At 58.7% G+C, this 49,118-nt stretch carries 44 protein-coding genes; 22 read left to right on the forward strand and 22 right to left on the reverse strand.

Annotation, left to right across the window (positions count from 1 at the left end):
* Positions 1–50: 50 nt before the first annotated feature.
* Entirely contained in the window at positions 51–719 is a 669-nt protein-coding gene (locus HMPREF3044_RS02965) for an Rv2732c family membrane protein (protein ID WP_005389751.1), read from the reverse strand.
* A 44-nt stretch (positions 720–763) separates the two neighbouring features.
* Entirely contained in the window at positions 764–2,359 is a 1,596-nt protein-coding gene (miaB, locus tag HMPREF3044_RS02970; protein ID WP_371326110.1) for a tRNA (N6-isopentenyl adenosine(37)-C2)-methylthiotransferase MiaB, read from the reverse strand.
* A 445-nt stretch (positions 2,360–2,804) separates the two neighbouring features.
* Here miaB and HMPREF3044_RS02975 point away from each other — a divergent pair, with 445 nt between their 5' ends.
* Genes HMPREF3044_RS02975 through nuoN form a run of 15 tightly spaced genes read left to right on the forward strand, consistent with a single transcriptional unit; the run spans position 2,805 to position 18,995 of the window.
* Positions 2,805–3,260, forward strand: coding sequence for a hypothetical protein (locus HMPREF3044_RS02975; protein ID WP_005389747.1), 456 nt, complete (start codon positions 2,805–2,807; stop codon positions 3,258–3,260).
* A gap of 12 nt (positions 3,261–3,272) precedes the next feature.
* On the forward strand, positions 3,273–3,632 hold the full coding sequence (gene ndhC / locus HMPREF3044_RS02980) for an NADH-quinone oxidoreductase subunit A (RefSeq protein ID WP_005389746.1): 360 nt from the start codon (positions 3,273–3,275) through the stop codon (positions 3,630–3,632).
* Positions 3,633–3,680: 48 nt separating this feature from the next.
* Positions 3,681–4,250, forward strand: a complete 570-nt coding sequence (locus tag HMPREF3044_RS02985; RefSeq protein WP_005389744.1) for an NADH-quinone oxidoreductase subunit B — start codon at positions 3,681–3,683, stop codon at positions 4,248–4,250.
* Positions 4,251–4,258: 8 nt separating this feature from the next.
* A complete protein-coding gene (locus tag HMPREF3044_RS02990) occupies positions 4,259–4,960 on the forward strand; it encodes an NADH-quinone oxidoreductase subunit C (RefSeq protein ID WP_070739237.1) in 702 nt (233 codons plus the stop codon).
* Entirely contained in the window at positions 4,960–6,324 is a 1,365-nt protein-coding gene (locus HMPREF3044_RS02995) for an NADH-quinone oxidoreductase subunit D (protein ID WP_005389740.1), read from the forward strand. Before HMPREF3044_RS02990 ends, HMPREF3044_RS02995 begins: the two co-directional genes overlap by 1 nt.
* Entirely contained in the window at positions 6,321–7,058 is a 738-nt protein-coding gene (locus HMPREF3044_RS03000) for an NADH-quinone oxidoreductase subunit NuoE (RefSeq protein ID WP_005389739.1), read from the forward strand. The genes HMPREF3044_RS02995 and HMPREF3044_RS03000 overlap by 4 nt, the downstream gene beginning before the upstream one ends.
* Complete coding sequence (gene nuoF, locus HMPREF3044_RS03005; RefSeq protein ID WP_246820866.1) at positions 7,045–8,406, forward strand: NADH-quinone oxidoreductase subunit NuoF; 1,362 nt, start codon at positions 7,045–7,047, stop codon at positions 8,404–8,406. Before HMPREF3044_RS03000 ends, nuoF begins: the two co-directional genes overlap by 14 nt.
* The gene (gene nuoG, locus HMPREF3044_RS03010; RefSeq protein ID WP_070739243.1) at positions 8,403–10,778 is read left to right on the forward strand and encodes an NADH-quinone oxidoreductase subunit NuoG; all 2,376 of its coding nucleotides are present in this window, start codon (positions 8,403–8,405) and stop codon (positions 10,776–10,778) included. Before nuoF ends, nuoG begins: the two co-directional genes overlap by 4 nt.
* 5 nt (positions 10,779–10,783) lie before the next feature.
* Positions 10,784–12,124, forward strand: a complete 1,341-nt coding sequence (gene nuoH / locus HMPREF3044_RS03015) for an NADH-quinone oxidoreductase subunit NuoH (protein ID WP_070739246.1) — start codon at positions 10,784–10,786, stop codon at positions 12,122–12,124.
* Positions 12,121–12,738 carry an NADH-quinone oxidoreductase subunit NuoI gene (gene nuoI / locus HMPREF3044_RS03020; protein ID WP_040428815.1) on the forward strand — a complete coding sequence of 206 codons (618 nt, stop codon included), beginning with the start codon at positions 12,121–12,123 and terminating at the stop codon, positions 12,736–12,738. Before nuoH ends, nuoI begins: the two co-directional genes overlap by 4 nt.
* On the forward strand, positions 12,735–13,586 hold the full coding sequence (locus HMPREF3044_RS03025) for an NADH-quinone oxidoreductase subunit J (protein ID WP_005394190.1): 852 nt from the start codon (positions 12,735–12,737) through the stop codon (positions 13,584–13,586). The genes nuoI and HMPREF3044_RS03025 overlap by 4 nt, the downstream gene beginning before the upstream one ends.
* Positions 13,587–13,886 (forward strand): NADH-quinone oxidoreductase subunit NuoK, encoded by a 300-nt coding sequence (nuoK, locus tag HMPREF3044_RS03030; protein WP_070739249.1) that lies wholly within the window; start codon positions 13,587–13,589, stop codon positions 13,884–13,886.
* A gap of 5 nt (positions 13,887–13,891) precedes the next feature.
* Positions 13,892–15,826 (forward strand): NADH-quinone oxidoreductase subunit L, encoded by a 1,935-nt coding sequence (nuoL, locus tag HMPREF3044_RS03035; protein WP_005389730.1) that lies wholly within the window; start codon positions 13,892–13,894, stop codon positions 15,824–15,826.
* Positions 15,827–15,837: 11 nt separating this feature from the next.
* Entirely contained in the window at positions 15,838–17,403 is a 1,566-nt protein-coding gene (locus HMPREF3044_RS03040) for an NADH-quinone oxidoreductase subunit M (protein ID WP_070739252.1), read from the forward strand.
* Positions 17,403–18,995 (forward strand): NADH-quinone oxidoreductase subunit NuoN, encoded by a 1,593-nt coding sequence (gene nuoN, locus HMPREF3044_RS03045; RefSeq protein WP_005389726.1) that lies wholly within the window; start codon positions 17,403–17,405, stop codon positions 18,993–18,995. The genes HMPREF3044_RS03040 and nuoN overlap by 1 nt, the downstream gene beginning before the upstream one ends.
* Positions 18,996–19,062: 67 nt before the next feature.
* Here nuoN and HMPREF3044_RS03050 read toward each other — a convergent pair whose 3' ends face one another.
* From HMPREF3044_RS03050 to HMPREF3044_RS03060, 3 genes are all read right to left on the reverse strand, one after another.
* Positions 19,063–19,671: a regulatory protein RecX gene (locus tag HMPREF3044_RS03050; protein ID WP_005394199.1), complete on the reverse strand. Its 609-nt coding sequence runs from the start codon at positions 19,669–19,671 to the stop codon at positions 19,063–19,065.
* Positions 19,672–19,735: 64 nt separating this feature from the next.
* Positions 19,736–20,881 (reverse strand): recombinase RecA, encoded by a 1,146-nt coding sequence (recA, locus tag HMPREF3044_RS03055; RefSeq protein ID WP_034989027.1) that lies wholly within the window; start codon positions 20,879–20,881, stop codon positions 19,736–19,738.
* Positions 20,882–21,309: 428 nt separating this feature from the next.
* Positions 21,310–21,522, reverse strand: coding sequence for a DUF3046 domain-containing protein (locus HMPREF3044_RS03060; protein WP_005389719.1), 213 nt, complete (start codon positions 21,520–21,522; stop codon positions 21,310–21,312).
* A gap of 234 nt (positions 21,523–21,756) precedes the next feature.
* On the opposite strand from HMPREF3044_RS03060, the gene HMPREF3044_RS03065 reads away from it, so the two are divergent.
* The 4 genes from HMPREF3044_RS03065 to HMPREF3044_RS03080 all read left to right on the forward strand — a co-directional run bounded on the left by HMPREF3044_RS03065 (position 21,757) and on the right by HMPREF3044_RS03080 (position 24,380).
* Complete coding sequence (locus HMPREF3044_RS03065; RefSeq protein WP_005389718.1) at positions 21,757–22,329, forward strand: biotin transporter BioY; 573 nt, start codon at positions 21,757–21,759, stop codon at positions 22,327–22,329.
* A 108-nt stretch (positions 22,330–22,437) separates the two neighbouring features.
* On the forward strand, positions 22,438–23,127 hold the full coding sequence (locus tag HMPREF3044_RS03070; RefSeq protein ID WP_005389716.1) for an energy-coupling factor ABC transporter ATP-binding protein: 690 nt from the start codon (positions 22,438–22,440) through the stop codon (positions 23,125–23,127).
* On the forward strand, positions 23,117–23,734 hold the full coding sequence (locus tag HMPREF3044_RS03075) for an energy-coupling factor transporter transmembrane component T family protein (protein WP_005389715.1): 618 nt from the start codon (positions 23,117–23,119) through the stop codon (positions 23,732–23,734). Before HMPREF3044_RS03070 ends, HMPREF3044_RS03075 begins: the two co-directional genes overlap by 11 nt.
* A gap of 283 nt (positions 23,735–24,017) precedes the next feature.
* Complete coding sequence (locus HMPREF3044_RS03080) at positions 24,018–24,380, forward strand: hypothetical protein (protein ID WP_070739254.1); 363 nt, start codon at positions 24,018–24,020, stop codon at positions 24,378–24,380.
* A gap of 319 nt (positions 24,381–24,699) precedes the next feature.
* Here the strand turns inward: HMPREF3044_RS03080 and HMPREF3044_RS03085 are convergent, their stop codons facing one another.
* The 4 genes from HMPREF3044_RS03085 to pgsA form a co-directional block, all read right to left on the reverse strand.
* Positions 24,700–25,494, reverse strand: coding sequence for a PspA/IM30 family protein (locus tag HMPREF3044_RS03085; protein ID WP_005389711.1), 795 nt, complete (start codon positions 25,492–25,494; stop codon positions 24,700–24,702).
* 145 nt (positions 25,495–25,639) lie between these two features.
* The gene (locus tag HMPREF3044_RS03090; RefSeq protein ID WP_070739279.1) at positions 25,640–25,966 is read right to left on the reverse strand and encodes a helix-turn-helix domain-containing protein; all 327 of its coding nucleotides are present in this window, start codon (positions 25,964–25,966) and stop codon (positions 25,640–25,642) included.
* 87 nt (positions 25,967–26,053) lie between these two features.
* Positions 26,054–26,623 (reverse strand): CinA family protein, encoded by a 570-nt coding sequence (locus tag HMPREF3044_RS03095; protein WP_070739258.1) that lies wholly within the window; start codon positions 26,621–26,623, stop codon positions 26,054–26,056.
* A 4-nt stretch (positions 26,624–26,627) separates the two neighbouring features.
* Positions 26,628–27,212, reverse strand: a complete 585-nt coding sequence (gene pgsA / locus HMPREF3044_RS03100) for a CDP-diacylglycerol--glycerol-3-phosphate 3-phosphatidyltransferase (protein ID WP_070739261.1) — start codon at positions 27,210–27,212, stop codon at positions 26,628–26,630.
* Between the two features lie 52 nt (positions 27,213–27,264).
* Here pgsA and HMPREF3044_RS03105 point away from each other — a divergent pair, with 52 nt between their 5' ends.
* Positions 27,265–27,555, forward strand: a complete 291-nt coding sequence (locus tag HMPREF3044_RS03105) for a YciI family protein (RefSeq protein ID WP_034989071.1) — start codon at positions 27,265–27,267, stop codon at positions 27,553–27,555.
* 275 nt (positions 27,556–27,830) lie between these two features.
* Here HMPREF3044_RS03105 and HMPREF3044_RS03110 read toward each other — a convergent pair whose 3' ends face one another.
* The 8 genes from HMPREF3044_RS03110 to HMPREF3044_RS03145 all read right to left on the reverse strand — a co-directional run bounded on the left by HMPREF3044_RS03110 (position 27,831) and on the right by HMPREF3044_RS03145 (position 40,810).
* A complete protein-coding gene (locus HMPREF3044_RS03110) occupies positions 27,831–28,913 on the reverse strand; it encodes a TerC family protein (RefSeq protein WP_005394207.1) in 1,083 nt (360 codons plus the stop codon).
* A gap of 561 nt (positions 28,914–29,474) precedes the next feature.
* Positions 29,475–32,591 (reverse strand): FtsK/SpoIIIE family DNA translocase, encoded by a 3,117-nt coding sequence (locus HMPREF3044_RS03115; protein WP_070739264.1) that lies wholly within the window; start codon positions 32,589–32,591, stop codon positions 29,475–29,477.
* A gap of 317 nt (positions 32,592–32,908) precedes the next feature.
* A complete protein-coding gene (locus tag HMPREF3044_RS03120; protein WP_005389701.1) occupies positions 32,909–33,496 on the reverse strand; it encodes a TIGR03085 family metal-binding protein in 588 nt (195 codons plus the stop codon).
* A 415-nt stretch (positions 33,497–33,911) separates the two neighbouring features.
* Positions 33,912–35,666 carry a ribonuclease J gene (locus HMPREF3044_RS03125; RefSeq protein ID WP_005389700.1) on the reverse strand — a complete coding sequence of 585 codons (1,755 nt, stop codon included), beginning with the start codon at positions 35,664–35,666 and terminating at the stop codon, positions 33,912–33,914.
* 296 nt (positions 35,667–35,962) lie between these two features.
* Entirely contained in the window at positions 35,963–36,841 is an 879-nt protein-coding gene (dapA, locus tag HMPREF3044_RS03130) for a 4-hydroxy-tetrahydrodipicolinate synthase (RefSeq protein WP_070739267.1), read from the reverse strand.
* 21 nt (positions 36,842–36,862) lie between these two features.
* Complete coding sequence (gene thyX, locus HMPREF3044_RS03135; protein WP_005389695.1) at positions 36,863–37,618, reverse strand: FAD-dependent thymidylate synthase; 756 nt, start codon at positions 37,616–37,618, stop codon at positions 36,863–36,865.
* 3 nt (positions 37,619–37,621) lie between these two features.
* On the reverse strand, positions 37,622–38,362 hold the full coding sequence (dapB, locus tag HMPREF3044_RS03140) for a 4-hydroxy-tetrahydrodipicolinate reductase (RefSeq protein WP_034989073.1): 741 nt from the start codon (positions 38,360–38,362) through the stop codon (positions 37,622–37,624).
* Positions 38,363–38,572: 210 nt separating this feature from the next.
* The gene (locus tag HMPREF3044_RS03145; protein WP_005389688.1) at positions 38,573–40,810 is read right to left on the reverse strand and encodes a polyribonucleotide nucleotidyltransferase; all 2,238 of its coding nucleotides are present in this window, start codon (positions 40,808–40,810) and stop codon (positions 38,573–38,575) included.
* Between the two features lie 134 nt (positions 40,811–40,944).
* On the opposite strand from HMPREF3044_RS03145, the gene HMPREF3044_RS03150 reads away from it, so the two are divergent.
* Positions 40,945–41,130: a hypothetical protein gene (locus tag HMPREF3044_RS03150; protein WP_005394212.1), complete on the forward strand. Its 186-nt coding sequence runs from the start codon at positions 40,945–40,947 to the stop codon at positions 41,128–41,130.
* Complete coding sequence (locus HMPREF3044_RS03155; protein WP_040428812.1) at positions 41,127–42,566, forward strand: GuaB1 family IMP dehydrogenase-related protein; 1,440 nt, start codon at positions 41,127–41,129, stop codon at positions 42,564–42,566. Before HMPREF3044_RS03150 ends, HMPREF3044_RS03155 begins: the two co-directional genes overlap by 4 nt.
* Before the next feature lie 399 nt (positions 42,567–42,965).
* Here the strand turns inward: HMPREF3044_RS03155 and HMPREF3044_RS03160 are convergent, their stop codons facing one another.
* From HMPREF3044_RS03160 to HMPREF3044_RS12850, 5 genes are all read right to left on the reverse strand, one after another.
* Positions 42,966–45,116: an ATP-binding cassette domain-containing protein gene (locus HMPREF3044_RS03160; RefSeq protein ID WP_246820864.1), complete on the reverse strand. Its 2,151-nt coding sequence runs from the start codon at positions 45,114–45,116 to the stop codon at positions 42,966–42,968.
* The gene (locus HMPREF3044_RS03165) at positions 45,109–46,959 is read right to left on the reverse strand and encodes an ATP-binding cassette domain-containing protein (protein WP_070739273.1); all 1,851 of its coding nucleotides are present in this window, start codon (positions 46,957–46,959) and stop codon (positions 45,109–45,111) included. The genes HMPREF3044_RS03160 and HMPREF3044_RS03165 overlap by 8 nt, the downstream gene beginning before the upstream one ends.
* Before the next feature lie 330 nt (positions 46,960–47,289).
* Positions 47,290–48,468 carry a radical SAM/SPASM domain-containing protein gene (locus tag HMPREF3044_RS12525; RefSeq protein ID WP_005394227.1) on the reverse strand — a complete coding sequence of 393 codons (1,179 nt, stop codon included), beginning with the start codon at positions 48,466–48,468 and terminating at the stop codon, positions 47,290–47,292.
* Between the two features lie 195 nt (positions 48,469–48,663).
* Positions 48,664–48,846 (reverse strand): hypothetical protein, encoded by a 183-nt coding sequence (locus HMPREF3044_RS03170; RefSeq protein WP_070739276.1) that lies wholly within the window; start codon positions 48,844–48,846, stop codon positions 48,664–48,666.
* Positions 48,847–48,905: 59 nt separating this feature from the next.
* Positions 48,906–49,118 (reverse strand): transposase (locus HMPREF3044_RS12850; RefSeq protein WP_210400516.1); only part of this gene is annotated, 213 nt, incomplete at its 5' end.

Here is a 49,118-nt window from a genome sequence, read left to right on the forward strand (position 1 = left end):
CAAATACAAAAACACCCCGCCTGAGCGGGGTGCGGTGAGCCGGGAACTTCCTATTTGGTTTCTCGACCGTAGGTGGACTCGCTGCGATGATGGGCACGGGCGCGCCGATCGTCGGTAAGAAGGGGATGCTCTGCGTTGCGCGACTGTGTAAGGATGACCGCCTGTTCATTGGAGGCCTCACGCTCAGCTGCCACGCGGCGTCTCTCATCAGCCAGCGCGAGTTGCTCGGGTGTGCGGGTAAAAAGTGTGAGTACAAAACCGAGGATGGCAAGAATGTAGGCAGCTTCTTGGATAACGAAACCGATGCCAACGCCCCATGGAAGATCACCAGGAGGAGTCAGGGACAACCACCATACGAGGAGAGAAGTGAAAAACGCTGCCGTAACGGTCGCCCATCCGGCCCATGAAACAAGGGTGGACCGAGTAATGAGGGTAGCCGGAACCAAAATGATGAGCGCGATGAGCCCAAGCCAAGACGAAATGTAAATGGGCGCGCTCAACATATATGTTTGGGCAGCATCAGTGACCATAAAAACGTCGAGGCCTGTGAGCGAACCAAAGTAGCGGAGAAACTGGGCGACGATGAACAAAACAACGGCGATGGGCAGCAGGAAAGCCGCCCCGCCGATATAGATCTTTCCGCCGGCAGCACGTTCAGCCGAGGCTAAGTCCTGAGAGCTGTGCGCGGTGTTTTCCGTCTTCTCTTGTGATTCGGACATGAGCTACTTTCTTCGAGGTGGATGGCTCTGCATTGAATAATAGGTCAGTGGGACCGAATTCCAGGCATTCCCAGGCCGACCTCACGGGGATTCGGGGCCGTAGTGGGGATAATGCCAGCCTCATAGTGGTCTCCCGCCTTGGTGCGGCGGTGGCTATGAACGCCGGAATCGGCGATGAGGTAATGGGGCTTGGATTCGGTAACGGTGACGATAACAAAGTCGCCGGGACGGATTCCCTCCCCCGTGCTGGGAGCAAAGTGGACGAGGCGCCCGTCGCGAGCGCGCCCAGACAGGCGATGATTCTCCGTCCCCTTCTTTGATTGGTGCTCTTGGACGAGGAGTTCTACCTCTTGACCAACGAAGCAAGCGTTTTCCTCGGCGCAGATGCGTTCCTGCAAGGCTTGAAGCCTCTCGAAGCGCTCCTGGACGACCTCCTTGGGTACTTGGTCTTCGTATGAAGCCGCAGGTGTCCCAGGCCTGGGGCTGTATTGGAAGGTGAATGCGCTGGTGAAGCGCGCACGTTCGACGACATCGAGGGTCTTTTGGAAGTCTTCCTCTGTTTCACCGGGGAAGCCCACGATAATGTCGGTAGTGATGGCTGCGTGGGGGATCTTTTCCCGCACTTCGTCGAGAATCGAAAGGAATTTCTTTGTCCGGTAGCTACGGCGCATCCGCTTAAGCACCTGGTCCGACCCTGACTGCAAAGGCATGTGCAGCTGTGGGCAAATATTCGGGGTATCTACCATGGCATCGATGACATCACTGGTGAATTCTGCAGGGTGGGGTGATGTGAAACGAAGCCTCTCCAGGCCGTCGATTTCGCCACAGGCACGCAGCAGCTTGGAGAAGGCGCTCCGGTCCCGCTCGACGCTGGGGTCGGCAAAGTTCACGCCGTAGGCGTTGACGTTCTGGCCGAGAAGGGTGACTTCTTCCACTCCCTGCTCGACAAGCGCCCGTACTTCCGCCAGGATGTCGCCGGGGCGACGATCGAGTTCTTTGCCTCGCAGATGCGGGACGATGCAAAACGTGCACGTGTTATTGCATCCGACTGAGATACTCACCCAACCGGAATAGGCGGATTCACGCTTTGCGGGCAGCACGGAGGGGAAGTCCTCCAGCGCGTCCTTAATTTCCACTTCCGCGCGTTTGTTGTGGGATGCTCGATCGAGCAGTGCCGGCAGGGATCCAAGGTTGTGGGTGCCGAAGACAACATCCACCCATGGCGCCTTTTCTATGATTTTTTTGCCGTCGTTTTGTGCCTGGCACCCACCAACGGCGATCTGCATCGTGGGGTGGTCCTCTTTGACTCCGAGGAGCTGTCCCAGGGTGCCGTACAGCCGCTGGGCCGCGTTTTCGCGTACGGCGCAGGTGTTGAAGACAATGAGATCCGGTACGACTGTGTGATCTCCAGCGACCAGTGGATCCTCGCCCTCATACGCAACGTAGCCGGCGCTCTCCAAGAGCCCGGATAACCGTTCGGAATCGTGTACGTTCATTTGGCAGCCAAAGGTGCGCACTTGGTAGGTCTTAGGTATCGAGGCAGTCACGGCACAACATTGTATGGTACGAGGTTTCTTAGGCCTAACCGGCCGTGCGCTGGTGAATAAAAGGCGATTGCTGCTTTTGGCGTCGCACACCATTTGTACCTTTCGCTATTATCTCGCCTGTTTTGCTTCGCACGTTGGGGTACCCGCCAGCACGTTGCCTTTCTTCGGAGTGGAACTGTGTAGCGCCACCCTATTGGCCTTTCTGGCGCAGTACCATAATTTGTGGCTACATACTTCACCAGCGCTCCTCTTTGTTTATCAACCCCCGCTGTACGTAATTGGTCTGCTGTTTCGGGGGCACCCGATGGCTATGCATCGCAGGTAATAAATTCAACGATGCCACTATTTCGCACCTCGATTTAGTGTTACTAAAGTGGCGAAAATTCGGCCGTTACTCCATGCCAGGAATTAGAAACCTAAATTGTTGCGTTATTCCTGCTACAGCGCAGAATTTTAAAACATTCGCCCGTCGCATCGAGCGGGTTACCGGGCAGTCGAAAACTCCAAAACTTGAGTTCAGATGTTTTAGGCTAAATACATGCCCGAATCCAGTGTGGTTAGAACCACCCACGACAGTCACGACCCGGCCAAGCCGGTTCGTATTGCTGTTTACTCCGATAGGCGAGCGCTCAGAGAGGATGTTCGCGCGGCTATCGGCAGCAGTCTTGGTCGCGACTTTCCGTCGGTGGAACTAACAGATTTTGCAACCGCGCCCATCCTCGTCAGGGCGCTTCTTAACCGCGAGTTCGATCTCTGCCTGCTGGACGGCGAAACCGCCCCGCTTGGTGGCATCGGATTGGCGTACCAGATCCGAAATGAAGTGGACAATCCCCCGCCACTGGTACTCCTGTTGGCACGACGCGACGACGCGTGGCTTGCCACGTGGTCCAAGGCCGACGAGGTAGTCCCACTTCCTATTGACCCTCTCCAGCTCCCGGCGACAGTGTCCCGCGTTCTTTCTGAACGACAGGCCATGCGCGAGGCTGTGGAATAGACAGGAGACCTCGTGAATTATTACGTTCCCATCCTTGCGCTCGTCGCCATCGCGGCAATCTTCGTCGCCGTGATGATCGTGGTGTCCATCGTCTTAGGCCCGCACCGGCACAACAACGCCAAGTATGACGTGTACGAGTGCGGTGTGGAAGCTGTAGAACGCCCCGCCGACGGTGGCAAGATGTCGTTGAAGTACTTCACCATCGCCATGATGTTCATCATCTTCGATGTGGAGACCATCTTCCTCTTCCCCTTCGCCGTGAGCTTTGGGCTCATGGGGTGGTTCATGGTGATTGAAATCATCCTATTCGTGCTCACCCTCCTCACCGCCTACATCTATGTATGGCGTCGCGGGGGGCTCACCTGGGAATAGCTCAGACGTTGAAGTACGTATCTCCGAAAAAGAACTGGATTAGTACCTATGGGAATTGAAGACAACCTTAAAGGCGGTTATCTCACAACGACCACCGAGTGGCTCTTTGGTCTTACTCGCGAGTGGTCAGTGTGGCCCGCCACCTTCGGCCTCGCGTGCTGCGCATTCGAAATGATGAGCTACGCGGGGCCCCGTTACGATTCGTCTCGCTGGGGCCAGGAGGTCTTCCGCGCCTCCCCTCGGCAGGCGGATTTGCTTATCGTCTCAGGCCGCGTGAGCCAGAAGATGGCGCCGATCATGCGACGTGTCTACGACCAGATGCCGGATCCGAAGTGGGTCATCGCCATGGGCGCATGCTCCTCCTCCGGTGGCATCTTCAATAACTACGCCATCGTCCAGGGTGCGGACCACATCGTCCCCGTCGATGTTTACGTCCCCGGCTGCCCTCCGCGCCCGGAGATGCTTATCGACGCTTCGTTCAAGCTTCGTGCCATCATCGCCAAGCAGACCAAGGTCGGCGATGCGAACACGATCGAGGACGAGCGTCGCAAGGAAGAAGCGGCCCTTGCAGGAGAAATCCGGCAGGCCCCCGAGAAACTCATCAAGATGAAGAAGTAGGGTGCGACGTGACTGAAAACCAAGCAAACCCGCTTCACCCATCCACGGAGGAGCAACAGGAGATCGTTCGCGATAATTCGCACGCAGTCTTCGGTTCCCGTCGTGGTATGTGGGTGGATGGTACCGGCGATGTGTCCGGCTTTTCCAAGATCGTGCGCCTGCCAGACCGGATTGTCGCCGACGATGATCCGACCGCGAGCCCACTGGCAGCTCGGCTCTTCGAGCTCGTCCCTGAGCTTCGTGATGCCCCTGCTGTCTCTGGTGGAGACCAGCTGACCATTTATGTGCCCCGCGAGCACCTGCTGGCGGCAGCCCACGCGCTGCGCGATGACCAAGAACTACGGTGCGAGACGTGTTCCTCAGTTTCCGGTGTGCACTACCCGCAGGACACGGATGCCGAGCTGCACGCGGTGTACCACTTTTATTCGTTCACGCACAACCACCGCGTGCGCTTCGAGGTCGTCTGCCCCGTCAACGATCCGCATATTCCCTCCCTCACCGGTATCTACCCCGGTGTGAACTTCCACGAGAGGGAGACATGGGACATGTTCGGCATCATCTTCGACGGCCATCCCTCTCTCACGCGCATTCTCATGCCGGATGATTGGTCCGGCCACCCGCAGAGAAAAGACTACAAGCTCGGCGGTGTGCCAGTGGAGTTCTCCGATACTGACGTGCCACCGGTTGAGGACAGAAGGAGGTACCGCTAGTGACTACCGGATACTCGGCTCCAGCTGGATCGACTGCGCTGTCGCCCGAGCAGGAATTTTCTGACCCGTCGATCCCCCAGTACTCGGCTGAAGGCGGAGACTGGCAGCAGATCGTCGAGGCGCAGCACCGTGACCGCGCCGACAGGATGATCATCAACATGGGTCCGGCGCACCCCTCCACACACGGCGTTATGCGCCTGTGCCTGGAGATGGATGGTGATATTGTCACCAACCTCCGCCCGGCAATCGGCTACCTACACACGGGAATTGAAAAGACTGCCGAATACCGCACGTGGACGCAGGGTTCTGCCCTCGTCACGCGCATGGATTACGTCGCCCCGATGTTCAACGAGTGCGTTTACTCCATGGCTGTGGAAAAGGTCATGGGGATTACGGACGCCATCCCTGAGCGGGCACAGATCATTCGCGTTTTGTGCCTTGAGCTCTGCCGCATCGCCAGCCACCTCGTGGCGCTGGCAACCGGCGGTAACGAGCTGGGTGGCACGACGCTGCTCACCAACGGGCTCCGCGAGCGTGAGCGCATCCTCGACTTCTTCGAGTGCATCTCTGGACTGCGCATGAACCACGCGTACATCCGCCCCGGCGGTGTGGCTGGGGATCTGCCAGAAGACGGTATGAAGATCCTCGATACGTGCCTCGACTGGTTGGAAAAGCGGATGCCCGACTTTTCCAAGATGCTCAACGATAACCCCGTGTTCAAGAAGCGCTTCGTGGATGTCGCCTACCTTGACCTCACGGGCTGCATGGCTCTCGGGATCACCGGCCCACGCCTGCGCGCTGCCGGCCTGCAGTGGGACCTCCGCAAGGCGGAGCCCTGCCTAGGCTACGAAACATACGATTTCGACGTTCCTGTGTGGGACACCTGTGATGCCTACGGCGCATACCGCGTCCGCCTGGCGGAGATGTTTGAATCACTCAAGATCGCCCGCCAGTGTCGTGATCGTCTGGCACAGACCGAGGGCCAGCCATTCATGGTGAAGGACCCGAAGATCGCCCGCCCCGCCTACCTCAAGGTGTACAAGGACGGCCAAGGCAACAGCTACGAGCACGTCAAGAACATCATGGGCCAGGACATGGAGTCCCTCATTCACCACTTCAAGCTGGTGACCGAGGGATTCAAGGTGCCTGCCGGCCAGGCCTACGTGGAGCTCGAGTCCCCGAAGGGGATCATTGGCTGCCACGTCGTTTCCGATGGTGGCACCCACCCCTACCGCGTCCACATGCGCGACCCTGCGTTCCACGCCATCCAGGCGCTGCCCGCCCTGTGCGAGGGCGGAACGCTGTCGGATGTTGTCGTAGCAATCAGTTCCATCGACCCCGTTCTTGGAGGTGTAGACCGGTGACCGACCACACGCCTCACCAGCACTTTGAGGCCCACTTCGGCGATGACGACCGCGTCGATCTCGCCGATACAACTACTAACCTGACCGACGCTGATGTCGCCGACCTGAAGGAACTGGCTGGGCGGTACCCTAACCCCCAGTCCGCGTTGCTCCCCATGTTGCACCTCGTGCAAAGCGTGGATGGCAAGGTATCCGGAGAAGGCGTGCGTCGCATCGCGTCGCTTCTGCACATGACGGAGGCGCAGGTCATCGGAGTGGCAACGTTCTACTCCATGTACCACACCCACGAGGTGGGAAAGCACCTCGTGGGTGTGTGCACATCCGCACTGTGCGCCACCATGGGTGGCGACATCATCTATGACGCAGTCAAGCGCCATCTGGAGCTCGACGGCGAGGAGGACACCACCAGCGATGGGATGTTCACCCTCGAACGCATCGAATGCAACGCAGCCTGCGACTTCGCCCCCATCCTCATGCTCAACTGGGAGTACATGGACAACATGACCCCCAAGAAGGCCATCGAGATCCTGGACAAGCTTCGCGACGGCCAGGAAGTCTCCTCCACCCGCGGCCCCAAGATCACTAGCTGGCGCGACAACGAACGCGTACTCGCCGGCTTCTACGATGGTCGCGCCGACGAGGGACCGGGCGCTGGCCCTGCTAGTCTCCGTGGCCTTGAGCTAGCGGATGGTTACACCTACGACAAGACGGTGGGAGGTGCTGACCGTGACTAACGAGACTACCGACCAGGTGGGCGTCGACAAGCCACAGCAGCTGAAGATCACCCCGATCCTTTCTGCCAACTGGGGCGACCCCACGCCGTGGAAGATCGAAAGCTACGAGCAGCGCGGGGGCTACCAGGCCCTGCGTACCGCGCTGACCATGGAGCCGAAGGAGCTCGTGGATCTCATCCTCGATTCCGGGCTGCGTGGTCGTGGTGGTGCAGGCTTCCCCGTCGGCCGCAAGTGGTCGTTCGTCCCCGTGGATAACCCGAAGCCGAAATACCTCGTCGTCAACGGCGACGAGAGTGAGCCCGGCACGTGCAAGGACATGCCACTTCTCATGGCCACCCCGCACACGCTCGTGGAGGGTGCGATTATTTCGTGCCTCGCCTTCCACTCCGAGCATGCGTTCATTTACCTGCGTGGCGAGGTCGTACACATCGCCCGTCGCCTGCAGGCCGCGATCCAAGAGGCCTACCGCAAGGGGTACGCCGGCGAAAACATCATGGGATCCGGCAAAACCGTCCATATCCAGGTGCACTCCGGTGCCGGCGCCTACATCTGTGGCGAGGAAACCGCGCTTTTGGATTCCCTCGAGGGCAAGCGTGGCCACCCGCGGCTGCGCCCGCCGTTCCCTGCAGTGGAGGGGCTGTACGCCTCCCCGACCGTGATCAACAACGTCGAATCCATTTCCTCCGTTCCCGCCATCGTGCGCAACGGCGCGGAGTGGTACACCCAGGTGGGCACCGAAAAGTCCAAGGGTGCCACCATCTACTCGCTGTCCGGTCACGTCACGCACCCCGGTCAGTACGAGGCACCGCTCGGCATCACACTGCGCGAACTCATCGACATGGCCGGTGGCATCCGCGAGGGCCACACCCTGAAGTACTTCACCCCGGGTGGCTCATCGACGCAGATGCTCACCGCAGAACACCTCGATGTGCCCCTGGATTACGAAGCGCTGCGCGAAGCGGGCTCCATGCTCGGCACCAAGGCCCTGCAGATCTTCGACGACACCACCTCCGTCGTCCGCACCACCACCCGGTTCGTGGAATTCTACAAGCACGAATCCTGTGGCAAATGCACGCCGTGCCGCGAAGGCACGTGGTGGCTCCTCCAGCTCTTGCAGCGGCTCGAGCGCGGCGAGGGGAAGCCGGGCGATGTGGACAAGTTGATATCCATCTGCGACCACATCGGTGGCCGCAGCTTCTGTGCTCTTGCCGACGGTGCCGTCGCTTGCGTCACGAGCGCCGTAGCGAACTTCCGCGAGGAGTTCGAGGCCGGCTACACCACGCCCGCTTGGGAACTGTTCCCGTACGAAAAAAGCGCCATCTTTTCTGACAAGGAGATGCTGTCATGACCGACAAGGTAACCGACAAAAAGGCTGAGGCAGCGGCTTTGGATGCCGTTGAGACAGTCACCTTGGAAATCGACGGCAAGAAGGTCACTGTCCCCAAGGGCACCGTGGTCATCCGCGCTGCGGAAAAGCTCGGCATCGATGTTCCCCGCTTCTGCGATCACCCAGGGCTTGAGCCCATCGCCGCGTGCCGCCAGTGCATGGTGGACGTTCCCGATGCCGGCAACGGCCGCGGGTTCCCCAAGCCGCAGGCATCCTGCTCACTGCAGGCCGCCGACGGCATGGTGGTGAAGACCCAGTACACCTCCGAGCTCGCGCGCGAATCTCAAAAGGGGATCATGGAGCTGCTTCTGGTCAACCACCCGCTTGATTGCCCTATCTGTGACAAGGGCGGGGAATGCCCGCTGCAGAACCAGGCGATGAGCGCCGGCCAAGGTGCCACGCGCTTTGACCTGGAAAAGAGGGAGTTCCCCAAGCCGATCAACCTCGTCTCCGGTGTTTTGCTCGACCGCGAGCGCTGCATCATGTGCACGCGCTGCGTACGGTTCCAGGAACAAATCGCCGGTGACCCGTGCATTGCTAAGGCGGAACGTGGTGCCGAGGAACAAATCCTCGCAGACCCCGCCTCCGATGCCGGCAGCTACTTCATGGGCAACACCGTGCAGATCTGCCCCGTCGGCGCACTCACCAGCTCCGATTACCGGTTCCAGGCACGCCCGTTCGACCTCGTGTCCACCGACACCACCTGCGAACACTGCGCCGTTGGCTGCGCGCTGCGCGTTGACCACCGGCACGGCAAGATCACGCGCCGCCTCGCCGGCGAGGACATGGATGTTAACCAGGAGTGGAGCTGCGATAAGGGCCGCTACGGCTACCGGTACGGGCTGCAGGAATTCCGCCTCACCACTCCCCTCGTTCGCCGCGATGGTGAGCTGACGGAGGCCTCCTGGACGGAAGCCCTGCAGGCTGCAGCCGACGGGCTCTCCGGTGCCCGTGGCGCGACAGCGGTCATCGCCCCCAGCGCTGCGACGGTAGAAAACACCGCCGCTTACAAAGCCTTCGCCGAGAAGGCGCTGGCAACTGGCTCCATCGACTTCCGCACGGACGCAGCGACGGACGAGGAGCAGGCGTTCCTCGCCCAGCACGTTGCGGGTAAGGACGGCATCACCTTCGAAGACCTGAACGATGCCTCCCGCGTCGTTCTCGTCGCCTTTGATCCAGAGGACGAAGCCGGCGTGTTCTTCTTGCGTCTGCGCGACGCGCACCGCAGGCACGGCACGCAGATCGTCACCGTGTCTTCCCACGTCTCGATCGGCGCGCACAAGCTTGGTGCCACCCACGTGGCAGCCCGGCCTGGCGAAGATGCTGCCGCGCTGCGCGGAATCGATGACCTCGACAGCAACACCGTGATCCTCGTTGGCCAGCGCGCCGCCCGCACTCCCGGTTTGCTCACCGCAGTGGCGGATGTTGCCCAGTCGACCGGTGCACGGTGCGCGTGGGTGCCCGCCCACGCCGGCGATCGCGGTGCCGTCGAGGCTGGCTTGCTGCCTGCTGAGGGTGGCAAGAACACACCCGACATCCTCGCAGCCGCCCGCAATGGCGAGATCCGCGGCCTTGTCCTCGGCGAATTCGACGAACGCGACTACACGGATCAGGCCGGCCTCTTCGCCGCCGCAGATGCCGCTTTCACGGTTCAGCTCGCCCACCGGCGTACCGCTCTTTCTGAGCACGCCGATGTCGTCTTCCCCGTGGCTCTCATCAGCCAGGTCAACGGCCACTTCATGAACTGGGAAGGTCACTGGCGTGGTGTCCGTGCCCTCGATGGCGTGAAGGTAATAGCTATGAGCGATCGGAAAGTCCTCATCAACCTCGCCCGCACGCTGGGCACAGACCTCGGGCTCCCCTCAAACCGGGACTTCGTGGCGGGGCTGCGCGCGAATACGCCCGCCGTGTTCGCGCCGACGGTCCCCGCTTCCGCGGGCACGCCTGGCGCCCCCCAGAGTGAAGGGCTGCTCCTTGACTCCTGGCCGGAGCTGATGGGTGAGTCAGAAGCCTTGGCAGAGACGACATTCGTGGGCTCGGATCACCGCCGCGGGCACGCTCGGATCAGCCCCACGACTGCGGATGCCCTCGGCATCCACCACTGCGCAGGCTGCGGTGGACACTCCTCTATCGAGCTGACAGTGGGCGACACGACGGTCGTCCTCCCCGTCACCGTCTGGCCCACAATGCTTGACGACGTTGTGTGGGTGCCCTCCAACGCACCTGCCACCGTCACGCTCCCCCTCGCGGGGACGAAGCGGGTCCGCGTGACAGCCGCACCGGAGCCGAGCGCCACCGGCACCCGGCAGGATAAAGAAACGATTGGAAGGTAAAACCCGTGATTGAAAACGAAATCGGGCTATGGGGCGACCCATGGTGGCTGATTTTGATCAAAGCCATCATATTTTTTTCCCTGCCGCTCCTCATGGCCATCGTCACCGTGTGGTACGAACGTCGTCTTCTGGCGTTCATGCAGAGCCGCCTCGGCCCCAACATGGCCGGCCCCATCGGCCTTCTACAGCCGATGTCCGACGGTGTGAAGACCATCTTCAAGGAAGATTTCATGCCGAAGGGTGTGGACAAGTTCGTCTTCACGCTCGCTCCGTTTATTACCGGCACCGCCGCGTTCACGACGTGGTCGGTTCTGCCGCTGGGCGGTCGAGTCAGCATCTTCGGCCACGAAACGCAACTGCAAAACGGTGACCTTCCCGTCGCCGTACTGTTCATCCTCGCCGTGGCCGGTCTCGGCACGTACGGCTTGGTTCTGGCGGGCTGGTCCTCAACATCGCGCTACTCGCTGCTTGGCGGCCTGCGTGCTGCGGCCCAGATGATCTCCTACGAAATCTCCATGGGGTTGGCCGTTGTCGCCGTCGTCCTCGTTGCAGGAACGATGAGCACGCTGGGCATCGTCGAGGCGCAGAGCGAGACGCTCACCTTGTTCGGCTGGGAGTCCCCACTGCCTGCATGGAACTTCCTCATCCTCATGCCCGCCTTCCTGATCTTCTGCGTCACCATGTTGGCAGAGGCTAACCGCGCCCCCTTCGACATGCCCGAGTGTGAGTCCGAGCTCGTCGGTGGCTACGGCACCGACTACTCCGGCTTCCGCTTCGCAATGTTCTACCTCGGCGAGTACATGAACATGGGAACGCTGAGCGCCATCTGCGCGACGCTGTTCCTCGGCGGTTTCCACGCCCCGTGGCCGCTCAACGGAACGGCACTCGACGGTGGCTGGTGGGGCATCATGTGGTTCATCATCAAAGTGGCCATCATGCTGTTCTTCTTCATCTGGGTGCGCGCCACGGTGCCTCGCTACCGCTACGACCAGCTGATGGACGTGGGCTGGAAGACGCTGCTGCCGCTTGCCCTCGGGTTCCTCATGGTGGAGGCTATCTACCTGAAGGCTCGCCAGCTGTCCGTGCCGGACTCGTTCCTGCGCGACGATGCGACGCTTATCGGTTTGGTTATCGTCTTCCTCATCGTCGCCTACGTCGTCCTCGCGGTGCAGCGCCAGGCAACGGAGCGCAAGCTCGCCACCCCGTACCGTGTCCGCAACATCGCAGAGCTGGATCCCACGATCTTCCCACTGCCCGAACTGGACGGCAAGAAGTTCGGAGCCACCAACGGTGACTACGACACCGCGGCCCTGACCACATCCGCGCGAAAGAAGGAATTGTCATGAGTATCTTCTCCCGCTGGAGGGGAATGGCAGTGACGTTCGGAGCCATGTTCCGAGAAAAGTCGACTGTCAACTATCCAAAGAAACCTGCCGAGACAAACCCCCGTTTCCACGGCAGGCACCAACTGAACAGGTGGCCTGACGGGCTGGAGAAGTGCGTCGGATGTGAGCTGTGTGCCTGGGCCTGCCCCGCAGATGCTATCCGCGTGGAGGCAGCCGCCAACACCGATGAGGAGCGCTACTCCCCCGGTGAACGCTACGGCAAGGTTTACGAAATCAACTACCTCCGCTGCATCTTCTGCGGCATGTGCATTGAAGCCTGCCCCACCCGCGCGCTGACGATGACCAACGAGTTCGAGCTGGCCAACGTCTCCCGTGAGGCCCTCATTTACGGCAAGGACAAGCTCCTCGCCCCACTTGAGGACGGGATGGAAGAACCCCCGCACCCGCGCCGGCTTGCCGACGACGAGCGCGGCTACTTCCTCGGCCTGCCCACCTCCCCCGGTGCGGATATCGCGGTTGATCCCACGAAGGACACCGCGCCGCAGTCGGCGCAAGAGGTTGCCGACGAAACTGAGGCAACCAGCATCTCGACGCAGGAGGAGGCCGCACGATGATGTCGCTTACCTACCTGGCTGCTGACGCGGCAGAAACCGCCTACGAAGGGTTCGGGCTCCTCGGCCAGATTTCCTCGTGGATCCTCGCCGCAGTCATCATCGCCGGTGCTATCGGCATGGTGATGTGCAAAGAGCTCATCCACTCCGCACTGTGCCTCCTGCTCGTCATGGTCGGCGTGGCCATCGAGTACGCCACCATGGGCGCGCCTTTCGTGTTCGTTGTGCAAATTGTTGTTTATGCAGGCGCCGTCATGGTGATGATCCTCTTTATCGTCATGATGGTGGGTGCCCGCGGTGAAGCTGCCGACGGCGAGAAAACCGCCACAGGCACCTCGCACACAGTGCTCACGGGCGTGGCCGCGATCGCGCTCCTCGCGCTCATCGGCATCGCTGTGAACATGAGCACGCTTACTGCGCCGCGTGGCATGAGCGAAGCCAACGCAGAGCACGGTGGCAACGTCGCCGGTCTCGGCGTCGAGATCTTCAACAAGTATGTTGTCGGTTTCGAGGTGCTTTCGGCGCTCCTCATTGTGGCCGCCGTGGGTGCCATGATCATGATCTTCCGCGTCCGCGCGGTCAAGCGTTCCACTCAGCGCGAGCTGTCGCAGGCACGCTTCCGCGCCTACAAGGAGCGTGGCATCAACGTCGGACCACTCGCTGCGTCCGGTGTGTACGCCGATTCCAACGCGATGGATGTCCCGGCGCTCCTCCCCGATGGGTCGGAGCTCAAGACCTCTGTCAACCCCGCGTTGTACGAACGCGACGAGGTGGATCCCGCCCAGGGATTTGTCGACCAAACCAAGCGCACCTACGCGTCGCTGGATCAGCAAAGCGAAGGTGAGGAGTAAATGTCTACTGGATTTTACGTCGGGCTTTCGGCGATCCTGTTCTGCGTCGGCATTTGGGGGTTCCTCTCCCGCCGCAACGCGCTGGCATCGCTGATGTCCATTGAACTTATGCTCAACGCGGCAAACCTCGGGCTTGTCGCCTACGCGCACCACTGGGGCGAGCTAGAAGGCCACGTGGCAGCACTGTTTGTCATCGTGGTCGCCGCGGCCGAGGTCGTGGTGGGGCTCGCCATCGTTGTGTCCATTTACCGTTCGCAGGGCACAGTGATCGTCGATGACGAACGCGTGATGAAAGGCTAGGCGCTGTGAATTACTTGTTACTTGCTCAACAGGCCGGCGCTGTGCCTGGCGAGGTCGCCGTGTCAGATTCCACCGCCATCACCCTCGCCTGGCTCATCATCCTCTTGCCCCTGGCAGGAGCTACACTCCTCCTCGTCGGAGGACGGGTACTCGATGCCTTCGGCCACTGGATTGCTCTAGCCGCCAGCGTCGCGGCATTCGCGTGCGGAGTGACGCTCTTTACGGACATGCTGGCACGACCAGCAGCCGAAAGGCCACTCCACGCGCCCCTCTTCCAGTGGATGACGCTTCCCGGATTGGAAACAGACCTCACACTCCGCGTCGACCAGCTTTCCATCGTGTTTGTTCTGCTCGTCACGGGTGTCGGTTCACTCATCCACCTCTACTCGGTGGGCTACATGGCCCACGATGAAAAACGGCGGAAGTTCTTCGCCTACCTCAACTTCTTCATGGCGGCGATGCTCACCCTCGTTTTGGGCGCCAGCTACCTCATCATGTTCATCGGTTGGGAAGGCGTGGGACTCGCGTCCTACCTGCTTATTGGTTTCTGGGCGCAACGCCCCTCGGCAGCTGCGGCGGCCAACAAGGCGTTCATCATGAACCGTCTCGGCGATATCGGCATGGTGCTCGGCATCTCCACGATGTTCGCCACGATGGGAACTACAGAGTTCAACGAAGTAAACGCTCATGTAGGCAGTCTTTCCACCGGTGTTGTAACGTTCATCGGCTTCGCCCTCCTCCTCGGTGTGTGCGCAAAGTCCGCGCAGGTTCCGCTTCAGGCTTGGCTTCTCGACGCGATGGAGGGCCCGACCCCGGTGTCCGCCCTCATTCACGCCGCGACGATGGTCACTGCCGGTGTCTACCTCGTCGTTCGCGCCGGTGACATCTATCAGCACTCCGCCACAGCATCGTTGGCCGTTGTCATCATCGGCACGGTGACCCTGCTCGTCGGCGCGTGGATCGGCTGCGCGAAGGACGACATCAAGAAGGTACTCGCCGGCTCCACCATGAGCCAGATCGGTTACATGGTGCTTGCTGCGGGTATTGGCCCGGCGGGCTATGCGCTGGCCATCTTCCACTTGGTCACCCACGGCTTCTTCAAGGCCAACATGTTCCTCGGTGCCGGCTCCATCATGCACGGCATGAACGAGTCGGTGAATATGCGTGAGTTCGGCGCGCTACGCAAGGCGATGCCCTGGACGTTCATCACTTTCGCGGCGGGCTACCTCGCGATCATCGGGTTCCCCGGATTCGCCGGCTTCTACTCCAAGGACGCCATCATCGAGGTCGCATTTGAGCGTGGCTGGGTCTTCGGTCTCGCAGCGCTCATCGGCGCGGGTGTCACCGCGTTCTACATGACGCGCCTCATAATGATGACGTTTGTCGGCGAGAAGCGCTGGCGCGTGGATCAGCACCCGCACGAGTCCTCCCCCACGATGGTGGCGGCACTCGTCGTGCTCGGTATCCTCTCCGTCATCGGCGGTCTCCTCCTGGCAAACGGTATCGCCTCCTGGCTCAACCCCGCTGTGGGAGGCACTGCGGACAATGTTCCGCTGGTGCACCTCACCCCGCTGACCGGCGTGACGCTCCTCGTTGTCGCCGCTGGCGTCGCACTCGGCTGGTGGATGTTTAAGAAGCCCATCGTACGCACGAGGAAGAATCCCGGTGTTGCCACCCTCATCGGTGACAACGCGTTCTACGCAGACACCATCAATGATTGGGTTGCCGTGAAGCCCACCCACGTTCTCGCGGAAACTGCAGCTGTTGTGGATTCCGTGGGCATTACGACCGCTGTCGACGACGGTGGTCGGGGCTTCGCTGGGCTTGCTACTGCGTTTGGCAAGCTGCAAAACGGTCTCGCCCGCACCTACGGCCTCATCATGGTCATCGGTGCTGTCGTCATCGCAGCAGTCCTCCTCTTCCTGAATCAGATGGCATAGGAGCAATAAGAATGTATCTACTCACTACAGCCGCTCTGGTTCCGCTTGTTGCGGCATTGTTCATGACGTTCTTGCGATCCGGCGCCGCCCGCGTGGTCGCCTTCGTCGCAAGCCTCGTCCCGCTCGCACTGGCAATCGTAATGGTCGCGGGTTTCGACCCCGGCGCTGGGATGCAGTACACGGTAGAAATTCCGTGGATCCCGGCTCTCGGTGCCTACTACGCCCTCGGTGTAGACGGCATCGCACTGGCCATGGTCCTCCTTACAGCGATCTTGACCCCGATCGTCATCTTGTACTCCGGAACGGAGCACTACCGTGCCGATCAGATGGGAGAACATGCCTTCCTCGGCTTCGTACTCGCCATCGAGGGGCTCTCTATCTTCGTGTTCAGCTCCACCGATGTCCTGCTGTTCTACCTCTTCTTCGAAGCAACGCTCATCCCGATGTTTTTCCTCATAGGCGGCTTCGGTGGTGAGAACAGGCGCTACGCGGCCATCAAGTTCCTCCTGTACTCGCTGGGATCAGGCCTGCTCATGCTGGCCGCCATTATCGGCGTGTACATCGTCGGCGACGGTACTTTCCTCCTGTCGGATCTCCAAGACGCAGATCTGGGTGGCACCGTCGGAATGTGGCTGTTCGTCGGCTTCATGATCGCGTTCATCGTCAAGGCCCCGATGGTCCCCTTCCACACCTGGCTACCCGACGCCGCAGAGAACACCACTCCCGGCGGTGCCGTCATGATGGTCGCCATCATGGATAAGATCGGCACCTTCGGAATGATCCGGTTCGCCATGTGCCTCTTCCCGGAGGCCACGGAGTACTTCCGCAACGTCATGATCTGGCTCGCGGTTATCTCCGTCATCTGGGGCGCGCTGGCCGCGCTTGCGCAGACCAACCTCATGCGCTTTGTGGCCTACACCTCGGTGAGTCACTTCGGCTTCATCGTCCTCGGCATGTTCGCTGTGAACGAGACCGCAGTCTCCGCTGCCTCGCTCTACATGTTCAACCACGGCCTGTCTACAGCGATGCTGTTCCTCGTCGTCGGCTACATGATCAAACGTCGCAGCACTGCAGACATTCACGCCTTCGGCGGCGTACAGAAGGTTGCTCCGCTTCTCGGTGGCTACCTCCTCATCGCCCTCCTATCCGCCGTGGCGCTGCCCGGACTGGCACCGTTCGTTTCCGAATTCGGTGTCATCGCCGGCACGTTCAATGGCGCGCCGTGGGCTGCAGGTATCGCCGCTATCGCGATGGTCCTGGCAGCGTGCTACATCATGCGCGTGTACAAGACCACGATGACCGGCGAGCCTGGCGACGAGGTGATCCGCACGATGCCCGACCTCACCCATCCTGAGCGCTGGGTCCTGGCCCCGCTCATCGTTTTGCTGATTGTCTTCGGTGTCTACCCGGAGCCACTGACTAACCTCGTCAATCCGGCATCTGTGAACACCGTCGAATACCTGAACTCCAAGGGTGTCCCACCCGTGGGCACGGTCTACGGCTGGGTCGTTGACCCGCCGGATATTCCAGATCCCGCCTTGCGAGCCGAACTTTCTAGCGAAGGAGGTGCGCTTTAATGACAGCACTCATGCCCCTTTCTGCCCACGTCTCCACGCTGGCTCAGCTGGGAAACAGACACGGCAGCGCTGACGTAATGGAAGCGCCCGATTTGAATTACCAGATCCTCGTGCCCATGCTTGTCCTGTTTGGTGGTGCCTGCATCGCCATCCTGTTTGAGGCCATGGTCAAGGGAGCCCAGCGCTCGATTGTCCAGGTCTTCACCGTCGGACTGACGCTTCTCGCTACGCTCGGTGTTCTCGTCTACAACTTCGCGCAGGGACGCTTCGGCTCCTACGGCGCGGGGCTTCTCATGGCTGACAAGCCTGCCTATATCATGCAGATGGCGCTCATCGTGTTCACTGTGGGCTCGATGTTCTTGTTTGTCACGCACACGAGCACCTCCGCCCGCGAGGCCGGTGGCCGCAACAGCCAGCTGGAAAGCGAGATCCACGCTCTGGCTCTGTTCTCCTTATTCGGCATGGTGATGTTCGTGGCCTCCACGAACCTCCTCATGCTGTTCATCGCCCTCGAGGTTCTCTCGCTGCCCCTGTACGTGCTGTGCAGCATGGACCGCTACCGCCCCAACCGAAGCCAGGAAGCCTCCCTGAAGTATTTCCTCCTTGGCGTGGTGGCTGCGGCACTCACGCTCTACGGTATTGTCCTCACCTTTGGTGCCACGGGCAGTTTCGACTACCAGGCGATTGCACAGGCTGCTGAGAATGGCGTGGAAGCCAACTTCTTCCTTGGTTTCCTGTTCATCATCGCTGGTCTCTTCTTCAAGATCGGCGCTGTGCCGTTCCACTCGTGGGTTCCGGACGTCTACCAGGGTGCCCCTACCCCGGTGACGGCATTCATGGCGATCGCCACCAAGCTCGCCGCCTTTGGCGCGCTCGGACGACTGCTCACGCTCGCCGTTCCGATGAACGACGTGGACACGTGGAAGCTCGTCATTGCTATCGCCGCCGCCGTCTCCATGGCATACGGTGCCATTGTTGCCATCGCTCAGCGCGACGTGAAACGACTCATTGCGTACTCCTCGATCGGTCACGCGGGCTTCATCCTCGCGGCCTTCGTCGGCAGCACCGATGGAGTGTTCACCGTCGCCGGTCTGGAGATCACAGCAATGTCCGCAGCGATTGTCTACCTTCTCGCGTACGGTCTGGCAACCATCGGCGCATTCGCCGTTGTCACTCTCGTGCGGGATGAGAACGGCAAGGAAGCCACAGATTTCGATTCGTGGGCCGGTATCGGGCGAAAGCACCCGGCAATCGGTGCAGCGTTTGTCATTTACTTCCTCAGCTTTGCGGGCATCCCGCTCACCGCTGGGTTTATCGGTAAATTGTCAGCCTTCGCTGTCCCGTGGCTTGCTGGCCAGGCGTGGCTCGTCGTCGTTGCGCTGCTCCTGTCCGCAGTCGCAGCCTTCGCCTACTTCCGCTTCCTCACGGTCATGTTCTTCGACACCCCCTCGAAGAATGCGCGCATGGTTGCTCCGCAAGGAGCAGTGACGGTCATTATCGCCGTCACCGCGATTCTCACCGTCCTCATGGGCGTTCTCCCCACGTGGGTGATCTCGCTCGTCAGCGACGCAGGATCCTTCCTCGTAGGCTAAAGCAAGAAGACGGAGGGTGCCTCCCAGCTAGGCTGGGAGGCACCCTCTTTTTTTTGTTCTTTACCGGCTACTCCCCCAGCTCGGCGTAGCGGGATTCTGCTACTTCCTTGGCGACGGTGAAGCACAGCCCTTGCGGGAAACCGCGCCGCGCAGCCACGCCGACAAGGCGTCGCAGATCCTTGTCGCGTTCTTTGCGTTCGGCTGGAACTGCCTTAATGGAGCGCGCCTTCTTCTCGATGAGCGCCCGCACCATGGCTTCCTCATCCTCGCGGGTGATCTGTTCCAACGCGTGAGCCCGGATGTCCGCGCTCACCCCCTTGTGCTCCAGCTCCCGGTCGAGAACTGTGACCGACTTCCCGCGGCGCGCATGTCGCACGCGCACCCATTCTTGAGCAAACAGGGCGTCGTCGACAAGCCCAGAACCCTTGAGTTCCTCAACGACTGCGGTGACCACATCACGGGGAAAATCTGCCTGGAGGAGCCGCTCGGTGAGCTCGTGTGCCGAGCGCATGCGGGAGTCCAACAGTGTGAGAGCGCGCTCACGGACTGGCTTCGCTGCAGATTCGGCGGCGGAATCGAAGAGCAACGAGGTGTCCGACTGTTCAAATTCGCTGATCGCTCGGGAAAGCAGGGCAATCTTTTCTTCTTTAGTGGGTTCGTGCGGGTTACGAACCATGTCACCATGACCTTTCACATGAAAACACACCCATCCGGGAATGGGAGGGGTGTGTCACTGAGTATTAATCCTCTGAATCGTCGAACGAGTAATCGTCTTCAATGTCCACGTTAGGTACGACGTCAACAAGGTCATCGGAGAGCTCGTCGGATTCCTCGTCCTCGACAGCGGAGTACTTCCCCACCTTGAGCTTGCGGAAGATCTTGTCCTCGATCTCGTCGGCAAGCTCCGGATTCGACTTCAGGAACTGGCGGGATTTCTCCTTGCCCTGGCCGAGCTGGTCGCCTTCGTAGGTGAACCACGAGCCGGACTTCATGACGATTCCATTTTCCACACCCAGGTCGATGATGGAGGACTCGCGGGAAATACCCTCACCAAACATGATGTCGAACTCGGCGATCTTGAACGGCGGCGACACCTTGTTCTTCACAACCTTCAGCTTCGTGCGGTTACCGATCGCGTCACCACCGTCCTTCAGCGTCTGGATGCGACGGATGTCGCAGCGTACCGACGCGTAGAACTTCAGCGCCTTACCGCCCGTGGTCGTTTCCGGCGAGCCGAACATGACACCGATCTTCTCGCGCAGCTGGTTGATAAAGATCGCCGTCGTGCCGGACTGGTACAGCGCGCCGGTCATCTTGCGGAGCGCCTGGCTCATCAGGCGGGCTTGCAGGCCGACGTGAGAATCGCCCATGTCGCCTTCGATCTCGGCTTTCGGCGTCAGAGCGGCTACCGAGTCAATGACCACGATATCGATAGCCCCGGAACGGATGAGCATATCGGCGATTTCCAGTGCTTGCTCACCAGTATCCGGCTGGGATACGAGCAACTGATCTGTGTCTACGCCAAGTTTCTTCGCGTACTCCGGGTCGAGGGCGTGCTCAGCATCGATGAACGCCGCAATTCCTCCCTCCTTCTGCGCGGAGGCAATAGCGTGGAGCGCTACCGTCGTCTTACCGGAGGATTCCGGGCCGTAAATTTCTACGATACGACCGCGTGGGAAGCCACCGATTCCAAGTGCCACGTCAATAGCCGTGTTACCGGATGAGATAGCCTCGATTGGAGGATGTTTCTCCTCCCCCAGGCGCATGATCGAGCCTTTGCCAAAGTCCTTCTCAATTTTCTTCAGCGCAGCATCGAGAGCCTTTTCGCGGTCGCTGCCACTGGACTTAGTCACGGGCTTCTTGGACGTTGTCGTTTTTCGTGCCATCAGTTCCTTTTCCTTCGGTCGTCTGTACATAGAGTAGCTCTCGAGCGCTGATGGCCCGCAGAGTTTCACGCCTCATTTGAGCGCCTCTATTTCCTTAGACGGTCTCAGTCGGGCATTTGGATCCCTCGGGGGTAAAAATTTTTCCGTCAGGGTGAGTTAGCCCGCTATTCCGTATCGCTTATAAAGCAGACCCTACGCGGTCGCGGTTTCCGCCCACTACTATACCTGCACATGTGTTCGAATACCTCCCAACTGCTCGCGGCGTGTCCAGAGGGCACACGACCATCAGGGATCCGTACGTGACGGACCCCACAAACGGACACCACACAATAGAGTAAGAATCCGACATCCTGCGACGATCCACTCAGATAGCTTTTCTCACGGTCATCACCCGCGCGAGAGGCAGGGAGCGGAAGCACAGCGGAGCTCTACGGCAGATCCTTCGGTCCCCAGCGACGGTCGTGGGGGACTTCGAAGTCATCACACAGTTTCTCCCAGATATCCCGCACATCGGTGTCAGTGTTCAGCAGGTTAGCAGCGGTATCACCCAAGCTAGAGATCTGGTGGTGGTCGACGATGTAGTCACCGCGGGATTCACCGAATTCATGGTGGACCAGCTCGTAGAAGTGATTAAGACGCATATCGCATATAGTACAGCGGGGAGCGCACGGATTCACCGCTGCCCCTTGAGCATCCTCGCTGTATAGAGGTCACGTGACTGCTCAGGGCACAGCTAGGCAATCCTCCGACTCGGTTACCTCCATGAATGTACGTTCGGCACGCTGAGACAGATCATTTCGACCAATGCTGCCATCTACATATCTTTCCTTAGCCCACTTTCTTAAACTACTTTCAATTGCTAAAGTAATTGAACTGTGAACAATAACTCTTCTTTTGATGTACGCGACCTTGGCTATATCGCCGTCTTCGCAGCGCTCATTTCAGTTCTCGCCTTCGTTTCTGTCCCTGTCGGTGTTCTTGGCGTTCCCATCGTTCTCCAAAATACAGCCGTCATCCTCGCTGGCATGGTGCTAGGAGCCAAGCGCGGAACCCTTTCCGTAATTCTCTGGCTGGCCATTGGCCTCGTTCTCCCGGTTATCTCCGGTAAGACTCTTCTTACCGCCATCGTCGGCCCGACCATTGGTTACCTCGTCGGTTACATCGTCGCTACCGCACTTGCCGGTTTCATTGCCTACAAGGCCCCCCGTCGCCGTGGTGCCCTCATCGGCTACCTCGCCGTTGCTGGCGTTCTCGGCCTGCTCATCGAGTACGGTTTCGGAATCGTTGGCCTCGTCTTCCGCGCTGGTCTAGATTGGGGAACCGCTTTTACGTCCCAGCTCGTTTTCATCCCCACGGACCTCATCGAGGTTATCTTCTGGATCGCAATCGCCGTTGCTGTACACATGGCATTCCCCGGCCTGCGCCCCCAGAAGATCATCACCGCCTAGAATCTCCACGGTGACAAACACTCAGCCCCCTCTCGCCATCCATGGCATCCATGGGGGCTTTTCACTTTTATTCCGCCACCAGTAACGAAAGAAGAATCGGATCACACCGTGCCCACCATTGAGTTTTCAGATGTGGAAGTCCGCTACGAAAATCGCGTCGTCCTGCGCCCCCTCTCCTGTACTCTGACCGAAAATCGCATTGGCATTGTCGGCGCGAACGGATCCGGAAAATCCACCTTTTTGCGCCTCATTAATGGACTTGGCAGCCCCACGTCGGGCGCAGTGAGCGTCGATGGACTGCCTGTCGCGGATAACGGCAAGCAGGTGCGCAAAAAGGTCGGTTTCATGTTTTCCGACGCGGAAAACCAGATCATCATGCCTACGGTAAAAGAAGATATCGGCTTCTCCCTCAAGCGCTTCAAACTCCCAGCCAAACAGAGGGAACAGCGAGCCCTAGCGATGCTCGAACGCTATGGTCTTGCAACGCACGCGGATGACTCGCCGTACACACTGTCGGGCGGACAAAAACAGCTCCTGGCGCTCGCCTCCATTCTCATTATGGAACCGTCTGTCATTTTGCTCGATGAGCCAACTACCCTCCTAGACCTCCGCAATCGTGTGCGCATTAAGAAGGAGCTTTCCCGTCTAGACCAGCAGATCATTGTAGCCACGCACGACCTGGCGCTTCTTGAGGGTTTCGACCGCGTTATCTACATCGCCGACGGCACGATTCGCGCCGACGGCACACCCGACAACGTCCTCCCCACGTACGTTTCGGAGATGACCGATGATCACTAAGTTCATCCCCTTAGCACTCTATATTCCCGGCACCTCCCCCATTCATCACATGACGGCAGGGTGGAAGATGATTGTCCTCCTGGCGTTCATCATCACCTCCGCTATCTATTCCCCCACGCCCTGGCATGCCCTCGGCTGGCTCATCGTGCCCATCATCGGTTACGTAATAGCGAAAATCCCCCCCACAGTCGCCGTCGGGCAGATTCTGACTCCGCTACCCATCATCGTGTTCTTTGGTGCCTTCACATGGTGGCAAAAGGGATTTCCGGCAGCGTTGACAATGGTTCTAACTTTTACCGCAGCCATCGCCGCCGCCACGCTACTCACTCTCACAACCACCATCGAGGAGCTTCTCGACGGCCTGGAACGATGGCTCGGCCCACTCTCGCGTTTCGGTGTCAACCCTGAGCTCGTCGCTCTCGCCATTTCACTCACTATCCGGCTCATTCCGCTCATCGCAATGAGCGCCGTTCAGGTGCTTCAAGCAAGAAAAGCCCGGGGAGCTGACCACTCCCTCCTCGCTTTCGGGATTCCGTTCATTGTTTCCGCTATTCGACGCTCCCAAGCTGTTGGTGACGCCCTCGTCGCCCGTGGAGTTGGGGATTAAGGTCGGGGGTAACCCGACGCTGTTTTTCTGCAATAATTGTTGCGACGTGCTAAACGATCCCGCCCGTCCCCCTGGCATGTGAATAATACATGTTCAAACCGGCTTTCCTCCTGCCGCACGGTGAGCCGCCCAGATCTTCAACAAATGTCACGCCTCCGCACTGCTGACGCAATACCCCCTAATTAGGCTATTCTTCACGCTATTCCTCAGCAATTAGCCAAAAACACGGTCAATTCACAGGTTCCCTTTGACAATCAGCAGGTTTTTTACCAAAATTACAACTATGAAAGAGATTTGCACACGGCTTGGAGCGCTGCTCGTTGGTGTTGCGCTCACTTCGGGTGCAGTCATCGGCCCAGCGCCGACTTCTGCAGCCTCCGAGGTTGTAGTTACCACCGGCAACGCTACTGAGTCAAAGATTATCGACTGTGCAGAAGCACCGTCCGAGCGGGACGATGGAAGCCGTAGGTCCTATCTCACGGATTCCAGTCTCATCGACTTTTTCCTTGGGCTGACAACGAATGGTTTCACGACGGATGACAACGGGTGCCGTGTACATCCCGACAAAGTCAAGCTATCCATTATCACCCCTGTGTTAGCTATTCTCGGTTTCGGGAACTGGCTAAAGAAAAAGGACATCATCTAGCGCGACCGCCTATGATCGCTCAGGAGATATAGCAGCGAGGTTTTCGGCCTCGCTTTTTCTTTGCACTACAGTCCTCTGCGTCCCAGCCTTCTAACCTCACAAGGCTCCCGACCTCACATCCAGGGCACCGATGTGTGCCCCCCCTCCTTCCTCCTCACCCCGAACGAGAACGCATCATTTGCTCATGCGAGATCAGCGAAGCAGGGTGACACGCATCAGCATGGAGGGACGTAAAAAGGCGCGAGACATTTCTCGCGCCTTTTTTCATCATGTACGTGGCTGGCAAGCACGCATGCAGCGCGTGCCCAACCCCGGGGAGTTAGTGTTCCTCAATGCCCTTCTTGCCCTGCGTGAGCTGTGACGCGCTGGAACTGCCGGAACCAGACTCCAATTCGCCCTGCATCTGAGCGCGGATCTCCTCCAGCCTACTGTGGCCTGCCAGCTGGTAGCCTGCGGATTCAACCTCAGCCATCCGGCTCTGCACGGAGTTCTGAGCCAGCTCGGCCTTGCCCAAGGCGTTAGCGTAGCGGCGCTCGATCTTCTCCCGCACCTGATCTAGGTTCGGAGTGGAACCGGACGCAGTGAGGGAATTCATCGACTGGATAGACTCGGAAACCTTCTCCTGCATCTTGGCCTGCTCAAGCTGAGATAGAAGCTTCGTCCGCTCGTTGACTTTCTGCTGCAGTTGCATGGAGTTACGCTCCACGGCCTGCTTGGCCTGAGCTGCCTGCTGCAGAGCTTGATCGTGCATCGCCTTGAGGTCTTCAACCTCCTGCTCCGCAGCGACCAGCTGCGCGGCAAATGCCTCGGCTGTGTTTTCGTACTCGAGAGCTTTCTGCTCATCGCCTGCAGCACGGGCTTTGTCCGCCAGCTGCAACGCCTGTCGAGTATTTCCCTGGAGCTTCTCGATATTGCTCAGGTTGCGGTTGAGCTTCATCTCCAGCTGATGCTGGTTACCGATAACAGCAGCCGCCTGCTGAGACAGCTCCTGGTGCTGGCGCTGCGCATCCTCGATAGCCTGCTGAATCTGTACTTTCGGGTCAGCGTTCTCCTCGATCTTGGAATCGAAGAGCGCCATGAGGTACTTCCACGCTTTCACAAAGGGGTTAGCCATTGGTGAGTTTCCAGCCTTTCGTTATCCACGGCTGAGCGCTCGCTCGAGCCTGATGGGGTGTAACGGTTGATATTGTCGGTAGTTTAGTTTAGCTTGTCGCACCTTCCGTGGCAGCGAAAGGAACAAAAAGAGGGGGACGTTGAGGCTAGACTCGCTCAAGCTCAGCAGTTGCGTCAGCAAGAGCCATCGTCCCTGCGGCCTCAATGAGCACGTCGGCTACAGACACGCCAAGGGCTCTACAAACGGAGGCTAGGAGCTCGGAGGATACTTCCTTGCGCCCGCGTTCAAGCTCCGACAGGTAACCGGGAGACACCCGCGCGAGATCAGCAAGTTGACGCAACGTCAGGTGATTATCAGCCCTAAACGTCCGCAGAGCTGTTCCGAGCGCCTCTCGGAGAAGCATCTCGGGTGCACGACGGTGGGCCGGAATACCTGAGGTATGGGGCGCGTGCTGGCGAGCCACTGGTGCCATACCTGCTGCTATTTCTGTCTTTACGGGGGAAATTGTTGTTACCATCATTAACTTCAACGGAGAAGAAGAGTCTTTTGTTCCCTCCTTCTACCGCTCGTTTTCCTCCTTGGGAGTGTTCATGAGCTTTACCAGCTTGAGCAGTTCTTCCAGCGCCGCCTCCACAGAGGCGCGACGAATCTCGTTACGGTTTCCATCTACAACGGCCACAGGTGTCGCCTCTCCGGGCACCAGGATCCATCTGTGGCTGTGTTGTGGGTAGGCGCGAAGAGCAACAGTATATCCCTGCGGATCACATAGGCCAATCCATACTTCGCCTACTTCGTGGCCGTCTTGCTTGCTCGGTCCGGCGACCCCCGTCAGGCTCACGCCCCAATCTGCATCGAGCAGAACCCGTACTGTAGCAGCCATCTGCTCAGCACACTCCCGGGAAACTGGCCCGACGGTTTCCAGTACAGAGGCATCGACCCCCAGCAAGTCTCGCTTGACATCGGTGGCATAGCTGACGACACCACCGCGGAGTACTGCCGACGCTCCAGGTATACCGGCGACAGTTGCAGAAGCTAAGCCTGCTGTTAGTGACTCCGCAAAGGCGACGGTTTGTCCTGCAGTAGTCAGCGTCTGGACAAGTTCCTGTGCGACGGGGGATGGCTCGGTCATAGTGTCACTTCTCCTTCAGACGTTTCGCATCAACGAGATATTGAATGCCCGTGGCTACGGTCACGATAACGGCCGCGAGCATGACGATCAGGGACGGAATATCCATCCACGCTGGGAGGGGCGCAAGGTAGAGACCGACTGCGATGGCTTGGAGGGTTGTTTTAATCTTTCCCCCCTTAGATGCCGGCACTACCTGCCCCTGACGGAGTTTCACCATGCGCCAGAACGTGATGCCCAGCTCCCGCACGACGATTACTACGGTGATCCACCACGGCAGAGATCCGATGATGTTCAGAGTTACCAGCGCGGTAATCATGAGCGCTTTATCAGCGATCGGATCAGCGATCTTGCCAAAATCCGTCACAATTCCCCGAGCACGCGCAATGTCCCCATCTAGCTTGTCGGTGATCATCGCAGCGACGAAGATCGCCAGCGCCCACCACATCCATGTGGTGTCTTCGCCTCCCCCACGCAGCACCGCCCAGCCGAGGAAGGGCACGGCGATGATGCGTAACGTCGTCAGCGCATTGGGAAGGTTGACGTTTGACTGTTTCGGTGAGCCAGTCACCGTGTGCTCGGAAGAAGCCACACTACCACCTTTGACCTACGAATTTTTGGTCTTACTCAGTACACTTTATGCCATGACGTACTTTGCTGTTTTCTATACCTACATTAGCGATGCCGAACAAGTTGCGGCTGTCCGCCCCGAACACCGGGCGTTTCTTGCCGGCCTAAAGGACGAAGGCACGCTTGTAGGTTCTGGCCCCCTCGTAGGCACGGATCCCGGTGAGGCTCTCATCGTGCTCCAGTTGCCGGACAACGCTACTGTCTCCGATGCTAAAGCCGTCATGGATAACGATCCATTCCACAAAAAGGAAAAGATCGCCTCGCGCACGATCAAGGAATGGGACCCAGTTCTACGGGTGTTTTAGCCTGGCATTTCAGGCGGGAGCGCGCTGCCCCATGACCTGAACTGCACTCGTTCTGCCGGAGCTGCTCGACCCCTCTGGAGTTTCCCTTTTTTAGCTCTCAAGCCCCTTTCCTCCAGCAAGCTGGAGGAAAGGGGCTTGAGTTAGGGGCTTTCCGATGAGGTCTCCGGCACGCGTTCGGTCACTGCTTCTGCATCTCTCCTACCGGTGTAGGTGCACTAACCGTACGGTGGGCAGGTGATGCTGGTAGCCGTTGCGCTCCAGGGTCTCCGAACGCTTTAGTCGCTCGAGTTTGTCTTGTCAGCTGCGGTTGCGACGTCTCCGCTGGAGCCCTCATCATCCGGTGTATGCGAGGCAGGATTCCAATCTGGGGCGACGGCACCTTGTGCCTCGTCGCGTTTTGTCTTGATCACTGAGGCAATGGCAGTAATGGCAAGCACACCGACGATGACGAACAGCGAGGTAATGTTGCCAATTTCCGGTACGGATACTCCCTCGCCACCGTTGATGAACGGGAGTTTATTCTCATGCAGCGCATGGAGAACGAGTTTGATGCCGATGAAGGCCAGGATTGTAGCCAAACCGTAAGGGAGGTAGACCAACCGCTCCAACAAGCCGTCGAGAAGGAAGAACATCTGCCGCAAGCCCATCAGTGCGAAAGCATTCGCGGCGAACACGATGTACGGCTCCTGCGTCAGGCCGAAAATGGCGGGGATGGAGTCGAAGGCAAACATGAGGTCAATAAAGCCGATGGAGATGAGCGCCAGCATTAAGGGAGTGACCATCTTCTTGCCATTTTCCACGGTGAACAGGTGATCGCCATGGAAATGAGAAGAAACAGGAATCACCTTGCGGGCGGTCTTGACCACGAACATGTCATCGATATTCGTGTCTTCTTCGCCCTTGACCTCATCAACGACAAGCTTTACAGCCGTGTAGAGCAGGAACGCACCAAAGATGTAGAACACCCAGCTCCACGCGTTGATGGCAGCGGCACCGAGTAGAATAAAGATGAGGCGCATGGCCAGGGCTAGCGCAATGCCGATGAGCAGCACCTTCTGCTGGTATGCGCGCGGAATCTTAAAGGAGCCGATGATCAACGCGAAAATAAACAGGTTGTCGATCGACAGAGACAACTCGGTGATGTAACCGTTGAAAAATTCGAGCGCATGCTCGTGCGTCCAGATAAACCACAAGAAGATGGTAAATAAGCCGGCGAGGCTCATGTAAAACGCCATCCAGCCACCCGCCTCTTTCATTGAGGGCTCGTGTGGGCTTTTGACGTGGGAATAGAAATCGAACGCGATGAACCCTAGTAGCACCACGATCGTGATAATCCACGTAACTAGGTTTACTTCCATGATATTTACTTAGACCTCCGGCTAATATGTCCTTAAACCTTGAGGTCTTACCCACCACTATCGTGGCCGACGTGCCCGGATGTACCACTGGTTTGCGGCACACCGTGATGACGTTCACGCCGTTGCGGGTTACTCCCCTCGTCACAACTGCTTCGACTTTAGCCGAACTTCCCTTTGTGCGCTAACGGGGTGCTTTTTCGGTCAGGATTCCTCCACCACCCATGCCCGTTCCAGACGGGCCAGCCCTTCATGCCTCTCACTGCCCCACCATCGACTACACAGACCGCTGTGCGTTGCAACACCGCCACGTCCGTACCAACTGTGTGTGACGGATCGCTCCAGTTTTCTTTGCGCTGAAATTGAGGAGTTCAGAGGCGGAGGGAGGAAAAGCCGGACGTGTATGATCCTGTTTCCCCATGCATCCGCATCCCCCCACAGAGGACTCCGGCGAGCAGGTGACAACCACTAGACGTACGCAGCCGGCCATCCCGCATGGGATGGTCGGCTGCACCGAGGCGCAGCGAAAGGTACTGGGCGCGAGTACGTCGGTGCTCGACGAGTTTAGAAGGTGCCTTCCGTTGGACGGGCAACCTCTACCTTTGTCGTTGTGGCACCCTGCGAGTTATCGATGACTTCTCCCTCGATAACATCATCGTCCACTTCCTTCGGGGCAGTTGCAGGGTCCGCACCCTTCACCAGCCAAATGACAGTCTCGAGTTCCTCTGGTTTAACCAGCACATCGCGCGCCTTGCTCCCCACAGACGGCCCAACAATTTCCCTCGATTCCATGAGATCCATGAGCCGACCAGCCTTAGCAAAGCCGATACGCATCTTTCGCTGGAGCATTGAGGTGGAACCGAGCTGCGATGTCACAACAAGATTGATGGCCTCAATGAGGTCATCCATGTCCTTGCCGATTTCTTCATCGATGGCCTTCTTTTCCGGTTCCTTTTCTTCCGTCACGCCTTCGGCGTACTCCGGCTCCGCCTGCTGCTTGGCAGCATCAACGACGGCCTGGATTTCCTCATCGGTGACAAACGCACCCTGGATACGCCGGGGTCGCCCGGCACCCTGTGGGATAAAGAGACCATCGCCCATGCCGATGAGCTTCTCTGCGCCACCCTGATCGAGGATAACGCGGGAGTCCGTCAGGGAGCTCGTAGCAAATGCGAGACGCGAAGGAACGTTTGTCTTGATCAGCCCCGTGACGACATCCACAGAGGGACGCTGGGTGGCCAACACCAAGTGGATACCTGCGGCACGCGCCTTCTGGGTGATGCGCACGATCGAGTCCTCGATCTCCTTCGGAGCGGTCATCATCAGATCCGCGAGCTCGTCGACGACACATACGATCGACGGGTATGGACGGTACTCGCGTTCAGAGCCGGCAGGGGCCTGAATCTCACCGCTCAGCACCTTCCTGTTGTAATCCTTGATATGGCGCACGCGGGCAGACTTCATGTCCAGGTAGCGCTGTTCCATCTCCTCCACGAGCCACTGCAAAGCCGCAGATGCTTTCTTCGGATGCGTAATAATCGGTGTGATGAGGTGAGGAATTCCCTCGTAGGGGGTTAGCTCCACCATCTTCGGGTCCACGAGAATGAGGCGCACCTGATCCGGCGTAGCCCGGGTGAGAATGGATACAAGAAGGGAGTTCACGAACGCCGATTTACCGGAACCTGTTGAACCGGCAACGAGCAGGTGAGGCATCTTCTGGATGGAGTGGCTGACAAAGTTGCCCTCGATGTCCTTGCCCAATCCGATGAGGAGCGGATCGTCACTACTATGCACCTTGGGTGCGTTGAGGACGTCGGAAAGCCGAACCATCTCACGGTCACTGTTGGGAACCTCGATGCCCACGGCTGACTTGCCGGGAATCGGGGCAAGGAGACGCACGTTGTCCGTGGCCACCGCGTAGGCGAGATCTGCCTGCAAGTTCGTAATCTTGGACACCTTGACACCGGGTGACAGCTCTACTTCATAGCGGGTCACTGTTGGGCCGCGTGAAAAGCCGGTGACCTGGGCACCGACCTTAAACTCACGGAATACCTCGTCAATGGCATCAATAATCCGGTCATTGGCTGCCGAGTGCTCCTTGGGAGGCTGCCCGGGGATGAGCAACGATGTCGAAGGAACTCGGTAGTCCGAGTGCGTCGAAGCAGTGTCCATCGCGGGCGCAGCATCCTCGTCCGTATCCTCAGAGACATCTGCGGAAGTACCCGTAGCGGAACCAGCAGTGACCGGTTCCATTGCTTTCTGTGCCGCTGGGGTCGCTGGTCCCGCCGAACGGTTGGGAGCCGTCGTCGGTTGCGGATGCCTGTTTGCGCCCGTGACCGCACCGGCGGATTCGCTGTCGACCTCCGGCGCAGTGAGCGCCTGGCTGTCAAGGACTCGAGTTGTGCCTGCGTCGAGCACGTCTTGCGTGGGCGAAACGGCAGGCATCGCAGCTGTCTCCGGCTTATACAGGTCCTCCGTTGCTCGACGACCGACCTTTCCCGCAGCATCCACGCCCCGCCGGATCAAACCGCGGGCACCTTCCTTGGCACCGTGCTCGGCCCCGTAGGCGGCACCTGCTGCACCAGCGACCGCACTCGCTGCGGAGCCGACGACGCCCGCAGCAGCACCTGCCGCGCCGGCGACACCACCAAATCCGGTGCCTGTGCGACCAGAGCGACGAGACTTCGCACCACGGCGATCGTTTGCCGCCCGACGGCGGTTGCCAGTCAGTTCAGTTTCTGCCCCCTCGGCGTAAGACGATTCATCGTCGTAGGCCGCGCCTCCATCACGTCTCCCCCATGCCAATCGATGCGACCGTGCCCGACGCGGGGCAGGACGCTGGCTGCGTGGCCGGTCTTCGGCTATCGCATCGATATCGGCCTCCGCCCCACTGTACGGGTCGTCCAGAGGCTCATTGACTTCTTCGAAGCTACCGAATCCGAGGTACGCGATCAGTTCACTGACGAAGTCCTTCACCGTTGTACCGGTTGCCACGACCGCACCATAGATCACAGCAAGAATAAGCAGAGGAATGGCTATGTAGCGCGAAAACCCGATGGCCAGTGGCTGGCCGATAACGAGACCAATCGCCCCGCCGGCATCGATCCGACCTGGCCAGTCGGATGGGAGACCGGCAAAAATGTGCAGCATCGCAAGAACGCAGGCGACAATGATCGAACCACCAATGGCAATATCTTTTCGACGTGCCGGTTCGACGGATTTCCCGGTGAACAGAACCCATGCCATGACCACCAGGCAGATAGGCAGGATCCAGGAGGCCGAGCCGATGACGGATCCGACCCCCATAGAAATCCACTGTCCTACTGGACCTGCGATGTCGAACCACACTGCAGCAGCGAGAACAACGGCAAGGCCGATGCACACTAGTGCGATGCCATCCGAGTGTGCCGAGGGTTCGTCACGGCGCCAGCGTGCCGGTTGCGTGCGGTCCTCCTGGGACGTCGGCTCAGGCTGGCGATTTCTGCTGCGCCGACGGCGGGTAGAGCTCCCGGCCTCGTCGGCGGGTTCATCGTCGTTTTGTTGGTTTGCCACGTCGTCGGCCTCGATAGCGAAGTCGTCCTCCTCGTTCCAAAAGTCGTCGTCAAGCTCTTCCGGGTTCGGCTTAGGGCTCGTCAGGGACCGCCATAGCGCGCCTGAGCCACGCGCGACGGCACCAAACATCGTGCTTACCCCCTTGGCCGTCGCTCGGGTAGCGCTCCCTGTGCGCTCCCCCGCAGTGTCTGCAGCGCGAAACGCCGAGGAGCGGGGATGCGTGCGGGAATCCCCGGCCTGTCGACGGGAGGACGGGCCGGTAGCTGCCTTCTTTCTACGGCTTGCAGAGGAGTTACGCACAGTCATGTAAGTAACAATAACCCCTTTTGCACCATTTTCCACACAAGCAACGCCGAGATGGCAATTTTCCGGATGATTCCGGCCCCTGAGCGGCTAGGAGTTAAGGAGGAATGCCACCGCCTTAGGCTGCGGAGTGGCACCGAACTTTATCGTGAGGTAACAAGACTGCGGTACACGTGACGGCCGAATGCCCACATAAAGATCTCCCCGACCGGTCCGCTCACACGCAGGACCTCGTCGCCCTTTTCCGCGACACCGTGCTTGTCCACAGCAACAAATCGGGGGAATCCCGTAGGTTCCAAAATTACAGGGACCGTGTGACTGCGAAGAAGGCCTTTACTGAGCACCTTGAGCGAACCGTATAGCTCCTTTTCTTCCCACTCGTTGAGGATGCGCGGCCCCTCCCAGTCCGGCTGGGCGCGCAGAACATCTTCATGGTGAATGAAGTGTTCTGCGGTGTTCACACCCGCCGGCATTGGGATCCGCGGCCCCTTTGCCCACTGTTTCACCACTGTTTCATAACCGTGCCCTGCGACCTCATCCGAGACTTTCTTCAGATGGTCTTCGAGGAAAGGAACGAACATTCCTGCAGCCGCGTCAAGTCGGTTCTCACGAACCCATAGATGGACGGCCAGATCACGGGTTTTCCACCCCTCGCACAGGGTAGGCGCGTCGGGGCCTACCTCGAGGAAGGTTTCTGCTAGACGACGCCGTTCAACCTCAGCAAACTTCATGCCAAAATTCTACCTTTCTCTCGAATGCACTGCAGAGAAGCTTATGAGACCAAAAGCATCGGTGTGTCGAAGGATGGGTGTCATCGCGGAGACGCGTCGAGACCCACTCCCCCCGGCCCCAATGGATCCTCCCCTCTGGTGCGCACCCTTCTACTTCGTGACACTAGTCCACTTCCAACCGTTTACTATTCGCCTTTTATGTTTCGCACCGGAAGGCATTCGCCACTGCGTTGTCTGGTGTTACCAGCACATCCACCATTTCGTCATGCGGACCCCACAGATAGTTCACGAGGGAAACCTCATAGTGCAGCGCACACACTCAGCTCCGGCGGGGTAGACAACAAAAATCGCCCGCTACAGATGTAGCGGGCGAAGAGGGGAAGGCAGGAACCCTCACCCTCTGACGGGGCCCATATTATCGGGATTCGACGGTCTGGGCGACATCCTCGTCGTCGGGGCCGTCATTCGGGCTAGCCATCTGGACAACCGTCGGAACGATCATCGGGCTACGCTGCCACTTCTTCTCCGTGTACTTGCGGATCCGGCGGCGCAGCTGCTGCACCATACGGTACGTATCGTTTTCGCCCTCTCCTGCGAGGTCGAGCATGATATTTTCTGCAAGTTCTGCAATCTCCGGCATCATAGACTTCGCGTCCTCGGAGAAGCCACGGGCCTGAACGGTGGGGCGCTCCAGCAGGCGACCCGAGCGGTTATCGATGACGGCGGTAAGAGCGATGAGGCCGCTCTCGCCAAGCTCGGTGCGGTCGGCGAGAACATGCTCTCCAACGTCACCCATGGTGGTGCCGTCGACGTAGAGATGGCCGATCGGAATCTGGCCAACCACCTGTGCGCGTCCGTCGACAAGATCGACAACAACGCCGTTTTGTGCAAGCACGACCCGCTCCGGATCAACGCCGGTGGAGATGGCGAGTTCCTTGTTCGCGCGGAGGTGTCGCCATTCGCCGTGGACCGGCATTGCGTTCACCGGGCGTGCTGCGTTGTAAATGAACAGCAATTCGCCGGCGTAGCCGTGGCCAGAGGTGTGAACCTTCGCATCACGGGACGTCACCACGGTGGCGCCGATCTGTGCCAGCATGTTGATAACGCCGAAGACCGCTTCCTCATTACCTGGGACGAGGGACGAGCTGAGGATGATGAGATCGCCGTCGCGGACCGTAATCTGGCGGTGCTCACGGCGCGCCATACGGGACAGGGCGGCCATCGGCTCACCCTGGGTGCCCGTCGTGATGAGCATGATCTTGTGGGGTGCCATCTTGGCAGCCTCATCCATCGTGACAAAAGTGCCACGCGGTGCCTGCAGGTAGCCCAGTTTCTGGGCAATGTCCATGTTGCGAATCATGGAGCGACCGTTGAAGGCAACCTTGCGGCCGGCGGCGACTGCCGCATCCACAGCAGCCTGTACGCGGTACACGTTGGACGCGAAGGAGGCGAGAATGACCCTCTGTTTTGCCCCCATCACCAGCCGTTTGATCGTCGGGGCAACGTCCGCTTCAGAGCCGGAGATGCCCGGCGTGGTGGCGTTCGTCGAATCGCACATGAGGAGATCGATGCCCTCATCGCCGTAGCGGGAGATGGCGGGCAGATCGGTGGGACGCCCATCCGGAGGCGTCTGATCCAGTTTGATATCGCCCGTGTGCAGAATCGTGCCTGCACCCGTCTTGAGCACAATGCCCAAGCAGTCCGGGATCGAGTGGCCAACGTTGAAGAAGCGAATGTTAAACGGTCCGCGATCAACCTCAGAAAGCTCGTTAACTTCGATCAGCTTCGGACGCTGGCGGTGCTCCTGGCACTTAGCCGAGATGAGGGCACACGTGAACTTCGATGCCAGGATGGGCAGATCTGGCCGGTGGCGCAGGAGATAAGGGATCGCCCCAATGTGATCCTCGTGGCCGTGCGTGATAACGAGCGCTTCGACCTGATCGAGACGATCCTCGATGTAGGAGAAATCAGGCAGGATCAGATCGACACCCGGCTCGACGGAACTGGGGAACAAAACGCCACAGTCGACGAGCAGGATCCGGTTCTTGTACTCGAACACGGTCATGTTGCGGCCGATCTCAGAAATGCCACCAAGAGCGACAATCCGCAGGCCATTCTTCGGAGCCTTCGGGGGTTCAGGCAGGCGCTGCGTCAGATCCGCGCCCTGCATGGAATGGACAACGTTGCGCCCATGCCGGTTGGAGCGGTCGGAACGACCGCCACGTCCGCCCTTTTTGGCGGAGCCGTTGGTGCCAGAATTCTTGTTATTTGTGGAATTGTTGTTGTTCGTATTCTTCTGGTTCGCAGACTGAGCAGCCTTACCGTTGCCACGGTTTTTTGTAGTGGTGGCACGACGACTGCTACTGCGCTTTTTAGGAGCCGACGTGGAGTCGACGTTCGAAGGCGCGTCTGCGGAGCCAGTCTTACGCTCCGCGCGACGCCTCCGGTTGCGAGGTTCGGTCATATTTAAAGGAATCCACCCTTTTCTAGTTCCAAGCGGAGCTCCTCCACCTGCTGCGGCTGCAAAGCAACCTGTGGCAGGCGGGGATCCCCCGCTTCAATGCCCTGCAACTGCAGAGCTACCTTACTTAGGCTGACACCGCCAAGTTTTCCTTGAGCGGCATACAGCGGTGCTAACGTGGCGTTAATTTCCCGTGCACGGGCGAGGTCGCCGGCCTCGAAGCTCGTTTTCAGTTCTCGGAGGAGCTGCGGTGCAATATGGCCAATGACGGAGATGAAGCCCGTTGCCCCCACGGCCAACCATGGGAGATTGAGTGCATCATCGCCGGAATAGTACTCCAGACCTGTGTCCGGAATGAGCGAGGCGGCAGACGCAAGATCGCCCTTCGCTTCCTTCATCCCCTTGATATGGGGGTGCGCGGCCAATGCCCGAATAGTATCCGGCTTAATGGGGATACCAGAGCGACCCGGAATATCATACAGGATGACCGGCAGTTCTGTCGCATCGGCTACGGCCGTGAAGTGCTGGATGAGCCCCTCCTGGCTCGGCTTGGAGTAGTACGGGGTAACCACAAGCAGCCCGTCGGCACCCGAATCGGCGGATCGTTTAGCCAGGTCAATAGATGAGCGAGTGTTATTCGTACCCGCGCCGGCGACGATCGTTGCCCGATCCCCCACCTCGTCTTTTACCGCACGGATAAGGGCTACCTTTTCCTCTGCCGTTGTCGTGGGGGACTCACCCGTTGTGCCGTTGAGGATGAGCGCATCGCATCCGCCATCGACCAGCCTGGCGGAAAGTTCCCGGGCCACCTTTTCATTCAACTCGCCGTCCGCTGTAAACGGGGTGACCATGGCCACGCCGACTGTTCCGAATGTATTGCTCATCAGCACTCCTTTAAATAAATTTTAGAAATCCGTTACGTAGGGACTCGTTGCCATCTCGGATCCGTCCGACAGGCGGGTTACCTCAAAATCCCCAAACACGACGGGACACTCCTTAGCAAGTATTTTTAAACATTCCACGGCGAGAGTGCGTATTTCCTTATCGGCGTGTTCCGTCGCCCGCATACCGATAAAGTGCCTCCAGGCCCGCAGGTTTCCCGTCACTACGATGCGTGACTCCGTCGCGTTAGGGAGCACAGCCCGTGCGGCCTGCCGTGCCTGCTTCATGCGCAGCAGCGCGTTGGGTTCGTCGGAAAGCTTCTGTTCGAGCGAGGACAAGATCTCTTCGAAGGCGAACCGAGTGTCATCCACGGTTCGCATGAACAGTCTTTCCAACTGTTCATCGCCTGCGATTTCATCAGGGACGACAACCTCGGTTTCACCGGGGTGAACGAAGCGTTGAGATAGTTGCGAGAAGGAAAAATGCCGGTGGCGGACGAGTTCGTGCGTAGCCGAGCGGGAAATTCCGCGCACATACATCGACGCGGAGGCGTGCTCCAGCAGCGACAGGTGTCCAACCTCCATAATGTGCCGGACATACGCCGCGTTGGTGGAGGTTCGGGGATTCGGCTTGTTAAACGTTTCGTAGCAGGCACGGCCGGCAAACTCCACTAACGCTTCTGGGGAGTCCACCGCATCCGTTGTCCACTCGATGCCCTCGGGCTTGTGAAACTCGGTCAGCGCGATGAGCTCGACAGAAAGGTCAGCGTGTGTTGCCATGGCTTACAGCCCCAGGTAGCTATCAAGGCCGACGGTGAGGCCCGGGTGCGAACAAATGTTTCGCACTCCGACAAGCACGCCGGGGATAAAGCTGGTGCGATCGTAGGAGTCCTGCTTGATGGTCAGCGACTGCCCCTGCGTACCAAAGATCACCGTCTCGTGTGCGACGGCACCGGTCATGCGGATAGCGTGCACCGGGACGCCTTTAACGTCCGCACCGCGGGCTCCGTCGAGGCTCTGCTCGGTGGCATCGGGCTCGCTGGTGGCCTCGCGGGCGGCAGCGATACCCTCGGCGGTGTGGATGGCGGTGCCGCTCGGGGCATCGACCTTGTTCGGGTGGTGCATTTCAATGACTTCCGCAGACTCAAAGAACGGCGCAGCCTGACGGGCAAAGGCCATAGTGAGAACAGCCGAGATGGCGAAGTTCGGGGCGATGAGCACGCCTTGGCCTTCCTTGCCCTCGAGCCAGGAGTTCACGGTGGCGATTCGCTCTTCATCAAAACCGGTCGTGCCGATGACGGCATCAATGCCGTTGTCGATGTAGAAGCGGAGGTTGTCCATCACGACAGACGGTGTGGTGAAGTCCACAACGACCTCCGCCCCGGCCTTGACCAATTCTTCCAGGGAGTCATCCCTGTCCACTGCTGCAACCAGCTCGAGGTCCTCGGCGGCAGTCACCCCCTCAACCACAGCCTGCCCGACGCGGCCTTTTGCACCTACAACTCCAACTTTACGTAAAGACATGTTCATCATCCTACTAGCAACCGCAACGAGGAAGCGTCGACAAGCAAAAACCGCCACCCACGCGGTGGGTGACGGTGAGCTCCATATCTAACAGGACGGACCCGGAGAGGCAATCCTCTAGGGGACGGCGCACGGGCGCGTCCCCTGGGGATGAACCCGTTTACGGTTTACCGGCTCCGTCTTAATGGCACCGTTTTTACCGGCTACGGACTAGTGGCCATCGACCGGGATGAGGGAGATCTTGCCACGGTTGTCGATATCCGCGATCTCGACCTCGACCTTCTCGCCGACGTTGATAACATCCTCTACCTTCTCGATGCGCTTCTTGCCACCGAGCTTCGAGATGTGGATGAGTCCGTCGCGGCCAGGAAGGATGGAGACGAAGGCACCGAAGTTGGCGATCTTCACCACGGTGCCGAGGAAGCGCTCGCCTACCTTCGGCATCTGCGGGTTAGCCACAGCGTTGATCTTCTCAATCGCTGCATCGGCTGCTGCGCCCGTCGTGGCGGACACGTACACGGTGCCGTCCTCCTCGATGGACACATCAGCACCGGTCTCCTCGGTGATGGCGTTAATGTTCTTGCCCTTCGGCCCAATAACCTCGCCGATCTTGGACACCGGAACCTTGATGGAGGTGATGCGCGGTGCGAAGTCGCTCATTTCGTCCGGCTCCTCGATGACCTGTGCCATCGTGTCGAGGATCTCCAGGCGGGCCTCGTGTGCCTGCTGGAGGGCAGCGGCGAGGACGTTGGAGGGAATACCGTCGAGCTTGGTATCCAGCTGCAGGGCGGTCACGATCTCGGACGTACCGGCAACCTTGAAGTCCATGTCACCGAAGGCATCCTCAGCGCCGAGGATGTCGGTCAGTGCCGTGTAGTGCATCTTGCCGTCGATCTTGTCGGAGACAAGACCCATGGCGATGCCGGCAACGGGTGCCTTCAGCGGAACGCCAGCGTTGAGCAGCGACAGCGTGGAGGCACAGACGGAGCCCATGGAGGTAGAGCCATTAGAGCCGAGGGCCTCAGAGACCTGGCGGATGGCGTACGGGAACTCCTCCTTGGAGGGGATCACCGGCAGCAGGGCGCGCTCAGCAAGCGCACCGTGGCCGATCTCGCGGCGCTTCGGGGAACCCACGCGACCCGTCTCACCGGTGGAGTACGGCGGGAAGTTGTAGTGGTGGATGTAGCGCTTGGAGGTCACAGGCGACAGGGAGTCGATCTGCTGCTCCATCTTCAGCATGTCCAAAGTGGTGACGCCGAGGATCTGTGTCTCGCCACGCTCGAAGAGGGCGGAGCCGTGTGCACGCGGAACGAGCTCGACCTCGACGGAGAGGTCACGGATCTGCTTGACATCGCGACCGTCGATGCGGAAGCCCTCGGTGAGGATGCGGTGGCGCACGATTTCCTTGGTTACCGCGTTGTAGGCGGCACGGATCTTCTTCTCTGCGGTCTCGTCTTCTTCCTCAAACTTCGGCAGCAGCTTTTCGACGACCTGATCCATGTGCTCGGCGGTAGCGGTATCGCGCTCCTGCTTGCCGGGGATGGACATGATCTCGCCGATCTTCTTGGAAGCGCTCGTGCGAACTGCTTCCAGGATCTCGTCGGTGTAGTCCGGGAAGATCGGGAATTCCTTCTTGTCCTTGGCGGCGAGCTTGGACAGCTGATCCTGTGCGCGGCAGAGGGTATCGATGAACGGCTTGGCTGCCTCGAGGCCCTCGGCAACGACGGACTCCGTCGGTGCGGGCGCACCGTCCGCAACGCGCTCGATGACACCTTCGGTAGCACCAGCTTCCACCATCATGATGGCAACGTCGTTCTTCTTGCCCTTCTTTACACGACGGCCGGCGACAACCATCTCGAAGAGGGCAGCCTCGTGCTGCTCAACGTTGGGGAAGGCGACCCACTGGCCGTCCTTGTGGTCCTCATCAGCGATCAGTGCCATGCGGACACCGCCGACAGCACCGGAAACGGGCAGGCCGGACAGCTGCGTTGCTGCGGAGGCCGCGTTGATGGCGACGACATCGTAGAACTCGTTGGGGTCAACGCTCATCACGGTGATGACGCACTGGACCTCGTTGCGCAGGCCCTTCTGGAAAGTGGGGCGCAGCGGACGGTCGATGAGGCGGCAGGCGAGGATTGCGTCCGTGGAGGGGCGACCTTCTCGACGGAAGAAGGAACCAGGGATCTTGCCCTTGGCGTACATGCGCTCTTCCACATCCACGGTCAGCGGGAAGAAGTCGAAGCCCTCGCGGGGGTTGTTGCTCGCCGTCGTGGTGGCGAGCATCATCGTGTCCTCGTCCAGGTAGGCGGTAACGGAACCGTCTGCCTGGCGGGCTAGCTGACCGGTCTCAAACCGGATGGTGCGGGTGCCAAAGTCACCGTTATCGATGGTGGCTGTGGCTTCAAAGGTGCCGACCTCTTCGTCGACAAAAGTCTGTACATCGTTCATGTACGAGTTCACTCCTCGTATCAAAAATCCTCTCGGGCAATCGTCGGTGCTGCCCTCATAAATCTTTTCTGGTATCTAGACCTCGAACCATTCTAGCAGGCATTTTGCTAGCGCGTTGAAAGGGGCAGATAGCCGTGCCCGCACAGCCCCTCCTCTATCCCTACGAAACTGTTATCGCGCCCACAGACGCAACCACCCGCATTTTCCCGCACCAGAGTCTCCTGTCCGGCGAGACCCCGCAGGCCACAGGCATCCAACGTCCCATCTACGGGAACCGAACCGACCGCCATGTACGCAACCAACTAGTGTGGCAGGCATGAGGTTCCTCAACGATTCCACCCCGCCCTACGAACTGACCTACCACGATGTTTTCATGGTGCCCTCGCGCTCGAGCGTCGGCTCGCGTGGCAACGTCGACATCACGACAACTGACGGCTCCGGCACGACCATCCCGCTCGTGGTGTCCAACATGACGGCGGTTTCTGGTCGTCGCATGGCAGAAACCGTCGCCCGGCGTGGCGGCATCGCAATCCTTCCTCAGGACGTGCCAACGGACATCGCCGCAGAGACGATCCGCATAGTAAAGGCATCACACCCGGTTTTCGATACTCCGATCACCGTCAAGCCACACCACACGGTTGGCTACACCAAGAATCTCATCCACAAGCGCGCCCACGGTGCCGCAATCGTCGTCGATGAAGAGGGGCGACCGATTGGCCTGGTGACGGATAAGGATCTTGCCAACCGGGACAACTTCACCCAGGTGCAGGCCATCATGTCAACGGAGCTCATGACGATCCCCGACTCGGTGGAGCCGAAGGAGGCATTCACGCTCCTCGCCGAGGCTTCCCGCAAAGTCGCGCCCGTCATCGACGGTGAGGGCGCGCTCGTCGGTGTGCTCACCCGGAAGTCAGCCCTTCGCGCGACGCTCTACTCCCCTGCCTTGGACGAGGAAGGCACTTTCCGCGTCGGTGTCGCCGTGGGGATCAACGGCGATCCCGCTGATCGCGCCACCGCACTTGTGGAGCACGGCGCGAACCTCGTGGTGGTGGATACCGCCCACGGCCACCAGGATTCCGCCATCAGCGCGGTAGAAAAGGTCCGCGCAGCACTCCCTGATATTCCGCTCGTAGCCGGCAACGTGGTGACGCCGGAGGGTGTCGCCGACCTCATCTCTGCCGGTGCGAACATCGTGAAAGTCGGTGTCGGTCCCGGCGCGATGTGTACCACCCGCATGCAGACCGGCGTGGGTAGGCCGCAATTCTCCGCCGTCCTCGACTGTGCTGCCCAGGCCCGGGAGCTCGGCGGCCACGTGTGGGCAGACGGCGGGATCCGCAACCCCCGCGACGTTGCGCTCGCACTTGCCGCCGGCGCCTCAAACGTCATGATTGGGTCACTGTTTGCTGGAACGTTTGAGTCCCCTGGGGATTTGCTTGTCGACGGCGATGGGAACTGGTACAAGGAAAGTTTCGGTATGGCTTCCCGCCGCGCGGTGGAGAATCGAAACTCCGCTGCCGCGGCCTTCGACCGCGCCCGGCGCGCCATGTTTGAGGAAGGCATCTCCACGGCGAAGATCACTGTGGATAAGAAGAAGGGCGGCGTGGAGGACCTCATTGACAACATGGTTTCCGGCCTCCGTTCCGCTATGACGTACGCGGGCGCCGATTCCCTCGCGTCCTTCCATGAGCGTGCCGTCGTCGGCGTGCAGTCCGCCTCCGGCTTCCTTGAGGGGATGCCCCGGGCCAACGGGCGCTAACCACTTATTGCTCGCTGTACTATTTCTCGGTTCCCCACCACAGGGGAGGTGTCTCGGTTAGAAGCAACTCGGCCTACCCCCTCAGAGAACCGGTCACGTTTTGCGGGGTTTGTGTCACCCACCTCGACCCTCCATTTTCGCCCACGGCATCCTGCGCTGCCTGGGTGGCAATGCACAAAGGTGCCAAGGCCGACAGAGAAGGCTCGGACCCAACCCCAGGTGTCCACTTCCATGAGGTTGGGTCCAAGCTACGGCGCTCATTCCCCCAGGTCTCACCAGACGCACGTTCTCCAGTCGCAGGTTTAGCAACCACACAAGCGCGCTGGTGTGGAACGTGCGGGCTGACCACCGGTCTAGGGGTCACTGGTCACGCAGCCGGTTTCCGGCCACCCGGCCTAGCTATTGGTCACCGATTTTCTCAGGTTCTCCAGCTGATTCTGCTTCCCCATCACCATCACGATATCCGGCTGCTTGGAGCCTTCTTAGCTCCGCGTAGTATCCATCAGCACGTAACAGGGCTTCCGGCGAGCCGAATTCCACGAGCTTCCCATGGTCGAGTACGAGCACTTCATCCGCCAGCAGGGTACTGGGCAAACGGTGACTGACGATGACGGTAATCCCGCCGTAACGTGCGTTGTCCTTTGCGATGCGTTCGTAGGCGGAGAACAACCTCTTCTCTGATTCCGGGTCAAGCGCCGAGGTGGGTTCATCCAGAACCAGCAAGAGAGGATGCGGCCGCGTGCATCCTCGAGCCAAAGCAATTTTTTGCCACTGTCCACCAGAAAGCTGTTTGCCGCCGTCTTCCAAACCAAGTGGCGTGGATAGACCGTCAGGTAACGCCTCCAGAACATCCTCCACGTCAGCGCGGGAGAGGGCTTGTGCAGCGACCTCTGCAGAACCGAATACACCATCGTGCCCGTCCACGCAGCCAAGCGTCAGCGCCTCAGCCGCAATCATCCGAGGCCGAAGGAAATCCTGGAAAACGGCCGAGACGCGAGAATGCCAATTGCCGATGCCCGACAGTTCTTTACCGTCCACAACAATATGGCCGTCGTAATCGAGAAGACCGAGAAGGCACAGCGACAATGTCGATTTACCTGCACCGTTTTCCCCTACGACAGCCAACACATGACCGGCGGGGATGCGAAAACTGAGGTCTGACACAGCAGGTGAATCATGCCCCGGATATGTGATGGTGAGGTGGTCAACATCGATGCCATAGCGAAGTTCCTTGAAAAGCGACTGGTGCGGGCAAACCGCAATCGGCGCTCCATCACCCGCACTGTAGCCGTCCACTACTGTGTCTTGCTGGCTGGCAACGCCGTCAGGGAGCGTCACAGGCTCTTCGTTCTTATTCGCAGACTCATCGTTGTTATTCGCTGACTCATCGTTGTTATTTGCCTCGTTTGCCTGCATTGTCTCGATGTGCGAAGCCAACCACAAATAACGGTCAACGGCGTGCACGCTGCTCCCAAGAGCGGTCACGGAAGCCAATACCATCGCGAGAGAATTTGTGAGCTTGGGTACGAGTGCGCACGCGGCTGTAAGCTGCTCGATTGACACGTGGCCGTGGACGGTGTCCACTCCCATACTAATGAGGACAGCAGCAGCCACTGCGTAATAAACCACGCTCGACCCGATGGATACCGCCGCCTGTTTATTGTCGCGCACGTGGATCGGAGCCCGCCAGTTATGAACTCGCTTACGTAGAATTTCATGCAGATCAGATTGCGAATTGAGGGTTCGAAGGTCTGCGCTCATCTGCGGGTCGAGCCCCGCACTCACGAGTTGTTGAATCTGGCGGACATACGGCGCCGATGCGTCGTCTGCTTCTGCCTGCCAAGCCATCACCTTTGTTTGGAAGAGTGTCTCACCAAGCCCGGCAATAGCGACGAAAATGAGGCGCCAGTCTGTCAGCACTGCAAGGACGAGCAGAACAACCTGGGAGATAAAAAGTGGGGCGACGTTTCCAAGGATGTTGAAGGACTGTCCAAGTGTGCCTTTCCTCGCGATCAGGAGCCCGAGCGCATCCGCGACTTTACTATCGTAAAAAACCGAAAGCGTCCGGGGCCGGGAGAGATAGTCCGCTATCTCGCGATCAAAGTGATGCCCGATCTTGTCTGCGACGCGGAGCCGATAATGAACGCCCATCGCGGATAAAAAGGACGGCACGATTGAATAGACGGCAAGTCCTGCTAGAGAAAAAATGATGAGGGTTTCATCGTGGCGTGCAAGACCTCCCACGAGACCAGCTATGGCAAACGGATACAGCGTGGTGATTAGCGCGGAGATGAGGCCAGACACGGACAAAACCATTTCCCGCCGGGCAACGCTCCACCCAGAGGCGACGAGGTAGCGCAAGCAGCCGGCCGTGCCGGCTATTTGCCCCCATATTCCGGTGCGCGTTTTATCTTCCTCGCCAACCGTAGAGTCCTCCACCACGTTTTCCTTTACGTCGTCGTCTTCGGCGTACACTGTGGCGTTTTCCACTTGAGGTCTGTCACTGGAATGTGCTGTTTTTCGGTTCTTACCGGATCGTGGTTTACTCATGACGGCTCTCCCCTAGTCCCAGCAAAGTTGCTTGCGTGTTAAATGCCTCGGCATATAGTCCACCATCGTGCATGAGCTGATCATGCGTACCTACCTCGGCTATTCCTCCCCCATCGAGGACAATAATTCGATCACAACCGCGGACGGTTGCAAGCCTGTGTGTCACTAAAATCGTGGTGATTTTGCCACGGTTTCCCATCACTGAGGCATACATATCGGCCTCCGTCTTGATGTCAAGTTTTGCCGTAGGCTCATCAAGAATGAGGACCTCAGCTTGGCTCGCGGTTCGAACAAAAGCGCGCGCAAGCCCGATGCGCTGCCACTGTCCTCCAGATAGCGACGAACCTTCGCTTTGGCTGATATCTAAAACGCCGGTACGGTGCATCAGTTCCGGAGATCCAGCCAGCTCCAATGCGTCACGAGCAGCATCCGCGGCAGAGCCGTGTGCCCCTGCGCCAATAGTGACATTTTCCACCACAGTTAATGGGAGACGCGCGCCTTGCTGGTGAACAACCGCGAGTTTTCCTTCCGCCACACATTCCCCTGGCGAGTTTCCTCCAACTTCAATCGTGCCGGCCTCCGGTTTGTAAAGACCACAAAGAAGTTTCACCAGTGTCGATTTCCCGCAGCCATTCTTGCCGACGACCCCGACGACTTCCCCCGGCTGGACATCAAAGCTTACGTTTTTGAGTACGTCAGTACCTCTCGGGTAACCGAACGTCAGCTCCCGCACGTGTATGGCACCTGCCTCCCCCACCGTTGCCTCGGGGGCCACCTGGTGCGATCGCACCTCTGCGTCCCCGCCATCCCCATTCAGGCTCTTGTCCCTCCGGCGATCGCTTCCCTTCCCGTTCGCTCCAGCTTCCGCCTGGTGCCTCATACGCCGTAGTTCTTCCCACTGTTTCTTATGCTGGGCAACGCGTATTTCAGCATCGCCTCCGACCGGACCCCAAAGTCCCATTTGATCCACCGCTTGGATAATCATGATGCAAGACCCCACTGTCAGCGCCCCGGTGAGCGCACCGTGGATACTCCACAGCCAGCACCCCGCAACGAAAGTGGAGGCGACACCGCTGGATAGATACACCGCACGAAGCTGTTTGTCCTGCTCTGCCCACATCGGCCGCACTGCCTCATGCCACAGTTGGGAAAACCGTGACAGTGCTAGGGATCGTATTCCCCACACACGTGCTTCTCCCGCATTTCGCCAGTCAGTAAGCAAGCTGTTGTACCAGGTAGCGTGAGAGAGGGCTTGCGAACCAGAGTCGTACAACGAAGCAAAAGCTTTCTCTCCATAGCTTTCCCACGTTGCTGCTGCCCACCACATCAACCCGATGAGAGCCAGCGCAATAAGCGGATTCCATGCAAGAACGACACCTGTCACGCACAGTGCGCTTAACCGAGCATTGAAAATCTGGAACAAGGGCCCGACGCCGACACTTCCGCTCATCTTCACAAGCTGGTTCGACACTGTCTCCAAGGTCGAACGCATTTGTGGATCTTCTACTACCTCAAGCGTAGGAGAGCCGTAAAGCGCCACGTGAAGATCATCAAACTGGTGTTTTAGGAACCCAGTATTTGCTCTTTCCACTGCAACGTTTTGAATTCTTGGCATCGTTTTCGCCGCAAACATGGCAAGAGCCAACACCGCCAGTATCAAAGCTACGTGGCCTGCATCCTTTCCTGAGCCAACAACAGCATCAATTAGCGCCTTTGTGGCAAAAAGAATTGCAATATTTGCCACTGCCGACGTAATTGCTGCCAAAAATGCTACTGAAACTGCGAGCTTTGCACCCTCAAAAATCGATCCGATATAAGAGGTATAGGAATAAAGTTTTTTCATGGATTTTGTATTTCTAGTATTAGTTTCTCATAGATGCCCTGTAACAAGCTCACCTCTAATGCTGACAAGCCTCGTTCGTAAGAAGGAATAATTCTCCCTAGAAGGTAAGTTAAATTCCCCTTTCCCTCTGGCTACGGTATAGCCAGAGGGAAAGTAATAGCTGATTGGGAGCTAGAAGCCACCACAGAGAGTGCCTCCACCGCCGCAATGTTCGATGTCACGATACAAATCAGCAGCTAGCACCTCATCAATTTCATCAATCCATTCAGACAACTGAAGCTCTTCCATTTTCGCCTCCCTCCTCAAGATTTAATCCGATAACGCCACCAGTCATTTGGGGGCTAGCCCCACTGACCGAAAATAAATAGATCCTCTTTTTCCTACAACCCCACTTAAGATCCCCTCAATCACCCCGACTCTCCAGGCACACATATATGGGTTCATACTCTCCTCACCTTCAAGGAGCTCCCCGACGCAACTACGACAAATGCTCCGAACCGGACATGCGAGGCATTCAGGTCTATCATTTCGAATAACGCTCTCAACACTATGTTGAGCCTGTGCCGTAGCCGTTTGAAATGGCTCCCCGTCCAACACGCTTCCTAAATGAAACTCATGGCTTCCAATTGCGCGATAGCACGGCCAGATCTGCCCATCTGCCGACACGGAAATCGTGCTCCGCATAAGTTCGCAATGGGTAAGCCGATTTTCCCGTTGAAATATGATATGAAGGTGGTCTAGAATAAGGCGTTTAGCAGCACGAGTGTCACAATTTTCTATAAGCGAAACTACAAAATGAAACGCTAATTCCTGAAACTCATTCGGAGACAGTGGCCAATCTCGTGCACCTGTCATCGGGATCATCATTATCGAATAAGGGCTAAATTCCGCATCGATGTATCTAAACACTTCAAAAGGGGTTAACCCCCTACGAAGGTGCTCTGGTGTGTAAGTACACTCAGTCGAAAAATCAATTCCTTCAAATTGCAATGATCTTAAGTTTGAACTTACTCGGGAAAAGGAACCCTTCCCTGTTTTGTCGAACCGCTGCGCATCGTGGATTGACTCTGAGCCATCCACGGAGACGGTCAACCTTAGTTGCCTCTTTTTTAAATACGGTATTAACTTATCACTCAGTACTGTGAGGTTTGTAACAGCTCCAATCGAAGGCACTTTCGAAAATGATTCTTCGGCAAGCTGGATTGCATAGATCACTAAGTCGGGACGAAGCAGCGGTTCACCACCAAAAAGTTTGATACTAGTAGTTTGGGGGAAACAGGATGCTCCCCACCCCATAGTTTCACGCAGCATTTCTTTGGAGATTGCTCTACGGAATGACGAATATGAACCCCCACCAGCAAAACAGTAGCTACAAGCTAAGTTACAGGTCTGTACGAGATTAATAGTCAACTCGAACGCGTTCGCAGCCTTACCGCATGCTACAGAAGTGGCGTGGGATCTAACCGCATTAAAAAGGGGTTCGCTTTCCGGCGAGAAAAACCGTGGCACGAGACACTCCTTTCGCGATTGCTTATAAAAGAAGATACGACAAAGAGCTCCACTGAACTCAAAAATCTTGCAAGAGAGATAAAAATCACACAAATAATCGTAAACCAGTTCTCCTCTAGATTTCCCAAGGGTCAAGTCGATTTGTGTGGTGTATTAACTGTTTGGGGGTGTGGGGGTAGTTGATACTGGTTTTTGCTAGTCGTGGAGGTAGGTTATGACCTCCTGGTAGCATTGTGCGCTGATGTTCATCAGGTGACCGAGGGGGTCTTCGATTTCGGGCATGAATGGTTGCAGCGCGTTGTTTAGGGCGAGGATTGGGTGGGTATCGTTGGGTTGCAGGGCGATTTGGTCGATGATCATCGGCAGGGCGTTCAGCATGGAGGCGATGCGGTCAAGTGTGTCCTCGATGGGTTGTGGTTGCGTGTGGGGGTCAATGGTTAGGCTATTTCTTTCTTTTCCGGCTCGGCATCGATAGAAGTTTGGTTTATTGTTCTTCGTGTTTCTGCTAGAGCAGCTAGTGACATGTACCGTTTTTGTTGGATCCACTCGTCGTGTTGCTCCGACAGTACGGCGCCGACTAGCCGGGTAACAGCGTCGCGGTTGGGGAAAATACCGACGACGGAGCTGACCCCGTTTGTGTGGACACCCTG

Source organism: Corynebacterium sp. HMSC073D01, assembly GCF_001815555.1.
Classification (GTDB): Bacteria; Actinomycetota; Actinomycetes; order Mycobacteriales; family Mycobacteriaceae; genus Corynebacterium; species Corynebacterium glucuronolyticum.

Bases quoted from the DNA above. Each gene is read 5' to 3' on its own strand.
- HMPREF3044_RS03050 (WP_005394199.1), bottom strand. From the start codon at position 19,671: ATGGTTCGTAACCCGCACGAACCCACTAAAGAAGAAAAGATTGCCCTG.
- nuoI (WP_040428815.1), top strand. From the start codon at position 12,121: ATGAGTATCTTCTCCCGCTGGAGGGGAATGGCAGTGACGTTCGGAGCC.
- HMPREF3044_RS03155 (WP_040428812.1), top strand. From the start codon at position 41,127: ATGAGGTTCCTCAACGATTCCACCCCGCCCTACGAACTGACCTACCAC.
- HMPREF3044_RS03075 (WP_005389715.1), top strand. From the start codon at position 23,117: ATGATCACTAAGTTCATCCCCTTAGCACTCTATATTCCCGGCACCTCC.
- HMPREF3044_RS03125 (WP_005389700.1), bottom strand. From the start codon at position 35,666: ATGCAGGGCGCGGATCTGACGCAGCGCCTGCCTGAACCCCCGAAGGCT.
- HMPREF3044_RS03160 (WP_246820864.1), bottom strand. From the start codon at position 45,116: ATGAGTAAACCACGATCCGGTAAGAACCGAAAAACAGCACATTCCAGT.
- HMPREF3044_RS03115 (WP_070739264.1), bottom strand. From the start codon at position 32,591: ATGTTTGGTGCCGTCGCGCGTGGCTCAGGCGCGCTATGGCGGTCCCTG.
- nuoG (WP_070739243.1), top strand. From the start codon at position 8,403: ATGACCGACAAGGTAACCGACAAAAAGGCTGAGGCAGCGGCTTTGGAT.
- HMPREF3044_RS03165 (WP_070739273.1), bottom strand. From the start codon at position 46,959: ATGAAAAAACTTTATTCCTATACCTCTTATATCGGATCGATTTTTGAG.
- nuoK (WP_070739249.1), top strand. From the start codon at position 13,587: ATGTCTACTGGATTTTACGTCGGGCTTTCGGCGATCCTGTTCTGCGTC.
- nuoN (WP_005389726.1), top strand. From the start codon at position 17,403: ATGACAGCACTCATGCCCCTTTCTGCCCACGTCTCCACGCTGGCTCAG.
- HMPREF3044_RS02965 (WP_005389751.1), bottom strand. From the start codon at position 719: ATGTCCGAATCACAAGAGAAGACGGAAAACACCGCGCACAGCTCTCAG.
- HMPREF3044_RS03120 (WP_005389701.1), bottom strand. From the start codon at position 33,496: ATGAAGTTTGCTGAGGTTGAACGGCGTCGTCTAGCAGAAACCTTCCTC.
- HMPREF3044_RS03025 (WP_005394190.1), top strand. From the start codon at position 12,735: ATGATGTCGCTTACCTACCTGGCTGCTGACGCGGCAGAAACCGCCTAC.
- HMPREF3044_RS03085 (WP_005389711.1), bottom strand. From the start codon at position 25,494: ATGGCTAACCCCTTTGTGAAAGCGTGGAAGTACCTCATGGCGCTCTTC.
- HMPREF3044_RS03110 (WP_005394207.1), bottom strand. From the start codon at position 28,913: ATGGAAGTAAACCTAGTTACGTGGATTATCACGATCGTGGTGCTACTA.
- HMPREF3044_RS03080 (WP_070739254.1), top strand. From the start codon at position 24,018: ATGAAAGAGATTTGCACACGGCTTGGAGCGCTGCTCGTTGGTGTTGCG.
- dapB (WP_034989073.1), bottom strand. From the start codon at position 38,362: ATGTCTTTACGTAAAGTTGGAGTTGTAGGTGCAAAAGGCCGCGTCGGG.
- HMPREF3044_RS03040 (WP_070739252.1), top strand. From the start codon at position 15,838: ATGTATCTACTCACTACAGCCGCTCTGGTTCCGCTTGTTGCGGCATTG.
- HMPREF3044_RS03090 (WP_070739279.1), bottom strand. From the start codon at position 25,966: ATGGCACCAGTGGCTCGCCAGCACGCGCCCCATACCTCAGGTATTCCG.
- HMPREF3044_RS03105 (WP_034989071.1), top strand. From the start codon at position 27,265: ATGACGTACTTTGCTGTTTTCTATACCTACATTAGCGATGCCGAACAA.
- HMPREF3044_RS03170 (WP_070739276.1), bottom strand. From the start codon at position 48,846: ATGCTGAACGCCCTGCCGATGATCATCGACCAAATCGCCCTGCAACCC.
- HMPREF3044_RS03145 (WP_005389688.1), bottom strand. From the start codon at position 40,810: ATGAACGATGTACAGACTTTTGTCGACGAAGAGGTCGGCACCTTTGAA.
- HMPREF3044_RS02975 (WP_005389747.1), top strand. From the start codon at position 2,805: ATGCCCGAATCCAGTGTGGTTAGAACCACCCACGACAGTCACGACCCG.
- thyX (WP_005389695.1), bottom strand. From the start codon at position 37,618: ATGGCAACACACGCTGACCTTTCTGTCGAGCTCATCGCGCTGACCGAG.
- miaB (WP_371326110.1), bottom strand. From the start codon at position 2,359: ATGGTGTGCGACGCCAAAAGCAGCAATCGCCTTTTATTCACCAGCGCA.
- HMPREF3044_RS03095 (WP_070739258.1), bottom strand. From the start codon at position 26,623: ATGACCGAGCCATCCCCCGTCGCACAGGAACTTGTCCAGACGCTGACT.
- HMPREF3044_RS03060 (WP_005389719.1), bottom strand. From the start codon at position 21,522: ATGCGTCTTAATCACTTCTACGAGCTGGTCCACCATGAATTCGGTGAA.
- dapA (WP_070739267.1), bottom strand. From the start codon at position 36,841: ATGAGCAATACATTCGGAACAGTCGGCGTGGCCATGGTCACCCCGTTT.
- HMPREF3044_RS02985 (WP_005389744.1), top strand. From the start codon at position 3,681: ATGGGAATTGAAGACAACCTTAAAGGCGGTTATCTCACAACGACCACC.
- recA (WP_034989027.1), bottom strand. From the start codon at position 20,881: ATGGCACGAAAAACGACAACGTCCAAGAAGCCCGTGACTAAGTCCAGT.